This window comes from Hyunsoonleella aquatilis (assembly GCF_014270105.1).
Classification (GTDB): domain Bacteria; phylum Bacteroidota; class Bacteroidia; order Flavobacteriales; family Flavobacteriaceae; genus Jejuia; species Jejuia aquatilis.
The window spans coordinates 1-57,671 of sequence record NZ_JACNMF010000002.1; the positions used below are offsets into that span (position 1 = coordinate 1).

Consider the following 57,671-nt stretch of genomic DNA (forward strand, 5'->3'; position numbering starts at 1 on the left):
GCTTCTCTCGCAAACCTGCCTGCCGGCAGGCAGGGGCGCAAAGCGGGGGACGGCAAAGGGGCAAACGGACGGGGCCCCGAAAGGACGCCGGACCATCGGGCGGACAGCGCGGCCCGCGGGCACCCCCGCGCTAGGGATTGAGGCATCTGCCGGAGCTCCTCCATCAGAGCGACTGCCGAAAGCCCGACAATACCGATAGCTATCGGGAGGGGAGCGCCCTAAAAACCCAAAAAATTATACCTATATATTTTGTGTATGAACTACATAAAAAAGTTCCAAACGATACCAAATCGGACTATGAAATCGCGATAAGGGTAGTTTGGGGCTGAATAAAAATTGTAGCCCGTAAAGGAGGAGTTGAAGTGTTCGGCCTTAAAAAATATTCGTGTTTGTCGGATTTTGGCATTAACGAAGAAATCGAATCTTGGAAAATCGCCAAACTCCCTATCTGTTTGCACATAAAACTCTGACATAACTGGGTTATATGCATTCATGTAGTACTTTGTGAAATAATTAAAAGTGAGGCCTGTTTGCAAAAACATGGCTTTCTTGAAGACATGTGAACTAAAATAAATTGTGTTACGGGTAGTTAGCTCGGGTACGTTAAGCACCTTGTTTTCATCTTGAACGTTTTGATATAATATGGTATTATTTAAGGCAAATTTTCCAAATTTTATTTCATTTTCCGCTTTTATTCTAAAATAGTTGATGGTGCCATCATTCTGGAATGCTTTTATTTGCTGGGTACCCGCCGTGGCATTTGCATCATTTTTAAAATAGATGTAATCACTGATGGTGGTATAATCCACCGTAACATTTGCTATGTTCTTAAATTTTACAAAGAAAGCGAGCTGTTGCGTTTCGGTATTGTTGAAACTGTTCCGCCAGTTGTAGTTTAAATAGTTGCTCTGATACAACTGCTGGTTGTAATTAGGAGCTTTTGAGCTATGGTTTATAGATGCTTTAGCAAATATGACATCATTAAAATTATAACTGGCGTGAGCTTTAACAAAGTTGCCCTGAAAATCACCCGAAATATTGACTCCCGCTTCCCCATTGATATCAAAGCCCCTATAATATTTATGGTATTTTCCGCCTGCCGAATAAACGTTCCCTTTTAATCTGTTGGTGATCGTATTTCCATTTAGCACTACTACCCTATCGTAGCCGTAGTTATAGTTATCGTTACTAATATTTACCTGAAAATCCCCAAGTTCGTTATTGAAGTACTGCAACTGTACCTGATTAAATAAATGCTCCAGCGTAGAGCGTTCCCTTAGCCCTGAAGTAACGAATGCGTCACCAAAAATACTATTAGCCGAAGTCTGATCATATTGAAAATACTTGTCCTCAAAGGATATAATATGCTTAACGGTGAGACGACTTTTTGAAGTAGAATCGTTTAAAATCGTTGGGAGGAATTTTTTAACCTTTTTGTTAAAGACATCATAGCTATGTTCTAAATGAAAACGTTTACCTTTTAAAATATTTTCTGCATTCTCAAAATTGACCTCCAAAATGGAACGGTCGCGAAATTCGTCAATACCACTTTCAAAATTCTCGACCATGTCGTCCCGGATACCCCCATTTTCATTGTTTAGCAAATCCTGCATCACAACATGCCCTCGCATCTTGTAGCGACGGTTTTTGGTATGATAGTTAGTGAGGAACCGAAAATTTCCCGTACTGGTCAAAATACTTTGGTATTTCCCTAAAGACCTAAGGCCTTTATATCCAATTGACAAATTAAGTTGTGGTGAGGTGTTAACCGTAAAAAAAGAATCTGCCAACTGTCCTTGTTCAAAAGCAGATTTATATAATAATTCCGTTAAAGGTGTTGGCACCCGATAATATGAAATATCCTCAATTTCCATATAATTGAAATGCCTGGCCCTGGCTCCAAAGCTTGGCATTAAATCCGTGCTTTGGAAATTATAGGTGAGGCTATTATAGGATTGCCCAATGTTTGAGAAGCGCACCAATCCAAAGTTATCCCGTCTTAAATAATTGAATTTGTAATCTTTAAAAACCGTTAAAGATGTATCGACATGTGTGGTATCGTTTTCATGAGAAATAATGAGGTAGTCCTCAATTTTTGCTTTCTTTTCCTTTGGATCTTGTGGATCGATACGATCCAAAAGGTTTCCCCCGCGACCTGCGGAACGCGAAGTCCTTAAACTATCCTCTGGCTGCGTGGCCAATGTTTCCTGAGGTTTTGTCGCCAATGAATCTTGAGGCTTTGTTTGCTTGCCGGAAAGCACCTGCCCAAACGCAATACAAGAAAAAACACCAAAAAGGATTGTAAGGCCTAACTTTCGCATAATCATAAAAAACGTTGCAAATGTAAATACAAAATATGATAACGATGAAAAATGAGGAAATTATATTTTAGAGAGGGAAGTTGTAGTTCAGAGTTAATAAAAAAAGCAATCCCTAAACCTATTTCAAATTTAGGGATTGCCTTAAAAAATTCTCAGTCAAAGGAATTATTAGCCAAAAAATAGCCCATAAACCCTTAAAGCCTGATTGTCCATCTTAGTAAATGTTCCAGATATATTACTGAAACCATTTGTATTTGATCGGAAAGGGCCTTCATTCGTATAGAGCATACCTGAGCTTGAAGAGGCTGGATTATCAAAAAAGTCTATTAGCGGGGCATAAAAAGGTTCTAAAAATGGTCCGTTTCCTGTCCCAAATGGCCCTGTATATTCTTGAAAAAGCCTATTATTACTTACGCTAGCCCTATTATAACAATAGAACGCATTGAATGCGGCCCCATCGGCTGCACGAGTAATCTGTACAAACAAAAAATTATCACATGCATCACTATTAAAATTAAAAATAAACTGGAACTGAGTTAAAGAAAATGCTCCAGGACCAAACCCAGCATCCAAATTTGCATTAATTTGATCTATGACTTCTTCCTGAAAACAGGGGCTTGTCAAAGGGTTAGACCCTAAGGAAATCCTATACAAAAAGGCACTTTCCAATAAAGCGATATCATCATTGATACCCTCCCCTGAAGGACTTAACAATGGGGAATTTGAAATTGTAGCGGTCGCACCATTTGAGGTTGCGACGTATTGCGGTTTACCACTGCTGGTATCCAAAACAAAATCCTTGAAGACACTATCTCCAACTTCCAATGCGGGACTTATTATTATTGCCTCTTTTCCGTCGATAAAAGTAAAAGCTGCACCTATACCCTTCTCAGTGGTAACACCTTCACTGTCCACTGTTTCAGCGTCAAAAAATATAGTATTAGGTGTGTAGTTCAAAACATAGGTAACCATCCCTCCCTCGCCTGGAGCTTCCAAAACAAGACTATCATAAACTGACGCCGTTGAACAGTCCACATCATCAAAAGTCTGTCTGTTAGCATAGGAAGCTTCTACACTTGCCACACTTTCAGCATCAAAGTCCGTAAAATTCGAAGGATAAAGAATTAAGGATGCAGTATCCCTATTTCTTACATCCCTAAAAGTAATAACCCCGTTGTCGTTGCTGAAATATTGAAAAACAGATGTCCCAAAAAACCCAATACCAGTTTGAAAACCATTAATATTTTGTGTAACGGCTGTAGGATCGGTTGCTTTAGTAATATGATTGCGCGTTGTAAATACAAGTTCCGTTGTAGTTCCAAGCCTTACCTCATAACTGGAATTTTGAAGCGTACTATCGTCATCAAAATCCGAAGTTTGTCTTACCGTGCCATCGGCATTAAACTGCATGAAAATGGTGAAACCACCCCTTTGATCATTCTTTGGGAAATATATCGCCCTGTAACCGTTTGGCTGAGACACTAAAAGGTTCTGCAGTTCATTAACTCTATCAGCTACCCTATCGGCCGGTGCTTGGCCAAATACATTTTCCGTATCATCCTCGCTACACGAAAACAGCACAAAAAAGAACAATAGTATAAAACTTAGGTACTTGTATTTTATTAAAAATTTCATAAATCCAATTTTTTGTTATTCTATTTAAACTATATCTCCAACAAGGCCTGATAGGTTAGCTCTCGTAGTTCATAAAAATCTATGTTGAATTTTTCTTGATAATATTCAACAACAAGTTGCTCTTTAAGCCTAATACTCAATCTGGCTTGTTCGCTAGATATGCCATTTACCAAATCATCCCATTGGGTAGCAGATCTCACCAACATATATTGTATCATTTCTACAAAATCCTCACTTGGCTGACTTGAGGCATAGGCAGAAATATAGCCCAGTTCCCTAGCCTCCTCATTACTTCTATCCGCCCATGAAGAGGTATAATTGGCAGGATTGACCAAATCAAAAACTGGGTCATAAGGTTCGATTTGGTTCAAAATATGACCGTACTCGTGGTGAATGGTCGATAATGGCCCAATTACTGAAAACTGCACGTCAAAATCGTTTGGTGTATCTTCTTCGTACAAAATGTTGTCAAAATCTAAAAAATCTATATTAAATAGAATTATCCTTGCTCCTTGCTCGGCTATACCCAAGGTTATTGTATTTCCTCCAGGGTTGAAATTAAATCCGCCGGCTAAAACAAATTCCCTTGGTGCAATATGCTTGATAAAGTTTTCGCCTCCCAATTGGGTATAAGGCTCTATCCAAACACTCTGCAAAACTTCAGCCACCGGCCTAACACTGGACTGAAATGGAGGGTGTAAAAATCTATCAACATCCGTATCATTAATGTCCCATTTATATTGAATTTCAATGTTATAGGGATCCACGAAATTTTCTCTTAACCAAACATCCAAATCATTCAATATGGGTGGTGTAGTATCAATTTGGGACTCAGTTATTGAAGCATCTCTCTCGCAAGCTGTAAATGCAAATACAGCACAGCAAAACAATATGCTTAATAATTTATAAAGTATTTTATTCATATCTTAAATTTTTAAAATATTATCTTGGATTTTGTTCTATACCAAATGCTTGAGCATCTGGTGGGATTTGTACTGCTCTTCTATCATCTCCTCTGGGTAATGTAAATGTATCAATTGTGCTTCCGTTTACATTTACAATTCTATGCTCGACTTCAATACCATGTCTTTTTATATCTAACCAGCGCAGACCCTCATTGTAAAAGATGGACTTTCTCATTGTCAAAATTAAATTCACATAAGGGAGGTCATTCGAAGATATAGTGTAAAAAGGCGCATAAGCACTCGTATCGGTAAATGCAAAGTTCCCATTAGGGTCTTCAATGTCCGCAGGCTCTAAAGCATCTGAAGCAACATACCCCCTAGTTTTTGTTGAAAACATTAGATTTATATCTGATACCGCATTATCATATTGCTGGAGCATTACATAGGCTTCTGCTCTGTTAAGCAAAACTTCGTCGGTTGTCAATAGCATATATGTGACGAAGGGTAGCCCAATACCAGCCGCTTGATTGGTGAACCTAAAATATTCGTTATACTTAATCAAAGTCAAGCCTATATCACCGTTATAGGTAAATATGGAATACGCCCATGGTTTGCCTAAGGGGTTACCTCCTAATATTTGAATTTGCAAAAGTCTACTTAATTGATATCTGGCTAATCCTGAGAAAAAGCCTCTGGCGTAAACCGAACTCCCCGCAGACAACAATAAATTTGAAGGGTCTGTGGACGATGAATACTGCAATTGTAATTGCGCTCCAGGTAATTGATCGTATAAGCCATTTATATCCCTAAGTATAGTAGCACCACCTGAACCTAATGCCTCCGTGCTATAATCTATGACTTTTTGCCATTCTCCAATATGCAAATAAAACCTGGATGCAAACGCATTTGCTGCCTGCTTGGTGAAATGGAATGTTGGAACCTCGTATTCATTCTCAATTAGCGGCAAACCTTCTTCTAAATCTTTTGCTATTTGCCCGTAAACCTGGGCAACCGTACCTCTATCATAATCTTGAATCAATACAGTTTCAGGCTCCGTAACATAAGGAATACCCATATCTGTATTGGCCGTACTAGGATCGTATCGTTTAGAAAAAATACTCACCAACATAAAATGGGCATAAGCCCTACATAAAAGCGCCTCTCCCCTTTGGGAATTGAACTCTTCTCCACCACCCAATTCTTCTATGGACGCAAGGGCTTGATTTGCATGGGAAATTGCTTCGTATGCTTCATTCCAATAGAATGTAGGAGTATCTTCATCATCATCATTTAAATCCCTCCAAAAATACATTTCTTCATTAATTCGGACATCTGATTCTGCCCCAGGCCCCTTGTCATCAGCATTGTCAGACATAGGCTCCAAAAAAGGAACATATCCGGCCTGCGGATAGGCTGCAACTAATAATTCAGAAATTTTCTCTGCCGAATCTATTTCCGTTCGATTGTCGGGTACTTCAGAAAGCACCTCATCACAACTAAAATTAAGAACAAGTAATAAAAACGGGATAAATTTTATATAGCTTTTCATAGTATTTTTTTTAAAAACCAACATTAAGTGTAAACGTGTACGACCTGGTAATTGGTGAAGCAACCCCACCACTGTTGAAGAATTCCGGATCTTGCCCCCCCAACTTATCATCAGAATAGAATAGAAACAGGTTGGTACCCTGCAGATTAAAACGTAATGAACTTAGTCCCAAATTTTTCACTGTTTGGCCATCAAAGGTATACCCTAGGGATATGTTTTTCATCCTAACGAAATCACCATCAGCCACCCTAGCCGTTGAATAATTATAGGCATTATATGCTCTGGTAATACTATTATCTCCAATAGATTGAATAAGCGAACGTGACGGTATAGCCGGAATATCAGTAAGATTTTCATCTCCCGGCTGTTGCCAACGGTTAACAAACTCTCTTGGGAACACACTTAAATCTGTATACTCCGAGGCGTATGCAGGATCTAAACGAATTTTGTTACCTCCAGAAAAGGACACAAAAAAGCTAAAATTCCAATTTTTATATTTGAAATTGTTAGCAAGCCCGCCTGTAATTGTAGGCAATGAAGGGCCTTCGTACACAAGGAAATCTAGAATATCCTCCGTTGCTTGGAAATCAATTCCAGAAATTGGATCAATATCCTCTCCAAATTCATCCTGTCCTAAGTCAAAGGTAGGAACTCCAAATTCGTTTAATCCATCAAAATTAAAGGAATATAGTGCATTTCGTTCTGTACCAATTGCATTTCCCGTACCGTTAACCAATGAAAAAACGTTCGGTCTTTGCTGTAGGCTTGTTATTTCCTGATCAATAAATGAGATATTGAAACCTGTGCGCCATTGAAATTTATCAGAACTAATATTAACGGTGTTCAATTGAAACTCAATTCCATTAGTCGTCATTTCGGCGTTATTCCCCAGTTTTGTAAATTCTCCTCCAATACCAGAAGTTCTGACAACATCCAATAAATCTATACCTCTGCGCGAATAAACATCAAAGATTGCCCTAACACGCTCGTTAAAGAGACCTATTTCTAAACCTAGATTTAGCTCCCTTGTTTGCTCGTAGGTCAATTCAGAATTTTCTAGGTCTTCAATATCTATAAAATTCTCCCTGTCATCCAGATTAAACCTATCCGTAATTGAGTTTAAGAATACCGCTCTATTGTTACTGGCCGCATCATTAAGTAAACCTGTTACCCCATAACTTGGCCTAAAAACCAAACTTGAAATGATATTGGAATCTCTAAGAAACTTTTCTTCATGGGCATTCCAACGCGCACCTACGGAATAGGTAGGCAACCACCTTGCACTAGAGGATTCGCCCGCTCTATTAGAACCTTCGTAATTACCGGTTACACTCAAAACATACTTTTTGTCATAATCATAATTCACCTGCATAGCCAAGGACACTTCTCGAGACCGTGTTTCTTGAGAAGCGAAATAGTCATCTCCCTCCAAAATAACTTTCCTCAATATATCGGGATCTGTAAAAACAGCTCCACCTCTGTTGAATTGATATCCGTATCCTGTAAAGAAAGAGGACGTCCTATCAGCATGCCTGTATTCTTGATTGGCATAAATGTTAACATTATGGACATCCTTGAAAGTCTTGTCAAACCGCAATGAATTCCTAAAGGTATATGCCGTAAGTGTATTTTTTGTTTCGGTCAAGATGCCTCCAACTGGCAAAACCACACTTGGTAACGCCACAGGATTATCAGGATCGGTGAACAAAAAGGTATTAGCATCCCTAACGATTTGATTTTCGTCAGCTCTGTAGGCCGCAACCCTGTTTGACGCCTCCCTTGCCGCATTTTCTCCAATATTTTTAACATATCTGGCAGAACCTAAAAAGCTGTAAGTTAGATTATTGTTGATTTTGTATTCTAATTGGCCTTGAAACTTGATATCCGTTCTATTAATTTCCAACGTATTGTTTTCTATTTCGTTCAGAATATTAAGTGGTGCCCAATTAGCCCTGTAATACTCTAAATCCCCATTGGCGTCCCTTGGCCTTAAAGCTCTACTCGTAGTCAAAGCATAGTTAAAAGGGTTGATATCAAACTCCCTAGTGAATGATCCAAAAAACACATCATTCTGCCTTGCCAATGTTCCAGGCGCTTTCTGATTTACAACATTAGCACTTCCCAAAAGCGTAAAAATTAGCTTATCATCATTTAAATGAAATGAGTTTCTGAAATTTGCGGTTACACGTCTAACACGGTCCGCTATTGTCCAGCCGCCGTCAGTGAAATAACCCAACGAAGCATAAGTTCTAGAACTTTTTGAGCCACTGGAAAAACTAATATTGTGATTCTGGGTCGGTGTCATCCTATACAACTCCTTGAACCAATCAGTGTTTGCCAATTCGTATTGCTGTAAAAAGGCCGCTCTTGCTTCTTGGGTATTTCGAATTCCATAAGCTCCATTTGTTTCGTTATAAGTATCAATGGCCTGAGCCCTAATATTATAAACACCTCCATTACGCCCATACAACACATCCGGATATTGCAAAAAGCCCTTAGACTCCATGTCTCGGTATATCGATATAGTTTCTTGAGAGTTCAGTAAATTATATTGAGCGTACCTTGGCCTATCTCTCATTAAGAAATCACCGTTGTAGCTAAATGTCGGCTTTTGATCTTTTCGACCAGATTTTGTAGTGATGACAATCACACCATTTTGAGCCCGTGCACCATATAAAGAGGTTGCCGAGGCATCCCTCAAAATTTCAAAACTTTCAATGTCGTTAGCATTTAAACCGGCAATAGCAGAACTTAAAAGCGTATTAGGGTCTCCTGAAACTAAATCAGCGAATGAAACATTTACTATCTGTTCCTGAATAACACCATCCACAATCCAAATGGGATCAGCATTTCCCAAAATCGACGCAGAACCTCTAATAGTTATTCTTGGTGCAGCCCCAAATGTTCCGGTAACATTTTGTACGCTTACCCCCGCCGCTCTACCTTCCAAAGATTGAGTGATGTCGGGCAATCCCGCTAACTCAATTTCTTCAGCTTTTACGGACTGAGAGGCTCCTGTAAAAACCACCCTGTCGATATTTTGATACCCCGTAATAACAACGGTATCCAAATCTTCTAAATCCTCTTTGAGGGTAACATTTATGGTACTACTCGTGCCAACCGTAACCGATTGGGCTTCCATACCGATAAAGCTAAATTTGAGGATGTCACCCGATTGGGCCTGAATGTTGTAGTTTCCATCGAAGTCCGAAACTACACCTCTGGTAGTACCATCAACTACAATGGTAACGCCTTCCAAGGGCAAACCGTTTACATCAGTAATTGTACCTGAAACCCGGTTTTCTTGAGCCTGGGACAATTGGATTGAAAACACCAATAGCAGTGTTGTCAACCAGGTCAACTTTAATTTCATATAAATAATTATTTGAGTTAGTCGATGACGAATTTCTTAATAATATCTTAAAGCCACAAAATTTTGAATTAAAAAATGTTGATAAAATCCAATATTTAACATTTAAATTATTCAATTTTTTCGAAAAATATTACAATTCGTTATTAATATTTTGAAGAAATAGCAAAAAATGTAATTATTTGACAATACAAATTAGGATTTTTCCATTAAAATTGAAAAAAATACTATGTATGCATAATATATGTGTCTCCAAATTGTTTTTTATTTTTGGACTATGCTATTGGCAAAATTTTCAGAAAACACCTACGAATGTGGTACCGATGAAGCTGGTCGCGGTTGTTTGGCAGGTCCTGTTACCGCCGCAGCAGTAATTCTGCCTGAGGCGTTTACCAGTGAAATCCTTAACGATTCCAAACAGTTGTCGGAATTAAGGCGCGATAAATTGAGGCCTATTATTGAAGCCGAGGCCATGTGTTTTGGCGTTTCCCATATTTTTCAGGAGAAAATTGATGAAATCAACATTTTGAATGCCTCAATTATGGCCATGCACAAAGCCATTGAACAATTGAGCAAAAATCCCGATTTCATCATTGTCGACGGAAACAAATTTAAGCCGTTTAAAAGCATCCCTCACCAGACCATTGTTAAAGGCGATAGTAAATATCTAAGTATTGCGGCAGCTTCCGTTTTGGCAAAGACCCACAGGGACCAATACATGAATGCCATCCACGGGGAATATCCGATGTACAACTGGAAAAAAAATAAAGGCTACCCCACCAAGGAACACAGAGAGGCGATAAAAAAATATGGCGTGACCAAATATCACCGAAAATCGTTTAGATTATTGCCCGAACAACTTAAATTGGATTTTAATCTTTGATCGATACTTTCCGATTGAAACTTACCCCTCCACTGCCCGATAGCTATCGGGACGCCACCTCCCCTAAAATAGGGGAGGAAGTTACATTGAACTCTTCTTTTCAATCTCGATAAATTCTATATTTCTTCTGTATAAAACTAAATTTTGTCCTAGAGAAAAAGAACAAAATTTAGTTTCACATCAGGAACCCTGCCTTTGCCGGCAGGCAGGCGCTTCGCTAGTCCATATAATTTTTTTCATTCGGTTTTTGAGAATTTCCAAACGAAAAAATTCATGTACTTTTGCAGAAAATCAGTCCGTCCATGAGATTTTTTTGCTATTCCCTCCTACTTATTTTGGTTTGCAGTTGCTCAAATTCCAAAACAAAACGCACTCAACTCATCGATTTTATTCCGGAAGATTCTGAAATAGTCCTCAAAACCTCTAACCTCGAAAACCTAAAAAGTGCATTGCAAAATAATGGATTTGTCCAAACGTTTTCCAAAACCGAAACTTATGGCACAACTGAAAAACAGCTAGAAAATCTTTCGTATTTGAATCCCACTGGGGATATACTCGTTTGCTTTTCAAAAGAAAATGACAGCACCCAATATACTCTTATTTCAAAATACACTTCAGACATTTTTTCATCCGATTCACTTAAAAATTACTCCGAGGAAACGCTCAAATTCAAGAATAAAACTATAGTAAAATCTGAATTAAACGGCAATACGTTTTACAGTACGGTAATCGACAGCACCTTTTTACTTTCGTCTTCAAAAACTATTATTGACCGAAGTTTTGAAGGAAATGGTAGGGTTTCGAAATTGGCCAATTTTAACGATGTAGTTGATGTGGACGAAACCTTTTCATCACTGATTAAAGCCGATTCATCATTATTGAAGTCCTTTTTTACTGAAGAGTCTTTATCTGTGGAAAAACTGACCGATATTTTGGCCCTCGACGTCCAAATGGAACAAAATGACGTCTATTTTAATGGCATAGTGAAGTCACTGGATTCCTCATACAATATTCTTGATATTTTTAAAGGCACTGTGTCACAGGAAAATAAAATGCCATGGATTACTCCCAATAACAGTGATGGCTTTTTAAGTGTTACGTTTGATGATTTTGCAACCTTTTATTCAAATTTAGCGCAATATTGGGCAAAAGATTCTATTTCAAATACTACTACACTATTTGACAACATTACGGAAATAGGAGTGATTTATGAAGATGATGAACGCGCCATCGTCTTGCATTCCATTGATATTATTGCCACCCAAGATGCGTTGCTTGGCGACCAAAACACAGTTGAAACTTACAGGGATATTTCCGTTTTTGAATTTGGTCAACCTGAAATTTTTGCTAATACCCTCACGCCATTTATCGACTACACCACTGCGAGCAGGTATTGTTTGATAGATGATTTTTTTGTCTTTTCCAATTCCAGGGAATTGCTTCAAAACATCATAACCAACCATCAAAACAAAACTACTTTGGGCGAAAGAGAAAACTATAAGAAATTGACTGAACATCTAAGCAGCGAAAGCTCAATGATGTTTGTCCTGAGGCCCCATTTGCTTGAAACTGTAGTGGCCAAAAATCTTGGCGAAAGCAAAAATTTGAAGCTCGACGGTTATAGCTTATCTGGTCTGCAATTTGTTAACGATTCTGACTTTGCCCACGTTCACGGTGCGATTCAAAAGAAAGGAAAGAATGCCGTTCAAAACTCAATTACCGAGGAATTCAATGTTAAATTAGAAAATGACCTGCTTAATGCACCACAATTGGTGACCAATCATGTTACCAAACAAAAAGAAATCGTTGTTCAGGATATCAACAACACCCTTTATTTGATTTCCAATAGGGGAAAAATCCTTTGGAAAAAGAGGCTGAACGGGCCTATCTTGGGTGAAGTTGCCCAAATGGATATTTATAAAAACGGTCGATTGCAATTGGTTTTTGCAACCCCAAATAGGGTTTACCTCATTGATAGAAAAGGAAGGGACGTTGGACCATTTCCTTTAAAATTTAACGATAACATTACCCAACCCCTTTCGCTTTTTGACTACGACAACAACAAAAAGTACCGCCTTTTGGTGACCCAAGGACAAAATGTTTTGATGTACGACACCAAAGGCAAGATTGTAAAAGGATTTACGTTTAAATCTGCCAATGCTCCCATTGTTTCACAACCTAAACATTTTAGAATTGGAGCCAAGGATTACCTCGTGCTAAAAACCCGAAGCAAACTTTATATTTTGGACCGCACCGGAAAAACCCGGGTAACCCCAAAAGCCAATACTTCATTTTCAAATGAGCCTGTCTTTTTGTATCAAAATAAATTTACCACTACAGCGGGCAATGGGAAATTGTTTAGCGTAGATACCCGTGGCAATACGAGTAAAGTGGATTTAAACCTGTCGTCCGACCACTATCTGGAAACCACCAGTAAAACACGAGTGACTCTAAATGACAATAAACTAGGTATTAAAAGTAAAGTGCAGGAACTGGATTTTGGCAATTACACCCGTCCCAAAATCTTTTATATCAATAACAAAATCTATGTTTCGGTAACAGATCTACAGGCTAAAAAAGTACTTCTTTTTGACAGTCAAGGAAAGATGCGTCCTAATTTCCCGGTTTACGGCAACTCCATCATCGATTTGGATAATACGGATAAGGATAATGCGCTGGAATTTGTGGTGAAGGGCGAAAACAATTCAATTTTAATGTATCAAATCAATTAACAATTTACGCCTAAAACTTGTTGAAAAAGAATGTTTTAAATAGGAATAAACATTTTTCTATCTAAAAAACAAACTTTATATTTAGCCCAGCTATTAATCAAACGTTTACAAATGCGATTTCCCAAAAATGCACTAAACGTCCTTAGTTTTGGGGATGTTTTGCCATTTTTTCTAAAGCCCGTGGATGCTCAAACCAAACGATTGAAGCGTTCCATTAGGAGGATTCTTGTTTCTATTTTAAATCCATTTGATAGGGAATTCATTTTTATCATCAAAAAACTTATAATAACAATAAACGCATCCGGATTGAAAGCCGCAGCATACTAAATTATGACTAGATACCTTTATCATTCTGAATTATTAAACAAAAGTAGTTATAGGAATTAAAAGCACTAAAACACAAGTCCTCGAATCTCGGGCGTCAAAGTATTCGGCTTTGGCGCCTTTTTTTTATGTCATTTTCAACTTTATTATTTACTATTGCAGTCTTAATTCCAAACCATGATTTCAAGAAAAAACGCTTCAATTTCAAAATGTATCATCCATAAAGTTGGCAATAAGTTCAACGACACCAAAAATGCCTTTTCAAATAAATTAGTGGATTTTGACGAAGCCAGCTACGATTTGATGTTGCCTTTTCTTTTAAGAGGATTTGGAAGCGCCGTTCAGAGCTATCGTTTTAATCACCATGCCAATGTAGCCTTGAATGAAATTTTTAGTTATGCCACTCAAATTTTTGACGATGAAGATAGTTTTGTTGAGGTTTCAAAACATGTGGTAACGCATCTTTACGAACAGTCCAATTCGGCAAACATCAAAACCGGGGATGTGCTAGTAGTAGAGTTTGAAGGTATCGAATTTCGGGATATGACGACCAATGCTATTGGCATTTTCAAGATTGAAAACAAGGTGAATTTTTTTCAAACGTATTTGGAAAATAATAGCTACGACGTTTTAGTCCAAAAGGGCATAAGTTCAAAAAAAGTGGACAAAGGCTGTTTGATTTTGAACCAATCCGATACCGAGGGCAACATCGTTTTTAGTGTGGACAACAATAGTTATGACGCCCAATATTGGCTCAATCATTTTTTGAATATCAAATATGCGGACGACTCCAATAGCCATACCCAACAGTACTTGGAGCTATGCAAAGAATTTTCAACCGAAATCGTAAAAACCACCTATGGTGCCCAAGAGCACAATACGTTTTTAGCAAAAACTATTGACTTCTTCAAAGAAAATGAAATAGTGAATGTGGAACGTTTTAAGGACGAACTTTTTGAGGAAGACAAACATAAAAGGGAGTTTGACAATTACAGAAAAGAATTTGAAGGTGAGCAAAACGTGGTCCTCCGCAATCAATTTGACGTGGCTGATGAAGTAGTCAATAAGGAAAAGCGCAAAATCAAAACGGATATAAAACTAGATACCCACATCCAAATAAAATTGGACATTGATGCACCGGATGCCTCAACTGAGTATTTGGAGCGCGGTTATGATGAGGAAAAGAAAATGCACTATTACAAAGTGTTTTTTAATGCTGAGAATTAATCCATTTAAGCTCAATATTTTTTGTTAAATTGGAGGCACTAAACAACTGTGCCAACCATGTCCAAAAACGATTTCGATTACGACGCCGAGCTTAAAAAACTACATACCGATTTAGTCCATCTTCAAGAATGGGTTAAAAACAAAGGACTAAAAGTAGTAATTGTTTTTGAGGGACGCGATGCTTCAGGAAAAGGCGGTACTATAAAGCGTTTTACCGAACCTTTAAACCCAAGGGTGTGCAAGGTTGTGGCTTTGGGCGTTCCTACAGAAAAGGAAAAAACACAATGGTACTTTCAGCGTTATGTAGAGCATTTACCCTCTGCTGGACATATTGTTTTATTTGACCGAAGTTGGTATAACCGTGCTGGCGTGGAAAAGGTGATGGGTTTTTGTAGCGATAAGGAATACCGTGAGTTTTTGCGATCCTGCCCGGAGTTTGAAAGGATGTTGGTACGTTCAGGCATCATTCTTTTGAAATATTGGTTTTCGGTAAGTGATGAGGAGCAGGAAAGGCGTTTTAAAAATCGTATTAGCAACCCATTGAAACGATGGAAGTTTAGCCCCATGGACCTGGAATCCCGTTCCCGATGGTTGGAATATTCAAAAGCGAAGGACCAAATGTTTGCGCATACCGATACTAAGCAAGTACCATGGTACGTGGTCAACTCCGATAATAAAAAGAAAGCGCGACTGAATTGTATCAGCCACGTACTGAGTATGATTCCCCATGAAAAAATGAACATTGAACCTATTGAACTGCCCGAACTTCCGGATTATGAGGCCTACGTCAGGCCACCAATGAATTATCAGACGTTTGTACCGGAAAAATATTGATTTGGTTAATTCTTCTAGCTTGATTTTACAGCCGGCAAACCTTTTAAAAAGCAATATTATCTTAGTTTTGGCAAACATTAAGGAAACCTCTCTTCTAAATAAGAAACTATAGTCTATCAAGATGAATATAGAAAAAACCCTAAATGAAATTGAAGAAATTTACTCCCCCTTAACACATGGCTGTCAGCAAGAGTTCATTTCTAATTCAAAACTTGTTACCTACAAAAAAGGTGACATTGTCGTTCGAGAAGGGCAATATTCTAAGAACGCATATTTAATTATTGAAGGATGTGCGAGGGCTTATTATTTAAAGGATGGCAAAGACATTTCGGATTGGTTTACATTTGAAAATCAATTTATCGCATCCATTATAAGTTTTTTCGGCGAACAACCGAGTCCACATTATATCGAATTTATTGAAGACTCAACAGTTCTTGAGTTTTCCAAAGAAACAGTGGACTTCCTTTCAAATAAATTCCACGATTTTGAACGATTTATTAGTAGAGTAGTAATAGAAACTATGTTAGGACTTTGTGAAAGATTGCACACCATTCAATTTTCAAAGGCAGAAGAAAGATATCAGAACTTAATAAGTATTTACCCAAACATTACACAGCGAATACCGCTCACACATATTGCTTCTTACTTAGGTATTACCCTTGAAACATTAAGTAGGATTCGCAACCCTAAAGTTCGAATTTGATCTATATCAAATGATGTGCCTTCCATTAAAATGATCTTTGTAAAAAGATTTAAAAATGGAAGAATTCAGCAATCAACAACAATCAATTTTTGGAACATGGTGGGAACCTATTAGAAAATGGTTTTACCCAGCTTGGCTAATCTACGAAACCTCGATTCAATTCTATGAATATGCTTTTGGTGTAAGCAACTTTTTTATAGAGAAGCAAGATAGTATTGGCGAACTTTTTTCTCAAATTTTGGCTATTACTTGTGGCTTAGCAACATTCTTAATCTGCTCATTCTATTTAACTATTCCAACCTGTATTATTCTTTATAAGTTTTTTAAAGAGGATAAACCTGCAAACCCATTTTTACATAAAATCAAAAAATACTTCTAATTCAAATTTTCAATAAATGAAAAGAATAAACATAAAAACAGCAGGTATTATAAATCTTTTAGGCGCTATTCTTCATACCGTAGGCGGACAAATAGAATTGGTTAATCCACTTTTAGAGAGTGATATTAGCATTCAACAAAAGAGTGAATTAACCGGAGCGTGGCACATCGTAACTATACTTTTGTTTTTGACTTCCTACATCATCCTAAAAGTTGGATTTAAAAAAGATAGCCATCAAGAAAAAGAATTTCTTAAACCTATAGCTGTTCTTTACATTTTATCAGGCATTCCTTTTTTAATTACCAGTTTTCTGTATAAGGTTAATGCATTTCAGTGGATATTGCTTATGCCTATTGGTATTCTGATTTTAATGGGCTTACAAAAACCATCTTCTAATAGGCAGAATCTTTAAATATTTCTTATGAATCAATATTTGTTCATTGCAGGTACTCTATGTCTTATATTAGGATTAGTACACTCTATACTTGGAGAATTTTTAATTTTTAAGAATCTAAAAAAATCCAACAAAATAATTCCAACGATTGCAACATCTAAGTTAAAAGAAAGACATCTAAGAATAATTTGGGCTACTTGGCACTTAACATCATTATTTGGATGGTGTATTGGTGTTTTACTTATCAAAATTGGAACAATGCAGACCGAAATAAGTGTTGGTATGACGCAATTTATGATTGCCTGCATAACAATTACAATGCTCTCCGCCTCCTTTCTTGTTTTCATTGCTACAAAAGGAAAACATCTAGGCTGGATAGTTTTACTAATAATTGGAATCACACCTATATTAGGTATGTTAAAATAAAACATAGATGAATAAACGAATAGCCCTTATAATAGGCCATCCAGATAAAGAAAGTTACAATTTCGCCTTAGCAAAAGCCTATAAAAAAGGAGCTGAAGCGTCAGGTTACGAAATTCGAGAAATCATTATTCAAGATTTAGATTTTAATCCAAATCTGCAATTTGGTTATAGGAAAAGAACCGAACTTGAACCTGATTTATTAAAAAGTCAAGACATACTAAAATGGGCTAACCATTTAGTTTGGGTGTATCCTGTTTGGTGGGGTTCAGTACCTGCAATAATGAAAGGCTTTTTGGATAGGGTGCTTCTTCCAGGGTTTGCGTTTAGCAAAAGAAAAGCATCTTTATGGTGGGATAAACATTTTACGGGTAAAACTGCTAGAATCATTTGTACTTTAGACCAACCTAGTTGGTACTACAAGTGGTTTTATGCAAGCCCTAGTCACAAAGCAATGAAGAAATTAACAATGAACTTCATTGGAGTGAAAAAAGTAAGAATTACAACCATTGGCCCTATAAGGCTTTCTGAAGAAAAGTTTAGAGCAAAGTGGTTGGAAAAAGTTGAAAAATTAGGGCAAACAGGGCGGTAGGTAAAGATATCGAATGCAACTCAAAAAAATTTAGTTTGTCCACTAAGCACGCTATGAAAAAAACAGTATGTATAGTTCATTGAAAATGGTTTAAAAGATTTATAAACAGTCCCAAACCAAATATTAGTAGATTAAATCCATTACTTTTAATTTTCAAGATCGTTAAAAAATATCACCCCAAAAAGCTCTGAAAAATGCTTCAACAACTTTTCCTTAACGGCAGCTTCATCCACTTTTTCAACACCCAATTCAACATTTAAAGAAGTGACCGCTTTACCCCGAATTCCGCAGGGAATAATATTATCAAAATAACCCAAATCGGCATTTACATTTAAAGCGAAACCGTGCATGGTGACCCATCTGCTGGCACGTACGCCCATGGCACAAATTTTTCTAGCAAATGGCGTATCCACATCCAACCACACTCCTGTTTCACCTTTACTACGCTCTGCTTTTAAACCGTATTCTTCCAATGTTAGGATAATCATTTCCTCTAACAGTCGGAGGTATTTATGGATATCCGTAAAAAAGTTTTCCAAATCCAAAATGGGATAGCCCACAATCTGTCCGGGCCCGTGGTAGGTAATGTCGCCTCCCCTATTGATTTTATAAAAAGATGCGCCTTTGGCCTGCAATTGTGCCTCATTCAACAATAAATTGGATAAATCCCCACTTTTGCCCAAGGTATAGACGTGCGGGTGCTCCACAAACAAAAAATGGTTTTGGGTTTTAACTTCAGTGTCCTCCCGCCTATTTTTGATTTTGGTATCTACAATGGCTTTGAACAAGGTTTCCTGATAATCCCAAGTATCCTTGTAATCTTTGAAGCCTAAGTCTTCAACTTGTACAATTTTATTCAAAACTAATCCTCCAATACAATTTCTAAATTCATTACTTCTGGATTGGTCATATAATCTATCAGCCCATATTCCACAATCACGGTCTTCCCATCGGCACTAAATAGGGCCTTATCGTTAGAAACAGATTTCACCCGTCGCGGAAAATGATAGTTCACCTTGTATTTTGAATTGGCAAACATCATCGCGGCTTCACCCAAACTATCCTTCATCTGTTGCTGGACTTCTTTATCAATCACCTTGACGTTTCGCTTAAAAACCCCATTATTAAAAGAGTAACTTACATCCGTATTACCTCCATTGGCCATTGAAGTAAAAGGGTTGGCAGGTTCATTCACCTTTGTAGAATCCTTTCCTTTTAAATTTTCAAGGGCATTCAATGCAGTAAACATCTCCTGAAGTTCATCAGCATTTTTAAATTCTGTCGAGATATCCACATTCATTACCTTTTCCGCTTCATTTACCAACATGTGTACTTTAAAATTCTCAAGGGATTTCAATCTTTCCTGCTCCTCTATCGGCAGTGTGGCAATACTATCTTTTTTCTCCTCAAAAATTTCCTTGAATGTAAATGTGGAATCCATATCCTTTTCCCCCGCATTATCATTTTTATCCTCTCCTGCCATTTGCATGATTTCCGAAGCATCAAACACAAACTCCATGCGTCCGGAGCCATCTTCGTTAAAATAAATATGCTCAGAAAATTGACAGCTAGTAACTACAATAGTCAATCCAGCTATCAGGAACAGTATAATCTTTTTCATGGAAACTAAATTACGGGATTAATAATCCCAGCAAAGATAGTTTAATTCTTAGGACTATTAAGTATGACCAAAGCTGCGATAACCCCCGGCACCCAGCCACAAAGCCATAGTAGAAAAACGATAAAAATAGAGCCACAGCCTTTATCCAAAACGGCCAGTGGCGGGCAAATAATAGAAAGTAAAACTCTCCAAAAACTCATTATAAATTGATTTCGATACTGAAACTAGTTCAGCACATGTTGATGATTACCTATGGGACGCTTTTACAATCGCTTCGTTACAACAAAACTAGGATAATTTAAAATTCAGATGTCACCTTGAGCATTACTGAAATGAAAATATATTTTCATTGAAAGTACAAGGCGAAGCTTAACGAAAGGTCTCAAAAAATTTTCGGATTACAATAGGTTTCGACTGCGCTCAACCTGACACAGTTTAGTGCTTTTCAAAAAAAAAAGATGGTAATGTTAGCCAATTTGATTTAATTTTTACTTAAAAGAAAAAACAGTAGTTTAGTGCTATGAGATTTTTTTACAGAATCCTATGTTTTGTCCTTTTCGGGAGCTCGGCGTTTGCCCAACACAATTTTAAAGGGTTTATTGACCACGACCGCTGGGAAAATCAGGTGTACCTATCGGTAATTGATGATTACAGAACGCTTTCCAATATTAATGACGAGCAGATTATCACCCGGGTTTCGGCCGATTCCACTGGGTTTTTTCAATTCACAGGCAATCAGTTGGATACGGAACAGAAAATCTATAAACTGCATGTGGACAACTGCGCTTCCGCTGACGATGCTATCATGCATTTTGAAGGACATTGCACGGATAGCAAGGATATTCTTTTTATTGCGAAACATAATGATACCATTCAATTTCCCTTGTCCTTTGACACCCAGATGTTTTGCGATATTGTGTCTTCCAATCCGAAAACTGGGGCCTTTATAAAAATCGATTCCCTAAAGGAAGAAATGAAATTTGCCTATTCCGAATTTAGAAGTATCGCCAATCGAGAATTGAACAATAAAAAATGGTTTAAAACCCTGCAGGATTTTGGGGTTTCGTTGAACGAACCTTTGGCAGAACTATACATTTACGCTTTTTTGTCGGACCGAAGTAGTCCCTTTCACCGCTATTACCTCGAAGACTTGAAAAGTAATACATATTACGACGGACTTTCAAACCGATTGGGAACCAGTTATCCAAATTCGGCATATACCCATCAGTACAAAGCTGAATTGGCTTCGGATAAATTTATTGTTTCGCCAACGGAAGCCAACACTGATTTCTTTTGGACCTATATTCTATTCGGGTTACTGATTATTTCCTTGCTTTTTAATTTGATATTGATACGGAAAACTCGGGCCAAAAATGGCAGGGGTTTGACGGAAGTCACTTCCCAACTCACCAAACAAGAGCAGAATGTGTTGCAACTTTTATTGGAAGATAATAGCAATAAGGACATTGCCGATGCGCTTTTTGTAAGCGTGAGTACGGTAAAAACCCACGTTAATAATGTGTACCGTAAACTAAACGTCAGTTCAAGAGACGAACTAAAGTCGCTGTATCACAAATAGTTACAAAATTCAACCCTGGTACTAGTACCGATTTCAACCTGTTTTTCGACCCCATTCCCAAATGTAAATGGCGATGTTTGCTTTCGTATTAATCATTGAAGTGGTGCATTAGGCAAACTCAAAATTTTGAATCACTTCATCTAAAACAATTTAATCATGAAACGAACAGTAAACATTTTAGTAATGCTCCTATTTATTGGAGCCACGACACTAACGCAGGCACAGGAATTGGCAATGCTAGAGGAAGTGGCCATTATCGATTTTGAAACCGAAGTGATGGATTATGGCACTATCGAACAAGGTTCAGACGGTACGCGAATTTTTAAATTCACCAATAAAGGCAATGCGCCATTAATTATTTCCGAAGTGAAAACCAGCTGTGGCTGTACGGTGCCTTCCTATTCCAAAGCACCCATTCTTCCTGGCGAACAAGGTGAATTAAAGGTGAAGTACAACACCAAAAAACTAGGTAATTTCACTAAAACCATTACCGTAATTTCCAATGCAAAGGAGGTCCAAAAAATCCTTAAAATCAAGGGCAAGGTGGTAGCGACAAATTAATCGTTAGTTTGATTTAGTCATTAAGGCTGTCTAAAAAGCAAATTCTAAACGTCATTACGAGAAATTATGATTTCGAAGTAATCTCACAATTGATAACCTAAATTTTAGAGATTCCTTCACTTTGTTCGGAATGACGACTTTTTAGGTAGCCTCATTGTTTTATTCTTAGGTGAAATAATGTAATTTTGCAACCTTAAATAAAACAGGCATGCAACTTTCTGAACAAGAACTGGTACGACGCGACAAACTCGCAAAATTGAGAGCTTTAGGTATTAATCCTTATCCTGCGGATTTATACCCCGTCAAACAGACAACCAAGGACATTAAAGCCGATTTTGAGGAAGGTAAATCCGTAGTGATTGCAGGCCGATTGATGTCCCGCCGTATCCAAGGGAGTGCAAGTTTTGCCGAACTTCAGGATAGTGAAGGGCGTATTCAGGTGTATTTTAACCGTGATGAAATCTGCACAGGTGACGACAAAAGCAAGTACAACGACGTGTACAAAAAATTGTTGGACATCGGGGATTTTATCGGGATTGAAGGCGAATTGTTTACCACCAAAGTAGGCGAAAAAACAGTGATGGTAAAGGATTTCACCTTATTGAGCAAAGCTTTGAAACCCCTGCCATTACCTAAAACGGATGCCGAAGGCAATACCTATGACGAGTTTAACGACCCTGAGTTGCGTTACAGACAGCGCTACGCGGATTTGGTGGTGAATCCCCATGTAAAAGATGTGTTTGTAAAGCGCACGAAGCTGTTCAATGCCATGCGCCAGTTTTTTAACAATGCTGGGTATTTTGAAGTGGAAACTCCCGTATTGCAACCTATTGCAGGAGGCGCGGCGGCGCGACCATTTGTCACCCACCATAATAGTTTAGATATTCCTTTATATATGCGAATTGCCAATGAGTTGTATTTAAAACGCTTGATAGTCGGTGGTTTTGACGGGGTATATGAGTTTTCTAAAAACTTTAGAAACGAGGGGATGGACCGTACCCACAACCCAGAATTTACGGCTATGGAAATTTATGTGGCATACAAAGATTACAACTGGATGATGGATTTCTGCGAGCGCTTATTGGAGCATTGTGCCATTGCCGTTAACGGCACCACTGAAGCTACTTTTGGTAAGAATAACATAGATTTTAAAGCACCCTACCCAAGGGTGACCATGGCAGATTCCATCAAACATTTTACGGGATTTGATATAACAGGAAAATCGGAAGCTGACATTAGGCAAGCGGCCAAAGACATGGGCATTGAGGTTGACAATACGATGGGTAAAGGCAAATTAATCGATGAGATTTTTGGTGAAAAATGTGAGGGCAATTATATCCAACCGACGTTTATTACAGACTATCCAAAGGAAATGAGTCCGTTATGCAAAGAACACCGCGAAAACCCAGAATTAACAGAGCGTTTTGAACTGATGGTATGCGGTAAGGAAATCGCAAATGCTTACAGTGAGCTGAACGACCCGATTGACCAACGCCAACGTTTTGAGCACCAATTGGAACTGGCTAAAAAAGGCGACGATGAGGCTACAGCCACCATTGATTATGACTTTTTGCGTGCGCTGGAATATGGCATGCCTCCAACATCAGGTATGGGTATTGGGATGGACCGATTGATTATGTTTTTAACCAATAATCAGTCCATACAGGAAGTACTGTTCTTCCCCCAAATGAAACCAGAGAAAAAACCTTTGGCCATTAGCGATGATGCCAAAGCCATTTTGGAAATTTTAAACAAGTCCGAAAAACTGGAATTGGTGGATTTAAAATCCCAATCCGGCCTATCCAATAAAAAGTGGGATAAATCCATTAAAGAGCTGACTAAAAACAGTTTAGCTAAGGTTGAAAAGACCGAGGAAGGGCTTTTTGTGGAGGTGGTTTGATAAGCAGTGCTTTGTCATGCCGAACTAGTTTCAGCATCTCAATAATATTTAAGGATTGTCTGATCGGCAATCCTTTTTTTGTCGTGGACAATGGGACATTATCACTAAGAACTTGTCAATTATGGCCTACCATATTAAGTAAAATAGGTATCGGTCTTAAGAATTATTGCACAATAAAATATAATTCAGTATATTTATAATCACTTTCCTATAATTTCTATATTAATAGCACCACTAAACTTTAGTGTTGCCCTATTTTACTACTAGCATAGTTTTTTGTTAGGAATCACTCCCTCTTACATGGTATTCATCTAGAATGAAATTAAGAAGACTTGGTATTTCCTCAGTGTTCAAATGAAATCCTCATTAACCAAGTGGGAAATACTTGCATAATTAGGTCCTCGCAATAAAAATGAATAATAATATAAAAATAAAACCATGTCAAATTTTAGATTAAACTTACCAATTGACATTCCGTGGCAATTTATTTCCTCTAGTGTCCACCCTCTTTTTAGAAAACCTCCATGTAGTGAAATTGTAGAAAAATGGAAACCTACAATTGAAGTATATGCATACGAACCTCCTTTTGATGAAAATATTGAGTCCAACCCTTGCGCAAAACAAACTGTGTACTTAAAAATTGTCTGCTCAATTACTGGTTTTCAACATACCGTTAACCCTAATTACTTCATCAATTACCTAGAGCACCTAGAAAATATTGAAATTAATGAAATTATTAGTATTCTACAGGAATATTATTCTTGTTATGGCGTACTATTAGATGTTAGGGTTTTTGAGAATAATGATAAGTCTGGTACTCCGGATTGCGTAATACAAGATTTTGAACCTAAGCGTAGAGATTATTATCAATCTGTAGTAGAAACAGGAGAGATTCTCTCATCATCAATTGGTACTGTAGGAGTAGGAAAAGGGCAAAAGAATTTAAAGTCTACAGAAAGCAAAGTGAATGTTACTGGAACAGCAGGAGGAACAGGTGAAGTAAATAGTACTGGTGCAGGCAGCGGTGAAAGTGGTACTAGTTTAAATGCCAGTGGCGGATTTGGTGGAACAGCCAAAGGCGGTATTACTCATACAAGGAGCCAGGAGGATAATTATAATATAAATACCGATGTTAGTACAGAACGTAGAGAACTAGAATCGCATACAACTTACATTTCACAATTATATAATTATCTAAGCTCATATAGACTAGGTAGAGGGTTTCTAAGGTTTTTTATGCTCCCTAGACCTCATACCATGCAAACGACACCTTTCAGGTCTTTTGCACAAGGACTGAGACAAATCGAAGGCATTCAAGAATTTTTCTTGGTTGCTGAAAGAAACAAAGATTCTAAAGGATTGCTTGTTGATGTTAATTTAAATACCGCACATTACCCTGAAGGTGTTGAATTCTCTGTACCTAAAACAAATTATGAATATGATTTTAAAAAAATTACCCTAGAATTTCCTGAAGTTATATCAAAAAAAACAGGAACTGGATGGTTCAGATCTGACAAGGAAGAACATAAAGATTCTGAGGAACTTTTTATAGATGATGGTTGGGAAATCGATCATGAATGGGGACTAGAAGAAGAGATTTTAAGTGGCGATAATGCAGATGACTCGATATTTATAGCCAACTGGATAGAAAGCACCTCAGGTTTTGGGGATAATAGAAAAGCGCCAGCTATTGAAGAGCACGCTCCATTCACCATAAGAGAAAATCTAATTACTTACGATTTCACATTGCATAGCGAAGCTGCTAAAATTAGCGGATTAAGCGCAACAGTATTAAGGCGGACTTTGGATATTGCAATTGGTTTAGCTACCAGAGGTGTTGCTACTGTTTTAAACTTTTTAAGAAGTCATTTCGATGATCTTGATGTTCGAGATAAAGAGAATCCACCAAAAACAAAGTTCCATAGAAAATATAAATATCGTTTAAGAAGGCCAAAAGAATCGAATCTGGAACCTAGCGTAACTCTAGATCAGGCTATCATTAATCGCACAAGTATTTGTAATTCTTACGAGAATAATAATGGATGCTTAAAATCTGATTTTGGTAAATTAGATATTATTAACTCCCCAGATAATATACCTGGTTTGATTGAAGACTTATGGGGCGACGAATTTACTGATAATCCTGAATTACCCTACATAGAGGCAATACCATCAGATAATTCAATTGCTAAAGTATATGAAAAACATTCAAAAATATTAAAGAAACAAGGAATTAGTAAACAAAAGTTCATGACCTCAATAAAAGAAAGCTTAAATAAAAATGTTTCAAGTATCATTGGTGAACAACCAATTAAAATTCGTAAATCATCTTATAAGAAACTTCTTCAAGGTAGTGCTTCTCAGTCTATTAATGATTTTAGACAAAGCTTATTTAATGGGATGAGATCACTAAGCCAGAAAAAGAAACCTATGGATTTTCAGCATACTAAGTTCTTTAAAAAACGATTTGAAAGAATTGTTGGTAGTGATAAATTTAATAATCAGGCAATCAAGAAGTTGATCAAAAATAAATCTTAAAATAGGGGGTTCGTTTATCGGAAACTGAGATTTTTTATTTATAACATTGAAAATACATGACTCAGCAACTATATATGCTAAAATTAGATGAAGAAGTAAATAATAGTTTTACTTATGATAGTGTAGTTTATTCTCAAGATAACATTCATGAATTTGAATTCAATGGAGATTGCCATTTTTTAGGTTTTTTAAATGCACTCATAGATGCAAATCCTAATGCTATATTAAGCAGTAATGCTAGCTATATGGAAATTAAGGCAGAATGTGACCGATTGAATCGAGAAAGTGAGGAATTCAAACAGACAATTAATAGTATATTAAAACCTATCGATGAAATTTTAGATCAGGCAGATGAGTTATTTGATGATAGTAGCAATCCTGAAGAAGAAGATTCATCAGATAAACAGGGAGTAGGAGATTTTAAAGATCGGGCAAATGTAGAGATTACCAATGTTACACTAACTGAAAAAAACACAACAGATAATGACGTAGAACGCCCACCCGAAGGCAAACCACACCCAGAAGTCTCTCAAGAAGAGGCAAACGAAAAAACAAAAACTGCGGATCCTGTAGATATTTTTAACGGTTCATTTTATATCAACGAAATTGACCTTGAAATTCCAAATACAACTATACCCTTAGTTGTTATTAGATCTTATAGAAGTGGCGTTTCAGCTTATGGTGCATTTGGCTGGAATTGGGATCACAACTATAACATTTATCTACGTGAGCTTAACGATGGTAATGTCGCTGTGTGGCGTAACTTAAGTGAATCTGTTTTTAAAACTACAGGTACTGGTTTTGATTCTCCGACTGGTCTGTTTGAAAAATTAGAAAGACACCCGAGTATTCCACAAGTATATATATTGTATCAAAAAGGAGGTATAGAATTGCATTTTGCTCGACCAAGTTTTTGGAGTGATGCAGAACGTATCCCTATTGATAAAATCATTGATAGATCTGGAAACACAATAAACTTTGAATACGGAAGCGAAGACAACCTCCTGAAAGTTACTGACAATGTAGGACGCTATATTTCTTTTAATTATGACGCTTGTGGTATTATCACATCTATACGTGATACTTCAGGCAGAACCTTTGAATATGTGCATAATGAGGAAACCAAGCATTTAATTTGTGTTAAGTCACCACCTACAACCGATTTTCCAAAAGGAATGGTCAAATCATATCATTACGATTCACCTCATTTACCTCCAAAGTTGAAGCACAATATTGTTAGAGTTGAAGATTCAGAAGGTAATGTCTATTTAGAAAACAAATACGAAGATGACCCTTCCTCTCAATTCTTCGGAAGAATTAAAGAACAACTTTACGGAGGCTATTTATTTCAATTTCGGCATACACAATTACAATGGGTACCACCAATACAAGAAAACATAAATTTTCCTGCGCACCGCGTTGAAGTAATGAATCCAGATTTCGGATTAGAAACTTATACTTTTAATTACAAAGGAGACCTGTTAGACAGACGATATAGACTCAATAAAGATCGTACATTTAGAGTAGCTGCATGGCAATACGAATACGATTCTCAGGGAAACACAAAACTCACAGCAAATCCAGATGGAAGTCAAGTTATAAATACGCATGATGATTTAAATCCAGATCCTCGAATGAGGAACAATTTACTTCAGACGGAGATCACAGCTTCTCCACTCTCTCCTGCACCAAGTAGAGTTATTTTTCAGGCAAACTATCATCCTCTATATCAACAAGTCACTGAAATTAAAAATGAAACAGGTGCCACAACCGAATTAAAATATGACTTTAACCTGTATCCAGGCGATCCAGATAACAAAGGAAATCTCATTGAAGTACACGAACCCGAAGTTACTTTACCCGATGGTAGCACACAACAAAGTATTACAAAATTTGAATACTACTCCTATGGTGCTTTAGAAAAAAAAATAGCGCCAGATGGTACAGTTATCGAATATGAATATGGCAGCTCTGGAATAACCAACCAAAGATTAATTGCAACTATACAAGATCGTAGAGGCTTAAATATTAGAACCCAGTTTGGGTATAACATGTATGGTTTCCAGAATAAGATCATTGACCCTTTAGGGCGTGTTACAGACCTAAATATTAATGCTCTTGGGTTAACCGAAGAAATAGAGATTCCTGAAGTTCATGGATCTAGAGCTAAGACTACATTCCATTATGATGGAGATAAGAATATTGTTAGAACAAAATCACCTCTTGGCAGCTATTCAGGATCTGGTGTAAGTGATGGCTTTATAGAACATAAAATTATTCGAGAAGTACTTGGATACCCAATCCAATATATAGCTGGTTCTAATACTGATGAAAGCAGAACTGTTAACATCTGTAACGATTTTAGAGGGTTTGCATTGGAAACTATTTTTCCTAATGAAAGTAGAGATGAAATTACAATAGATGAACGAGGTCTTCCTCTACGTCAGACTGTTAAAGGAGATGCATCTGAATTAAAAACAATTAACCAATATGATCGTTCTGGAAAACTTGTTTCATCAACTTCTCCTATTGGTGCCATAACATTCTATAAATACGATGGGTTTTCGAGGTTGAAAGAAGCCAAATATCCTAATAATACAACTCAAATTTATAACTGGTTACCTAATAACCTGCTTGAATCTGTTGAAATCGTTGGAGATGATGGATCAGGTACTACTCGCACATTATCATTTGCATCATACGAATATGATAACAAAGGAAGAAAAATAAAAGACATTGTCCGTGTATTCGAAGATGATTATACGACTTATAATGAAGTCATTACTCAATATTATTTTGATCTTAACAATAGAATTGAAAAAATAATTGGCAATAGAAATGAGAAAACCATCTATGTCTATGATGGTTTAGGCAGAATTGAAAAAATAATTGACCCAGAAGAAAATGAAGTCAGATATACCTATGACAACAATGGTAATGTGTTGCGTACAGACGAATTTCACAAAAAGTCTGACGGTTCTGTAATTAATTACTACAAAGAACTAATGTACGATGACAGAAATAGATTAATAGCTGTAATAGAGCCAGATGGAACTTCAACAATTACAGAATATGATGATAATAACAATGTTGTCTCAAATACAGATTTAAATGGAGTCCGAACTTTGTTTCAATACAATTCTCATCTAGAAAAAATAAAAGAAATTCTTGACCCAACAGGCTTAAATATTATACATGAATGGAAACGTGACAACATGTCTCAAGTAACCGAATATATAGATCCTACAGGTCAATCTTCTTTCTACACGTATGATAGACTAAACAGAGAAATACTAACCCAATTTCCTACTGGCTATAATAAAAGTTCCAATTACAATTCGATAGGGCAATTGGAGCGTGAAACATTTGCAAGTGGTATTGAATTAAAATATGATTATGATCTTACAGGAAGGTTAAATATGATGTCACATATTACTGGACCATCGTCAATTGAGCCAATTTCTACACATACATTCAAATATGATGGATTGGATAGAATTATTAAGGCCAGTAATGGCACAACAGATGTTTTAAGACGTTTTGATAGTATCAATCGATTGCTGTCTGAACAAATGTTCGGAAAAACATTAAGTCATCAATTTAACGATAATACTGGTACCACAGATAAGATATGGCCAGATGGAAGAATTGAAAGATTTGAAACCAACTTAGTTGGCACACTTACTAGTATAAAAGAAATTGCACATGGTGTATTGGGCGATAGAATTAATGATATTGCATATTTTGAACATTTAGGCTCCTTTGCGCTATCAAAGTCTAACATTTATGATAGCGTTTTTAACACAGAAAATATTTATGATGAACGAAAGCGCTTAATCAATTCAACGAGCCAAAATTCTAGTGTAACAATATGTGAAAGAAATAACAGGTTTGATACAGGTAATAGAAAAAGAATAGAATCCTCTCAAGGGCTAATTAACAAGATAAACTATTTTGAATACGATAATCGAAACCGATTGTCATTATCAAGAAAAAACTTTTCTCTCCCCCTTCCAATGGCCTTCAGTCAAAGTGAGCAAAACAGAATAATATCAGATGCTATAAGCGCCTCTAGTGGATCGGATGAACAGCTATACAATTATAATGAAGCAGATGCAAGAACAGAACATGTACTAACAAGTGGTATTTCAAAATCGTATGCTTACGATTCGGGACATAAACTTTCAAACGATGGCACACTTAATTATGCTTTCAACGCTGATGGTGTAATGCATAGCGATGACGAATTGACCTATAAAGCAGATTCGTTTGGTAGGATTATTGAAATATTAGAGCGCGGGACAGTTAAATGCCAGATTAAATATGATGCATTTATGAGACCATGTGTAGTTTGGGAAGAAGGTTCTGGCGAAATTGAGCGAAATTATTTAGGAGGATTTGTGCATATGGAATCACAAGGAAGTGATATTCAAAAACAGATATCTTTATTACCTGGAACGGGAATTCCATTAGGTTATCATATTGATGGACAAAGCGTAATAACATTTTTTAATGAACGATTTAATTTAATTGGAATATTAGATTCTAATGGCCAAATTATAGAACACATAGATTATGACGACTTTGGATTTCCAAAACTCTTCGACAGCTCTGGAACAGAATTAGCCAGATCGTTATTAAATGTCAATCCAGTATTTGGCGGACAAGAATACATATCGTCAGTAAATAAATATTTATCAAAATTTCGATTGATGAATCCCGACAGTGCTACATACCTTTCACCCGATTCATATCGCTACATTGATTCTTCTTCATTATATGTTTATTGTATTCAAGATCCAATAAACAAAATAGATTCCGATGGATCATTTGTAATATTAGGAACTGCGTTAATTGGTGCAGGAATATCAGCTGCAGCAAATTGGGATAAATCAGGAACAGATTTTTGGGTTGCTGTTGGAGCAGGAGCATTATCTGGAGCTGTAATGGGTAGTGGGTTAGGATTAGTTAGTTTTGCAGCAGGTGGTGCCATTGGTGGAGCTATTACTGGAGCATATGAAAGTAGTAAAAATAGTGAGAATATATTTCGTGGTGCAATTTCAGGTGCAGCTATCGGAGCTGCTGCTGCGATGGTAGGAGGTGCTGTAGGTCAAAAGGTATCTACCCTTGCTGCTTCAAGAATTGCATCTTCAAATTTATTTGCAAATGTTGCTTCGAAAGTTTCAAGTGCAACTGGAAGAAAAATTAGCTCATTTGCTATAACACAAGCTGAACAATATACCTCAGTTTCGGTTGGGGGATTCACAGGTGGCTATGCTGAAGGCGTTACAACAAACTCCTTAGGCATTACAATTCAAGGTATAAATCCGGCTTCTCACTGGGATAGTATTTTAGTTGATAGTTTAGATTATGCTAAATTTGGTGCAGTAGCTGGAGTTGGAGGAAAGGCTGCTGTACAATCTACAGGATATATATTACAAAATTCAAATGGAGGTATGCTTGGGTTTGAAGGCGAGTTTTATGTCAAGAATCATATCAGAAAACCCATAAATAAGAATCATCATATTCCAAATTCGAACAATAATCCCAAAAATGCTAAGCTGCCTGACTTTATTGATGAAACTTACATTGGAGAGGTTAAGAATACTAGTAGGATACCCTCAATGAATGCTCAAACAAATCAATTAAGAAGTATTAATGATTATGCAAATAAGTTAGGTATTACCCCTGAACTTTGGGTTAGGCCTGGGAACCGCCCTAGCAATAGGCATTCGGTAGTAAAAGAAGGTAATTTTAATATAAAAGAAATACCACAAATTACAATTCCCCAATACATTTCTCCAAATAAACTAGTAGAAACAAAATCTAAATAAATTAAAACATAAGAATATGTTTTAAAAACACAATCAGGTCTAAGCAATAAAAAATGGGACAAGTCTATTAAAGAATTGACTAAAAATAAGCTTGCCAATGTTACTCGGTCAAACGAAGAACTGTTTGTAACATTACTATAGTTTGGTTTAGCTATAAAAAACAAAGAAGCCAGTAACTTCAAAGTCACTGGCTTTTCTTTTAACTAAACTAAACTAAATTTATGTAAACTAAACTTATGCAAATAGACGGCTAAAAATCCATTTCCTTACAGTAGTTTAGAAATTTTTAACGTACGCTAAATCTATTTTTATGACTTCTTTAAGATTCGCTCTTTAAGATGTTAATTTTTTTAAGAAAATAACTCGTCAATATAGTTTCGGTAGGCTTCAAAATCAATCAAATTATTATGATTTGCATCTTTAATCGTGATAAATTTTGTTCTCTTTTTCGGCGAAGTATCATATAGCTTTTCGGCACTTTCATAAGGTATCACATGGTCGTCAGTACCATGGAACATCACGATAGGGCATTCCACGTTTTGAATAAATTCAAAGGTTGGAAATTGGTATTTCAACAAGCTATCCACTGGCAATATGGGGTATCGGGCTTTAGCAACATGGGCCATACTGTAATAGGGCGTTTCCAAAATCAATTGTTTCGGGGCATTTTTTGATGCCACATAGGTAGCAATTCCAGTGCCCAAGGATCGCCCGTAAACAGTAATATCGCTTTCCTTGTAATCTTCTTTTAAATAATCGTAAAATAATTGCGCATCACTGTAAAACGTGGCTTCACTTAATTTGCCCGTACTTTTTCCGTAGGTGCGATAGTCCATAATAAGTACATCAAGACCTTTGGCAACAAAAAACTCTACCACTGTGCCCCAACGGGACAAATCGCCTGCATTTCCATGGAAATACAACAGCACGCCTTTGGGATTTTCAACCTTAAAATGAATGGCATTTAAGGATGCGCCATCATCTGCTTCTAAGTTAATTTCCTCAAAATTATGGTTGAACTGAAACTGATAATTCTGCTCCAAAACCGTGGGCAAAAACAACAGTTTTTCCTGCATAAAATACATAAGGGCTGAAATCATAACATAAAGGCCTATTAAAACGAGACCGAATTTTTTAAGCTTTAGCTTTATCGGGTTTTGAACTGTGTTTAACATGGATGCTTGTAGTTGACAAATCGATGTCCTGTGGTTTGCTGTTTATAATATCATCAATCATTTTATGGTAAGATTCAAAGGTATTGAGGTTTTTATGGCCGCCGCCGATAACGGTGTGCAACTTTGTTAATTTTGAATTCACTTTTGATAGTTTTACACTGGTTTTATAAGGAATCAACTTATCGTTCGTTCCGTGGATGATATGGATGGGGCACTGCACATATTTCAACCATTTGTAGGTGGGCAAAGGGTATTTGATTAAAACGGACAGGGGCATAAACGGCGCATAGCGCTTGGTAACTTTAGTGAGACTATAATAGGGCGCATCCAAAATCAACAGTTTAGGTTGGTTCATAGAAGCCAACTTTGCGGCAAATCCCGAACCCAGGGAACGGCCATATAAAATGATTCTATCCTCAGTAGTATATTCCTTGATTTTGTCATACACCCGTTGCAAATCCCTTTTTATGGCTTTTTGGGAACGCTTGCCGGTGCTTTTCCCAAAACCTCGGTAATCCACCATCAGCACGTTATAATTATGCCTTGTAAAATCCACAGCAAACTTACCCCAGCCCTTGATGCTCTTAGAGTTTCCCTTTAGATACAATACGATTCCACGAGAAGGGCCTTTTGGCTTAAATAACAAACCGTTGATAATGGCACCATCACGCGTTTCCAGATTATATTCTTCAGTATTTTGATTTTCGTAGTAAAACTGAAACTCCTTTTCAAGTTTTTCTGGCTTGAACAACAAATAGTCCTGCAAATAGTACAATGCCACACTGATGATGACGTAAATCACAATGACTAAAATTACAATGTATAACCAGTATGGCATTGAATGAGGGTTTTTACTAAAATACAACAAATAGGCTAATTCCCCTCCATCCTTTGTTCCACATAGTCTTTGATTGGCACCTCCCCGATAAGCACATCATCCAAAACGGCCTCACCTTCTTTTATAAAAACAAGGGCGTATACATCATCTAAAGTACCAGCATTTTGATTGTCCTGAACAGCCACCTCGGCATCATAGGCTTTACTTTCTTCCATATAAAATCTATCAAATGGATATTCTATGGACAGTTCGTTATCGTAAATGCTGTACCAGCTCGCCTTGGCATAAACGAAGTCCTTTTTAATATCGGGCAATTCAATTTTGCTAACCCGGAACACTTCTGCAAACCCCAAGCTATCCACATCCAAATACACATAAACCTCTTCTCCCCTTTGCCATATAGAATCTGCTGTAAAATGCCGATCTTCTTCAAAACCCAAAGTGATATATTTTCCCCTAAAAGGATCGGAGGGATCCATGGGTCGCGTTTTAAACTTGTAGGCTTTCCCCGTGGCCAAAATATCCTCTCTATTGAAAATCATTTGGGCAGGCACAAAGAGTTGGGCAATGGCCACCACAATAAATATTACGAATACATATATTGATTTCATTCTTCTAATTTTTTAAATTCATTTTTTGTTCTTTTTGCCTTTTAAGCATCACATAATTGGTTAAAAAGAAGCCCAGCCCGAAGCCTAAAAACAGTATCCCGCGTAGGACAAAGGACATTTCCGTGTCAAAAAATCGGCATACGATCAATATGGCGATAATCAACAATCCATAATTCAAAACTCCAAAATGGAAAGTGTCCGCTCCTCTTTTTATAGTTGCAAGCGCAATACCCAAAATCAATAGATTTACAAGCGTCTGTGGAATATATTCGTTTTCAAATCCACTAAAGAAGATTAGGGTGAAAATTGCAAAAGAAAAGTGGGTTAAACTGAATTTGGTTGTCCCTTTTTTCAAAACTGCATAGCCCAAAACCCCAATTGTAAGAATGAGCAAAACCAAAGACACATAAAGCCCCTGGGAATCCATTGGAAAGGTGGTTTTAGAGATATCCACCCAAAGCCAGTCAAAGCTGGTCATTATCAACATAAATACAGTACCCAACGAGCCCATGATCAAATAGCCGTTTCGCCTTAATTTCTGTTGGTGAAACAGAGGCAACTTGCCAATATTGTAGAAAAGCCCGAACAAAATGACGTACATCAGAAAGCCAAACTCATCGATATCATCCGTAAAGGTTCCTAGTACAATCGTTACGCTCAATGGGAACAACCAATTGAAAATAGAGGTAATATTTGCATGCAAATGACGCTTTATAAGCAGATAATAATGAGGCAGAACTGAGACCAATAATAACACATAATACCAAGGTGTTTTCCCGTAACTCATATAGGAATACCCATAGTCCACAGCATAATAGGTCATAAAAACGATATGAAGTATGGCCAAGGCGTTCGATTTTAACAGATAAATCAACGGTGCGCAAAGGAACATCCATATTAGAAGAAAACTGCTAAAATCCCCGGGTATGTTGTAGATTTGACTAATCAGTGACATACTGGCTCCAACGGCAAAAAACAGGAACGTCCCCGAGGTTTCTTTCCAAACTTTGGATTTCTTTTTAAGAATGGATATCCCAACTGCAACTTGCCCGATGATCAATGGCAGAAATGCCAAAAACGTTTTGGTTCCTCTTGAAAAATTATCCCAATTATGGGCCAAGATCAGGATAATGCCCAATCCAACTAGCAAAGCTCCCAAAACCCCAAACACTGTAAACAGGCGATTGGGCGCATCCACTTTTTTTGATTGGTAGTAGGCTTCAATTTTTAAAGCGCTTTCCTGTGATATCACTTGTTGTGCAACAAGTTCTTTTAAATCATTTTGAATTTTCGAATTCATACCAACTTAATTTAAATCATTAGAAATATAATTCATTTTTAAAACCCCGCAACCAAAAAGCCACGGGGTTTTGGGTTAGCCAACCAATCATCAAAACAAAAAAATCATATAGATGATGATACCCTCTGCAATCCCTGTAATGATGGACATCCCCAGAATGTCCTTGATTTTGCTCCTTAAAAAGAACACCGTGCTTAAAATGGCCATAATGGCAGCCAGTAAAATTTCCAATGCGCCGATTTTTGACAACAGGAACGTAATTCCCGTAAATCCAGCTGTAACGGCCAAGGTTATTAAACAGAATTTTATAACCTCATCCTTGCTATAATTCCCTTCGGCAAAGCCTTTCCGTAAATCCCTTAAAATGGATAGTACAAACAATAAGGGGACAACAGATAAAAATGGAGCAAACACCACTTTTATGCCTTTAATAATAGACAAATCATTGTAAAAAAAGAAGGCGATGGTGGTAAACACCAGCAATCCAGTTACTATAATAGCCTGAAACGTAAACAGCAGTTCCCGTTTTGACACATTGTTTTTTTCCGATTTTTGAAATACTTGGTTCATAATTTTAGATTTTGATGATTTAAGTTTTTAAGCAGACAAAAAGAATACATGAATGGCGAGCGATAACAATACACCACTCAAGATGCCATTTGCCTTTAAATTGTTGTATAAAATGAAATTAAGCACGTACGAGCTCACCGCCGTGGAGTTGATGAGATGTGCAAAAATTAGGTTGTTTTCTAGTTTTTGATGAGTGGCATATTCTATCAATTGCATGAAGGCCACACCGATTAAAATGGTAAGCACCAGCAAAATCGTGGCCGGTTTTTGGTTTTTCAATTTATAATCGTCGGTGTTTTGTGGCAAAAAATGTTCAATCAAAATAAACCGAACAAAGAACAGCATGGGGATGGGAAACAAAATGGACGCAATGATTTTTATCACATCCTTAAAGGTGCGTATTTCGTCATAACCCAAAAACACCAAATAGATGAATACCACCACCGAAATGCCCGTGGTCACCACAAAGGCCATATTTAAGCGCTTCAGCAACATGTTATGCAATTAATATCCTTGCGCTTCCCACAGTATGGCCGGCCATAACAGAAATACAATGACTGTAGTAAGCTTTGATACGTTCTGAAATCCCTTTTGAGGTTAAAATGACTATTGCTATAGTCGCAATAATCGCTGTGTTTTTGATGAATCGTTTCATAATTTTTGTTTTGATGATTACGAAGCAAAACTGCAAAAGTTTCAATTCGCACAAAACACATATTTTTAATAAAACTGACGATATGTTTTATTAATATTATTAATTATTTCCTATTTTTATTATACCTAATAAATATTTACTGACGACTAAATGAATGATTTAAATACCATTGTTTCCTCGTTTTCCAAAGAAGACCAGCTTCGTTTTCTTTCATTTTTAGAGAAAAAGAATAAGCGCCGTGATGCCAAAAACGTTGAGCTGTTTAAACTTTTGGGGCATGCCGATTTGGATTCAAAAGACATCTGTTTTCAGCTATACGGTAAGCAAAATAGTGGCGCTTATCACGCCTTGCGAAAACGGTTGTTTCAATCGATTATTCATTTTTCTGCTAACTCTAGCTTGGAAGATGAGAACTCCATTCAAATGGACGTGATTAAATATATTTTAGCTTCTCGAAATTACTTGCAACAAAAACAGTTCAATGTAGCCAATAAAATTCTGCGAAAGGCAGAGCTGATTGCCATAGAACATCACTTATTTCCGCTTCTAAATGAAATCTATCACACGCAAATCCAATATGCCCATGCCTATCCATCAGCAGATTTGAACGACCTCATCCAAAAGTTCAACAAGAACAAGGAAAAGCACCATCTGGAAGACCAACTGAACATTGTGTATTCCAGAATTAAACAAAAGTTGAGCAAAGATGACACCAGCGATTTCCAATCCATACTGGATGACACCTTGAAAGAATTCAACATGGATATCATCAGTAAACTGTCCTTTAAATCCCTATATCAGTTAATAAGCATCGTAACTGTTTCGGCTTTTGCAACAAATGATTATCTGAAAATTGAAGCTTTTCTAATTAAAACCTACAACACCATTTTATCATATAAAGACAAGGAAAGGCAACCATTTTATCATATTCAAATACTGTATCACATAGCAAATACGCTCTTTAGAAATAAAAAATTTGAAGCCTCTGAAACGTTTTTAGAAAAAATGCACCAGTTGATGCTTCTGCATAAAAACAAGTATTTCAATACGTTCAAATTGAAATATCATTTACTCCTGAGTTTAAACTACAATTACACAAACCGTCAAAGTATGGCTATCCAATCGCTGGAGCCTTTTGTAAACCTAAAGCACCCGGATATCGAGTCTATCTTAGACATCCATTTAAGCCTCATTATGTTTTATTTTCAAAAAGGCGAATTAAAAAAAGCTCACCAATTGTTCTCAAAATTTTACCATAGTGACAAATGGTATACGCAAAAAGCAGGAATCGAATGGGTGATAAAAAAGAATTTGGCCGAAATACTTTTGCACGTTGAATTAGGGAACATCGACCTTGTGGAATCCAAATTATTAAGTTTTAAACGCCATTATTTGGGCTTTTTAAAATCCATTGGCCAATCTCGTGTGGTTACCTACCTCAACCTTGTGGAACAGCATTACAAAAACCCTGAAAAAGTGACCTCGGAGCAATTTAAAGACAAAGTGGAGACCTCCTTTGAATGGATAGAGCCAGAACAAGAAGATATTTTTGTGATGAGTTTTTATGCATGGCTAAAAAGCAAAATGGACAAGGAACCGCTTTACAATACGACTATGGAACTTGTAAAACGTGCCCAATTTCAAAAGTAAATTGAAGTATATTTGCTCGATGTTTAAAAAAGCCCTGATAATTTTTACTGTACTTTACGCTACATTGTTGTTTTCGCAGGAACGCGACAGTATCGTCTTTAAAAATGGCATTGACAGGCCCAGTACTTTATCCACACATCATTTCGGTATTTTTAGCGCAAGGATTAATCAGAACTTTAAGATTGCTCCACCTCAGCGCGATATATTTTCAGTTAATTATTCTAGCGGCAATACCTTCCATCCCTTTGTTGAAGCCTATTTTCCTGAGGATCCTATGGTCAGGGATGCACAGAGCAAAAAGGTATGGTACCAAAGGGATTTTAATTTTGTAGACCAAGAAACGACCCCTGCTGAATATATGAATATTGTGATTGATGCCGTTATCAAGGAATTTCGATTTAACTATAATTTTGCTCTTGGCAAAAATCACGAAGTGGGTTTGACTCTTCGATCCTATTTGATTACGCGGGGCAAGTATCCATTTTCCGTTTTCACCAGTGACGAAGGCATCGAATGGTTTCATAGCAATGTAGCCGGTGGCGAGGATCCTTTTGGAAGACGCTACTATGGGTTAAACCAAGTGAACTTTAGATATCTTGACAGAAACGGCCGGACGCTCAAACTTAATACCAACGATTTTTTTATCGGTGGATTGGAATTCAATCACTTCTACTATCCTGAGTTTTTAAGAAATGAAGAGAGAATGGTCTATGGAAAATTTGGAAGTCACATCGGGTTAAACACCTCCAAATTCAACAAGTCGCTAGATTATGGGATATCGGCAAATGTGGTAAAACGACTTATCCTAAAAAACCAAAATGAATTCAATTTTGGCCTTGGAGCCAGTGTACTTCGGAAAAATTTTATTGCTGGGAAAGGCAACATAGATTTGGGAAATAACGCTTATTTAGGAGCTTTTGAAGCCCATGCAGAATTCACGAAATACACTAAAAAAGGGAATTATCATGCTTTTGGTGTGAATTATCACGTACAGACGCGATACAACAGAAAAGAGGAAGCCGATTATTTTAGGTTGCTCGGCAAATGGAAAGAAATCAATGGAGGTTGGCAAAATGGGGTAGCTACACTATACCAAACCCTAAACGACTGGAATTTTATCTATACCTACGGCAGGCCTAACTACAAAATCTCACTATTCATCAAAGAAGACCTTGAAGTAAACAATGCCCCTGATTTTCAAACAGGTATCACCCTAGAAATTCCAATTTCAGGACATTAAAAAACTCTTCTTTTTGTTAATTTCTCGTTAAAACCACTGGTGTTTTTTAAACCATTTTTGGGTTTCACAGTCAAAGCATCAAACAACTTAAAATTTATTACGATGAAAAAACTTTTAATCCTAGCCGTGGCCATATTCGCAGTTCAAATGACATCTGCCCAAGCCAAAGAAAGAGGCCAAAAAGGAATGGACTTGACAGCTGAAGAAATGGCGACTATTCAGACCAAAAAGATGACTTTATTTTTAGACTTGAACAAGTCCCAGCAAGACGATGTGTACCAAGTTAATTTGGAAAATGCAAAATTGAGAAAAGCACACTTGGCTGAAAGAAAAGCCAAAAAGGAAAGTGCAGAGGCAACGAAGCCCTCAAAAGAGGAGCGTGTAGCAATGATGAATAAAATGTTAGATCATAAAATTACCGTTAAAGCAAAAATGAAAGACATTTTAAATGATGAGCAATACCAGAAATGGGAAAAAGCGCAGGCTAGAAGGCATGCTAAAATGAAAGAAAAAGCAAAAAACAAGCGCAAAGGCAAAAGAGCTTAAAAATATTGATTAATGATTTAGTTTAGTGATTTTTATTATAGTTAAAACGAAGAACGTCTCCAATCCCGATAGCCATCGGGAGGAGGCGTTTTTTTACAAAGTCTGCGCCACCTTATCGACAGCTTTAATCGTAAAATCTAAATCTTCATAGGCCAATGCATCGGTGATGAACCAAGTTTCAAATGCACTTGGGGCAATATAGACTCCTTCCTTAAGCATACCATGGAAAAATGCCTTAAACGTATCGTTGTTGCCTTTGGCTGATGAATTAAAATCGGTTACTTCACCTTCAGCAAAATGTACCGAAATCATAGACCCCACACGATTTATGGTATGCGTAATTTTATTATCGTTCAAAACTTTTGCCATCCCTTTATGCAGATACTCCGTCTTTTCAGCTAAACGATTGAAGATTTCTGAATCATTATTTAACTCGGTCAACATTGCCAAACCCGCGGCCATGGCCAACGGATTACCACTTAAAGTACCTGCTTGATATACTGGCCCCAATGGCGCCAAATGGTTCATAATTTCGTTTCTGGCCGCAAAAGCACCTACCGGAAGTCCTCCCCCGATAACTTTTCCAAAGCAAACGATATCGGCATTAATGTTGAACAATTGTTGCGCTCCACCTTTTGCCAATCTGAACCCGGTCATCACCTCATCAAATACCAATAAAATCCCATTGGCATCGCATAATTCCCGAAGCGCTTCCAAAAACCCTGCTTTAGGCGGAATACATCCCATATTCCCAGCAACGGGCTCAATAATAATACAAGCAATTTCATTCGGATTGGATGCAATCAGAGCCTTTACATTTTCAATATCGTTGTAGTTCGCCAATAAAGTATCCTTGGCCGTGCCTTGGGTTACCCCCGGACTATTGGGCGTTCCAAAAGTACTGGCACCACTGCCAGCCTGAATCAAAAAGGAATCGGAATGCCCATGATAACAGCCTGCAAATTTTATGATTTTATCGCGACCTGTAAATCCTCTAGCCAAACGCACCGCACTCATACAGGCTTCAGTACCTGAATTCACAAAACGGATTTTGTCAATATTCGGCACCATGGAAACGGCCAATTCGGCAATTTTGGTTTCGATTTCTGTTGGCATGCCAAATGAAGTGCCCTTTTTAGCTTTTTCAACTACGGCATTCACCACAGGCTCAAAAGTATGCCCCAAAATCATCGGTCCCCAAGAATTGATGTAGTCTATCAATCGATTACCATCCTCATCGTACAAATACGCACCCTTCGCGGCTTTCACAAAAATGGGAGTACCCCCCACGCCTTTAAACGCCCTTACCGGCGAATTCACACCTCCCGGAATCACCTTTTCTGCTGCCGCAAACAAGGCACTACTTCGTTGATAAATCATCTGAAATTTATTTGGTTTTTATCTTAAGCACCTGCCCAATGGAAATGGTCGTGCCCGTTAAATTATTTTGTTGTTGCAGTTCTTCAACACTAATATCGTGCAACCTGGAAATGGAATACAACGTATCCCCTTTTGCTACAACATGGATCGTTTCGTTAAAATTTTCTTTTCTTGAAACTGTTGCACCCAGCACCTCATCGTCGTATTTGTACAATTTGTATCGCTCTATCAAACTGATAAGTTTTTGGGGATATTTTTTATCGGTGGCATAACCGGCCGCTTTTAAACCCTTTGCCCAAGCCTTATAATTACGGACATTTAAATCGAAAAGACTAGCGTATCGTTTTCTTGTGGTTAAAAACAAGGAATGGTCCCGGTACGAATATTTGGCGTGGTTGTACTTTCGGAAGCACTCTCCTTTTTTATCATCATCGTGATAGATTTTAGCTCCAGACCATGTATGACACTTGATACCGAAATGATTATTTGCTTGCACTGAAAGCCTACCTTTTCCAGAAGCAGATTCCAAAATCCCCTGCGCCAAAGTGATACTTGCCGGAATGTTATACAGTGTCATTTCCTTTTGAGCAATGGATTTATAGGTTTCGATGTAACGTTCAGTCGCACTTAGATTTGTATTGGAATTAATAGGATCAGTTTCCTTCTCGGGCTCCGATGATTTCTTTACCACTTTGACTTCCTCTGTCTCAGTTTTTTGCGATTTTTTGGTGACCACAGTTTTTTTTGAGCCACAACTAAACAACACAACGCCTAAAAGAAATATGACGACTATTCGTTTCATTTAAATTTCAATTAAAGGTAAATTCTTCGTTTTTAATACCTGGTTCATTCCGACGATACCTTGAAGACCTCCGGTATGGATTGCCAATATTTTTGAGCCTGAAGGGAAATACTGTTTTTTAATCAAGTCCATAATTCCAAACAGCATTTTACCGGTGTAAATAGGGTCTAACTGAATATTATTTTCCAATTTAAACTGATTGATGAAATCCACTAATTCGGCATTCACCTTACCATAACCACCAAAATGATAATCCGCTATTAACTCCCAGTTAGTCTTCGATACAAATTTACTAATATCATCTTGCAAAAACGCCCCTTTTAAGGCAGGAAATCCCAAAACTTGTTGACCAGGTTTTGAACAATTTATAAGGCCGGATATAGTACCACCAGTGCCTACCGGACAGCAAATAAAATCGAAATTATGCTCCGTATCCCTTAAAATTTCTTCGCAACCTTTTACCGCAAGTGTGTTTGTTCCGCCTTCGGGAACCAAATAAAAATTATTGAACTCAGATTTCAATTCGGTCAAAAACCTTTCGGAGGTTTTTTCTCGATAGGTTTGCCGGGACACAAACTTAAATCGCATTGCGTTCTGTTTTGCAAAACTTAAAGTGGGATTAGAATCAATTTTAGCACTCAACTCCTCCCCGCGTATCACTCCGATGGTTTTGAATCCTAAAATTTGGCCAGCCAAAGCAACGGAGGCTATATGGTTTGAAAAAGCACCACCAAAGGTCAGCAACGTATCGAAGCCCAGCTTTTCGGCTTCTTTTAAATTGTATTTTAACTTTCGATACTTATTTCCAGACACGAAAGCATGCAATTCATCTTCCCTTTTGATGTATAATTCCACATCGACTTCAAAAGGAAGGTTTATCTTTTGATTTCTGGTATGCTCAAACTCAAAATTCACCGTTTGCGAAGATATAGCTAAATCAACACAAAATAACATGAATCTTTTGACTAAAAAACCAAATTTCATCGTTAAAAATCATCGCCATAACAAAGGCTATGTCTCAAATTTTTGCCTTGAACTTTGATTTTTTTCCTTAAAATCTTCGATGCCATTTTATATCAATTTAGCTATACTTCAAAAATCGCCAAAATGACCTTTTTTTTAAATACTTCAAATCCTTTTCATTGGAATATGCCTCTCTTTCAAAAGAAATATTAAGATAGGCCCTGTGCCAATTTTTAAATTGTACCAATCTTATCAAAAATTCGATGCCGTACCAAATGTAAAACGGTAACACCAATAACTCTAGCTGTTGCCTCAAATGGATTTTCTCGTGATTGATCAAAGTGGCGCTAAATTTCAATTCCTTTCGGTGTAAAAAAATGAAGGGGAAAATCGAAATACCATCATAGCCTTTGGGCACTATGTATTTTGAAATTAGAATCATAAATTATTCAAGACACGAATTACACTAATTTACACCAATTTTATTTTGACTGAACCCTTAATTTGTGATCATTCGTGAAATTCGTGTCTAAAAAATATCGGAAAACAGGCCAATCACTCAGCATAAATCATAATTCTTCAAATTTAAATATCTTTGTAATAATGAAAAAATTTGTCCCCATTGAAGAAGGCGATTATTACTTAACCCCCGAAGGCTATCGCTGTTTTACCGAGCAGTACCATTTAAAGCGCGGCTACTGTTGCGAAAGTGGTTGTAGACATTGCCCTTATGGATACGACCCTTCGACTGCGCTCAGGACAGGCAAAAGAAACGAATAGAGTAAAAACAATTGAAAACCCCTCAAAATCAAGGTTTATGGTATGATTCTTGATGCTTTTTGTTTTATAAAATATCCTAGCTATGAAAAAAATATTTAAAACGTTACCGTTAATTGCCCTTTTAATTGTTGGAACTTCCTGTTCCTCTGTTCGTGTTTCAACGGACTACGATAAAAAGGCAGATTTCAGCAATTTTAAAACGTTTGCCTTTTTTAAAACAGGCATTGACAAAGCTGAAATTAATGATATTGATAAACGCCGTATTCTACGGGCCATTCAGGATGAATTGATGGCCAAAGGCTTTACCAAATCCGATGATCCGGACTTGCTCATCAGCATTTTCACCAAATCCAACCAACGTGTTGATGTTTACAACAACGCTTGGGGCGCTGGCGCCTGGGGTTGGGGCGGATGGGGTCCTTGGGGCTGGGGAGGCTGGGGCTGGGGTCCTGGCTGGGGCTGGGGCTGGAACCAACCCGCAGTTTCTACACGCACCGAAGGCGTATTGTTTGTTGATCTGATCAATGCAAAGAAAAAAGAATTAATCTGGCAAGGTATGGGCAAAGGCTTTTTAGCTAGCAAGCCTGAGAAAAAAGAAGAACGCATTAAGGAATTTGTAGCCAAAATTATGGAGGAATATCCTCCCGGGACGGAAAAATAAAAACCTATCTAAATAAAAGAAAAAGGCATAAAAAAGAGGGCGATCGCCCTCTTTTTCTTTTAAAACCATTCATGGAAAATATGGCTCCGCGTGTCCATTGTCCACTAACCATTGGTTAAAGTCTAGTCCATTGTCAAGGATAATATTGGCTAAATAGCGCCCGTATTTCCCTTGTTTATCCTTGTAAGAGCGAATGGTAACTTCCTTATCCAAAATCATGTCCCTAACAATATCCCTAACTATTTTTCCCTGCTCCTTCTCTGCTCCCCGTAATTCTGGAGTGTCGATACCGTAAAGGCGCAATTTCATTTCCTGAAAATGCAGAAATCCTAAATCCACTACCGCTGTTACAGTATCGCCGTCATAAACATCAATAATTTTTGCTTTATACGTGTACATATTTCATTCATTTTTTTAATTACATTACTATATCATTTTCCCATTTATAAGGTTCGGGAATATCGGTATCATCAATCAATTGACGGATATCTATTTCTATGCCACGACTCATATCGGTAATGGGTATATCGTTTGGCCCGCCCTCAAATGGGTTTTCGGTGTTTTCACCAATCACCTCCATGGTATGGAACACCCAAGCTATAAGCGCACTAAAAGGTATTGAAAACCACACAAAATGCTTTGCAATAAATTCCTGAATACGATGCGTAAAGGTTGAATGGGATTTATGCGTCATCAAATCTTCCAAAATATGATCTCCGATACCTTCAAATCCTTCCATAATCCCGAAGGGCAACAAAATAATAAACACCCAAACAAACACATAGTTTAGCGTGGCGAACTGCCTTGGATATGGGAAATTTTTGATACGTTCCGATTTCCCCTGAAGGGTATAAAACTCCACCAACATATTGGCCATTTCCATGTGCCTAAAGTCTTCAATCAATCCTTCCTCCTTCAGTTCCTTCAATCGCTTGGATTGAATGCCCAACAATTGCGAGGCCTGATTTCCTTTGGAAAAAATATTTTTGATATGCCTTCGGGTCCACCTTAAAACCCCCTTAATGGGAAAGATACGTCTTGTGTACATTGTATTTAATTGAAATTAGGATAACTAAATATATTGAAAACTTTACTAGCATTTTTGCTCGTCGCTAGCTCAATCTTAAAAATTGAAATAAACGTTAAAAATTAATCATTTTAATGAATTATTCGTATTTTTAAGTACTATTTTAACACAAAAATTAGCAATGTCGAATTCTTTTGAGTCCAACGAAATATTACGAAAGTTACCAAAACACCTAAAGCAGTTTATCAAACCTCAAAATTATGAGGACTATTCTGCTATCGACCAAGCTGTTTGGCGCTATGTGATGCGCAAAAACGTAGACTTTTTGAGCAAAGTGGTGCACCATTCCTATTTGGACGGTCTAAAGCAAACCGGGATTTCCATCGAAAGCATACCGAATATGTATGGCATGAACCGTATTTTAAAAGACATTGGATGGGCTGCTGTGGCCGTTGATGGTTTTATTCCACCCAATGCCTTTATGGAATTTCAAGCCTATAATGTTCTGGTAATCGCTAGTGATATTCGACAGTTGGAACACATTGAATACACCCCTGCCCCAGACATCATTCACGAAGGTGCTGGGCATGCGCCTATCATTGCCAATCCAGAGTATGCGGAGTATTTAAGACGTTTTGGTGAAATTGGATGCAAAGCCATTTCATCGGCCAAAGATTATGAATTATATGAAGCCGTTAGGCATTTATCCATTATAAAAGAAGCTCCAAATTCAAATCAAGATGATATCGCTTCCGCGGAAAAAAAGGTTGAAGGGCTTCAACAAAATATGGGTCAGCCCAGTGAAATGGCGTTGATTAGAAACCTGCATTGGTGGACGGTGGAATATGGTTTAATCGGCACGGTTGAAAACCCGAAAATATACGGCGCGGGCTTATTGTCCTCCATCGGCGAAAGCGCGTGGTGTATGACCGACGAGGTAAAAAAACGACCTTATGATATTAATGCGACATATAAAGATTTTGATATCACAAAACCCCAACCCCAATTATTCGTCACACCAGATTTTGCGCATTTGAGTTTGATTTTAGAAGAATTTGCGAATACTATGGCTCTACGTAAAGGTGGACTGTCAGGGGTTCAAAAATTAATTGATTCCAAAGCTTTGGGTACAGTCGAATTGAGTACGGGGCTTCAAATATCGGGTGTTTTTACGGATGTGATTTCACACGACAATAAACCTATTTATATCCAAACCATTGGCAAAACTGCATTGGCTTATCGCGAAAAGGAATTAGTTGGACATGGTAACAAGACCCACGAAAAAGGCTTTGGTTCCCCTATCGGAAAACTAAAAGGCATCAATATTGCCATTGAGGACATGAGCCCAAGGGATTTATCTGCGTACGATATTTATGAGGAAAAAATTGTGACCCTTGAGTTTGAGGGTGGTGTTACCGTTTCTGGTGAAATTATCACTGGAAAACGCAATCTTCAAGGAAAAATCATTTTGATCAGTTTTAAAAATTGTACCGTTAAACATAAGGACACTTTACTTTTTGAACCCGAATGGGGCGTTTATGATATGGCCGTTGGAAAAGATATTATTTCTGCATTTTCTGGGCCTGCGGACTTAAACAGCTTTGACTTGATTACCCACGTACCTTCTACCAAAACTATTCATGTTAAAAAATCTAAAGAAAGATTGGAACTGGAAGCATTGTACCAACAAATAAGAGATTACCGCGAAGGCAAAAATAGAACTATTTCCCGAACCAAAGTTTTGGAGGCATTGATGGAAAACCACCCCAACGATTGGCTATTGTCCGTCGAACTTTATGAGTTGGCAGTTTCAGGTAATGAAAATGAATTGGCCACCAAAATTTTAAAGCATTTGGAACACATCAAACAAAACAAACCTGAATTTGGGCATTTGATTGATGATGGGTTAGGGATTGTAAACTCTGTAACAATTTGATAATTTTCAGGACAAATAGTTGATTAAAAAAATCGATACAGAATAAATAAAACCATACCTTTAAATTAATGAGTTTCGGAGCTGGGCACATAATGGATATGATAAATCGGATAAAACAAAACCGATCTCAACGTCCATCCAATAGAGCTAAATTCAAAGAAAATAATGGAGAGTCCATCTATTCCGAAAACTCAAAAACCAAACGACCGACTTTTAAAACAGTTCCCGAAAAAGAATTAAATACCATTAAAAAAAAGATTAGAGAAAGAGCTAAATCAGAACAGAAAAAAGAGCTTTTTACAGTATTCTTTGTTTTCGGACTAATTATAATTCTTTGCTTACTATTTCTGTTAAACTGAAAGCACTAAAACTAAAATCACCTAAACCGCTTCAAAGTTTTCTTAGTAAACTTGCTCAAAACCAGCTTTCCACTAATTTCAGCACGTTGTTCTAAAAGTTTATCCCAGTTTTCGGTGCCTTTCCAAAATACTTTTTTCATTTCAGCTAAAGCTTCGGGGTTATAACCTGCTAGTTTTTCGGCCAAAATTTTTACGGCAATATCTAGATCTTCGGTAGTTTCAAAAACATCCGAAAATAGGCCTTTTTCTTTTGCAAAATTGGCGTCATAAAAGGTTTCGGCATCTATGGTCATTTGAGACATCGCCGTAGTTCCTATTTTTCTTGACACGGCCGGTTCAATCACGAATGGCCCGATACCGATACTTAATTCACTCAGTTTTATCGAGGCATATTTCGAAGCCAAACAATAATCCGTGGCAGACGCCAAACCTAAACCGCCACCGACAGCCTTGCCCTGAACTCTACCAATAATCAATTTTGGGCATTTACGCATGGCGTTAATCACATTGGCAAACCCCAAAAAAAACTGCTTCCCGGTTTCAGTATCTTCAATTGCAATCAATTCGTTAAAGCTTGCCCCTGCACAAAAGGTGCGGTCGCCTCCGCTTTTTAGAACGATCACTTTTATGGCATCATTAACTCCAGCCTCAACAATGGTTTTTTCCAATTCAGATAAAACAGTACTTGGCATGGAGTTTCGATTAGGGTGAAAAAACTCAACATAACCAATATGGTTTTCAATAGTCAACGTTACATAGGGCTCCATGACGACAGCTTTAATTTTAGCGGAATATACATAAAATAAAATGCATTTGAGCCCTTATTTAAATCAACAAATGGTAAAAAATTGACTAACTTTATAAAAATTTAAGCCGTGGGCATTTTACGTTTTTTTTACAAGAGAAACTCTCGGAAAATTACGGAATTCCTAAAGCGGGACGCCGTAATTTTAGATGTGAGGACACAACTGGAATGGGAGGAAGTGCATCTTACCGACGCCATTAATATCCCCTTGAGTGACTTGAAGGATAATATTGAACACCTGAAAGCCATGAACAAACCCATCATAGCGCATTGCAAAAGTGGCGTGCGGTCTGCAAGGGCTGTTAAACTTTTAAAATTCTACAACATAGAGGCTGTAAATGGTGGCGGAATTGCAGATTTGCAATTGCTCATAACTTAATATGTTCCCAATCTTCGTGGTTTGTTATGGGTGTATCGTCGTACTTCAAAGTCCACCCCAATGAATTAGTCAGGATATAAAATTTGGCCAGTTCGCTTATCAATCTGTTTTTTGCATTTTTCTTTAAATCCGACCGTTCAATTTTTTTTTCGAGTGAGCCTTTTACTGTTGCATTAATAGCATTATAATCCTTGGCCTCAAAGGGGTTTAAGTAATCCGCCTTTACATCATAATACTCTAAATCAGGATGTATTTTTACTTCCTCTTCTGGAATATTTGTAATGGTGAGCGTTTTTGAGGTTTCATCGATTTCGAACTCAATTTTGCTCAAATCGTAAGCAATAGTGACCTCGGCATTCACCACGACCAACGCTTTCTTTTCAGCAGACAAGAAATCGCCAAAAACGTCCTTTGAGTTTTCGTAGGTGAACACCTCGCTAAAGTGCCCTTCAGTGACCACCAACTTTCCAACATTATTGATTTGCTCCTGAATTAAGGTAGAGCTTTCCCGCAAAATCAGTCGGTCTTCTTTTTTAGTATCACAGTATTTATAGGTGAAGAGCACAATCAATGTAATCAACACGCCAAACAGAATTTTTCGCATGCCCTAATTTAGAAATATTTTGAGAACTTGATGAAATGGCCTTGAAATTTGGGCATAAAAAAACATCAGTTTCCTTCGACATTGAAGTCTAACTAATGCATCTATGTTATTTCAAAATAACATTGCAAATGTACACACACTTTGTTTATGGCGCATTAACAGGACGTTAAGCAATTGTTATACTATACTAAAATCCGATAAAGCCTTTCGACTGCGCTCAAGGTGACAAGTGGATGTTCAAATTAAATCAAGTTATTGCGCTTGGCTTTTTGCACCGCTTCCAACTTATTGTGTACTTGCAACTTTTTATAAATATTTTCTATGTGCTTTCGGATGGTACCGGTAGATAAAATCAGATTATCAGCGATGGCATTGTAGCTCAGGCCTTTGCTTAATTGTTCCAACACTTCTGTTTCTCTTGCGGTCAAAGTGATATCCTCCTTGTCTTTTTGGTTTTGAATTTCAATCGGGTTTCGCAACAATTTAAGGGTTTTCATGGCAATGGAGGGATTCATGGCCGCACCGCCATTTAAGGTTTCAACGATCCCATCGTGCAAATCCTTAGGATTGACTTCCTTTAACAGGTAACCGTCTGCTCCAGCCTTTATGGCATTAAAAATATTTTCATCGTTATCAAAAACCGTGAGCATAATGATTTTAATATGTGGATACTTTTTTTTGACAATTTCGGTGGTTTCAATGCCATTTAAAACGGGCATTTCAATATCCATTAAAATGACATCCAGATTGTGATTGTCCCCAAGTTTTTCTAATAAATCAGAACCATTCACGGAAGAAAACTTTACATCAATATCGTCAAAAAAAGACAGCTTTTCTTTTACTGCGGTAATCAAAAACGAGTTGTCGTCGGCTATTGCGGTTTTTATATTCATTTATGCGTTATATGTTTTGTAAAAATCATGATTTATTGGGTGAATTGCAATACGTAAAACATCGTATTTAGTATTTAACGAGGACACTAATATTTGTTCCTTTGCCCAATTCGCTTTCAATATTGATAGTTGCCCCAATCTCTTTCGCCCGCTTTTTCATATTGTTAAGCCCATTACCGCCTTCAACAGCTTTTGGATCAAAACCTTTGCCATCGTCTTCAACTTTAATTTCAAGATTATCTTTTGCATCCAAAATACTTACGGAAACATGTTCGGCATCCGCATATTTAAAGGCATTATTAATCGCTTCCTGAATAATACGATAGATATTCATCCCTTTAATGGCCCCAAATTCGATATCTTTTGAAATGGCATCATCCACCGAAAAGGTAAACTTTGTACCATCAGCATGGGCATTTGCTTTTTCAACAAAATTTGAAATCCGAACCTGCAGATCCTCTAAAGAAATCTTGTTTTTATTCATCGCCCAAATGGTATCCCTTAACTCGTAAATCGTTTCTTTTGTAAAGGCACTAATACTCTGCAACTTGGCCTTTAATTTGCTATCCGAAATTTTAAATCCGTATGGCAGGTTTTCAATGGAGGAAATGATGAAGGTGAGTTGTGCACCAATATTATCATGTAAATCCCGTGAAATTTTCAAACGTTGTTCATACAGTTTCTTTTGATAGGCGATGTTTTCCTGAATCAACAAATAATAGCGGTGCGCCATGGCGATGGTCAACACAAAAATCTCAAAGAAAATGACAAATTCCCATTCAATGGGACTGTAACCCGAAGTCAATTTCAAGGCAGTCATTAAATAATGAATTACCACCAGCATCAATGGAAAATAGGCCATTACGAAATAATAGGCCATAATTTCCTTTTTAAAACAAAGTTTAATGGCAATGGTATAAAAGCCAACCGTTACTATTAGCAACAATAATTTTGCCGAATAATAAGAGAGGGCATAAAACCATTCGAATCGTCTTAAAAATAAGGCCACAACAAAAAATAAAAACGTGAGCATCGCGATGCGCCCAATACCCTTGTACAACTTTGGATAGTATGTTTTCAAATAAAAGAAATGCCTCAAATACTGCATGACGAAAAAGGCCTGCACCAGAGTAAACATTTCTAAAAAATTGTTTCCAAAAAAAAGGTATTTCTCAAAAAACAAAGGCGAAATAAAATAGCGCAATCCCAATAAATTGGCAAAAATTACGGCCACAAAACCCGCATAATACAAATACAGCCTTTGCCTTGAGAAAAAGAACATCGCAATGGAAATAATGATGACCAAAACCGTAAAACCCGTAAAGAATATCAAATACGAACTTCGGATCTTTATATCTTTTGTTCGCCGTTCGTAGCCCTTTTTAGTCCAAATTTTATTCACTACCCGAAACGCGCCGTCGTTTACCACGGCATGGATGTAAAAACTTATCGTATCGTTTTTTGAAATGTTGATGGGATAGGTATATGCATATTTGTTGGACAAAAATGAAGAATTATTATTGGCTTCAAAATGTAATCCCTTTTTTGGAAAGGCCTGCACGATTTCCCTGCCTTTGACCACATAAAACTCCAAGGAATCGATGTATGTTTGATTAAATTCGAATACAAAATCAGATTCATTTGATGTATTTAAAAATTTGATTTTTAGCCAATTATACGGATGGAATACCCCTGAATTTAAAAATGATTTTTCTTCAAATTGAAATAACCCATCATCTTCCAAAACTTGATGGATACTCAGGGCATTTTCGCTTTCTCTAAAGGTATAATGCTTTGAAATGGTAAACTCGTCAAAATTGGCAGATAGCTTATTGATATCCAAGCCGTTTTGAGCAAAGTAGTTCCCGAAGTTAGCAAGAGAAACTATTAAAAGAATATATTTGACAAGCCACATAAAATAAATACTTGTTCAATGATTGATTAGTATTTAAACGGGATTGAGGCTAAAATAGTAAAAAGAAAAAACACCAACCGTGTCCTTTTTGGAAAGAATCCCACGATCGATGTTTTCTGTATGAACTGATTAATAGCATACTAAATCTAGTAATTAATGCGTGTTTCACTATCAATTTTTCGATAAAGCGTTATAAAAAAAGATTAAGCGCAATAATTGGATTATCGCGCCCAATCACAAATCTCAACAACAAGATTTACTTCTTCCCAAGTACATACTTTTCAAGGGCACCCACATTGGCCCTAACAACAGCGCTGACGAGCTTGTATAAATTTGGGTCTAAGCCTACGGCCTGTTTTCTTGTTTTTGTTTTGCCCTTTTTATTCTTGTATTCCACCTCCTCTATCAAGAATATACCACCGTATGTTGGTTTTTTCTCGTAGGGGCTAACGCCAAACTTTACGCTAACTACCTCGTTATAATCGCTGTAAATGGTCTTTGTGCCACTAGCCGGGTTTTTGTATAAAATATCAGATTTTACATCTATAAGCTTATTTCCAACAACCGACATGCCTATTTCAATAACTAAAATAGCATCCAAACCTAGTTTATTAAAAAAATCGTTTCTCTTTTTTACGGCCTTTGGAAACGAGCCAAAATATGGCAATGTCATATTTCTGTAGCCCACTACTGGCCCTGAATTACCTTGACCGGTTAGTCCAGAAAACGCCTTGACGCCTTTCAATTTTTTCAGCTCATACTTATGGTATAAATCTGTCTTTTCCTTATCGTCCAAGTAGTCATGGATTTCAAGTAGTTCCATGCCCTTGTCCTTAAAGGTACTTTTCATGGTTTCAATAGTATTATCGTAAATTTCATTGGCAACGGCACTTGCGCCTTCCTTGGTTGCTTTTGATGTGGTTCTAACGGTAGTGTACCCGTAACTTACTGAAGACGAATTACTTTGGTCTGACACTACAAAAGCTAATATGCCAACCCGTTTTGGCATAACATAGTCCCTTTCTGAAGCAAAGCCTTTTTTAATTTGCCATTTCCGAATCGTAGGAGCCGTACCAGAGTACACAAAGGCCTTACTGTACATTTTATTGGGGTTATCCAATAATTTTTGAAGGTTTTTAGATTGTGCCGACAAATTTATGCTATGCCCAAATGTGAGAGCAATTATTGATAAGACAACAATAACTCTTTTTTTCCCGATTGCATGTTTTAAATATCCCATTGTTGAGTTTGTTTCTGTTAATAATAACAGTGAAGTAGCACTTAATTAGCGCCACCTCACTTTTACAAAAATCTATGTTGTTTGCTTAGATAGATTGAACGAACCTTCGGTAATGTTTTTTACCGATCCATCTCCGTTAACATTTTTACCCATAAAGCTGAATGTGCCTTTTACATGGGTATCGGTCTCCTCCGAAACGGAAACTGAACCCACCTCGGTATTGTCGTATGGCGCCTGCCAAATTTCGGTGGTCGAGGCCGCAGGGTTGCTTAGGTTTACCTTTGTTTGGGTATAGGATGCCGTATTGGTAACCGCAATATCAGCCCCTGTTAATTTATAGGTACCCGCCCCTGTATAACCGAAAATGGTCATTGCAAAAGCATTGCCATCACTGTTGGAAGCAATTATAACAAGGTTTTTTGTGCCACCTGCATTTGCCACAGTAGCCGAGGACGAAATTTCCATAGATTGGAAAGCAGTGCCGTCCACTGTTGCCGTTAAAGTTCCTGAGGCCGCATTGGATGGGCCTCCGCCGTCATCATTGTTTGAACACGATGTAAATGTTAGTAATGATCCCACCATTACGAATAACATGATTTGTTTTAAATTTCTCATTGTTGAATAATTTTATTGATTAATAACATTACAAAGCTGCAACAATGAGCAAGGGCAAACAATACGACGAATTGCGTATATTTCGAAATACGATATACGATTTTTTAATTACAATTGGTGTAAATCGTTAGAATTTAATGTGCGGAAATTGTTTTGCAACCCTTGCCTTTTGAGCCTCCAAGTTTTGAAGAAATTTTTGATGGGCTTGTGAATTTGGGTTGAAGGGTTTATGCTGAAGTCCCCTTTGAATGGTATCTACGGCTTCCATAGTTTGAAAACTATCTTCGGATATCCAAACGGATTTGAAGCGTTCCCAAATGTAGTTGATAGCTGTTGGATTGGGATGAATCATATCCTCGCTGTAAAATCGATAGTCCCGAAGTTCGTCCATCATCATTTCGTAAGATGGGAAATAAAGCCCCCTATCGCCCATAGGGGGAATCATCTTATGAATTGAGCTTATTAAATGCGACTTACTAAGCGTATTTTCGGCAAAGCCATCCTTTAGGTGACGCACTGGTGACACCGTAAAAATTATGGTGGCTTTGGTGTTGACGCTTTTTACTAAAGAAACGATGTTTTGAAGAGATTCAAAAATTGAATCGACCGACAGCAATTCTTTCTTGAATTGATTTTGGGGCACTTTATGGCAATTAGCAACTATGCTATCCGATTCGATTTGCCTATAAACCCAAGCTGTTCCAAGAGTGATAATAATATGTGAGGAGTCTTTGAGTCGCCTCCCTGTTAAGTCGATTCCATAGTTAAGTTGATGACGCAAACCTTCTTTTGATGATTGGCTTAATTTTGAATGTGAATCAAAACATTGCCATTGCTCGTTATGAAAAAACACATCACTATCTTTATACACTTTTTGGCGGACTGCATTTTCAATAAGCGTTTCAATTGCCTTTGGATTGAATAAAATACCGAAAGGGTTTTTAGTGTTTTGGAATTTGAAATAGTCGAGTTTTTTACCGATGTTTTCTGAAAAACAGGAACCGATGAGCAGGATATTAGATTTATAATCAATTAGATTATTGGACTGTTTAAGTAATGGTATTTTGGTTTGAAGGTTCATTTTTTCTCTCGCAAAGGCGCTAAGTCGCAAAGAATTTTTATAAATTATTCACAATTCTCGTTATACCATTTTTGATTAAGGCCTCATTGAAGTTTATTAATAAACCTAATTTCAATTCTGATATTTTCAAATATGTTAATAATTGCTTTGGGTGAACAGGTTCTAATCTTTGAACTGATTTTAACTCAATTATCACCTTATTTTCAACTATAATATCACATCGAAAACCTACGTTCATCTCGACTTCTTTGTAATATTTTTTGTGGCTTAAACTCTAAACCCTCCTGTTCCAACTCATAACACAAAACCTCTTCATAAACAGACTCCAAAAGACCTGGTCCGAGTTCGACATGAATTTGATAGCATTTGTCAACTATAACCTTCGCGATTTCATTTTCCGTCATAACACTTTGCGCCTTAGCGTCTTTGCGAGATTATTTAACGAAATTGCGAGCTTGATCGAGTGCCTCAGCAATCCCATCTGGATTCTTACCGCCAGCTGTAGCAAAAAATGGCTGTCCGCCACCACCGCCTTGGATATATTTACCTAATTCGCGAACTATCTGCCCGGCATTCAAACCTTTACTATCAACAAGTAGTTTTGAAATATAGCAGGACAATAATGCTTTTCCATTTTGCTCCGTAGCCAATAACAAAAAGAGATTATCAAACTGACTGCCCAATTCAAAAGCCACATCCTTCAAACCACCAGCATCCAAATCCAATTGTTTGGCTAAGAATTGAACACCGTTAATATCTTGGAGTTCATTTTTAAGTTCACCTTTAATGTTTTTGGCTTTATCTTTTAACAAAGCTTCAATCTGCTTCTTTAAATTTGTGTTTTCATCTTGTAGATTTTGCAACGCCTTCACTGGGTCCTTTGCATTGTTCAATAAATCCCGCATTTCAAAATAGGCTCTATTGTTTTCAAAATAGAAATCCTTTACAGCATCGTTGGTGATGGCCTCAATGCGTCGAATCCCAGCCGCTACAGCACCCTCTGACACAATTTTGAAATGCCATATGTCGGCTGTGTTGTTCACATGCGTACCCCCACAAAGTTCAATGGACTGCCCAAAACGAATAGAACGCACGGTATCCCCGTATTTCTCCCCAAACAGGCTCATCGCACCTTCGGCAATAGCTTCTTCTTTTGGAATACTACGCTTTTCAACCAAAGGTAATTTTCCCTCGATACGTCTGTTTACGAAATTCTCAACATCACGTAATTCCTCTACCGTCAACTTTGAAAAGTGGGAAAAATCGAAACGCAAATACTTGGAGTGTACTGCACTTCCCTTTTGCTCCACATGAGTGCCCAACACCTCCCTTAAAGCTTGAT

General features: G+C 37.4%; 51 protein-coding genes and 1 pseudogene (1 of these 52 running past the window's edge). 22 read left to right on the forward strand and 30 right to left on the reverse strand.

What is annotated here, in order from left to right:
• Positions 1 to 260: 260 nt before the first annotated feature.
• The 5 genes from H7U19_RS05485 to H7U19_RS05505 form a co-directional block, all read right to left on the reverse strand.
• Positions 261 to 2,327, reverse strand: coding sequence for a putative porin (locus H7U19_RS05485; RefSeq protein WP_246454647.1), 2,067 nt, complete (start codon positions 2,325 to 2,327; stop codon positions 261 to 263).
• Positions 2,328 to 2,489: 162 nt separating this feature from the next.
• Entirely contained in the window at positions 2,490 to 3,956 is a 1,467-nt protein-coding gene (locus H7U19_RS05490; protein ID WP_186559921.1) for a DUF4302 domain-containing protein, read from the reverse strand.
• A gap of 29 nt (positions 3,957 to 3,985) precedes the next feature.
• Positions 3,986 to 4,879 carry a substrate import-associated zinc metallohydrolase lipoprotein gene (locus H7U19_RS05495; protein WP_186559923.1) on the reverse strand — a complete coding sequence of 298 codons (894 nt, stop codon included), beginning with the start codon at positions 4,877 to 4,879 and terminating at the stop codon, positions 3,986 to 3,988.
• A 19-nt stretch (positions 4,880 to 4,898) separates the two neighbouring features.
• A complete protein-coding gene (locus tag H7U19_RS05500) occupies positions 4,899 to 6,410 on the reverse strand; it encodes a RagB/SusD family nutrient uptake outer membrane protein (RefSeq protein WP_186559930.1) in 1,512 nt (503 codons plus the stop codon).
• Between the two features lie 10 nt (positions 6,411 to 6,420).
• Positions 6,421 to 9,783: a SusC/RagA family TonB-linked outer membrane protein gene (locus tag H7U19_RS05505; RefSeq protein ID WP_186559937.1), complete on the reverse strand. Its 3,363-nt coding sequence runs from the start codon at positions 9,781 to 9,783 to the stop codon at positions 6,421 to 6,423.
• 274 nt (positions 9,784 to 10,057) lie between these two features.
• Between H7U19_RS05505 and H7U19_RS05510 the strand changes: the two genes are divergently transcribed.
• The 10 genes from H7U19_RS05510 (at position 10,058) to H7U19_RS05555 (ending at position 18,271) form a co-directional block, all read left to right on the forward strand.
• The gene (locus tag H7U19_RS05510; RefSeq protein WP_186559939.1) at positions 10,058 to 10,663 is read left to right on the forward strand and encodes a ribonuclease HII; all 606 of its coding nucleotides are present in this window, start codon (positions 10,058 to 10,060) and stop codon (positions 10,661 to 10,663) included.
• A 302-nt stretch (positions 10,664 to 10,965) separates the two neighbouring features.
• Positions 10,966 to 13,395: a PQQ-binding-like beta-propeller repeat protein gene (locus tag H7U19_RS05515; protein WP_186559941.1), complete on the forward strand. Its 2,430-nt coding sequence runs from the start codon at positions 10,966 to 10,968 to the stop codon at positions 13,393 to 13,395.
• 111 nt (positions 13,396 to 13,506) lie between these two features.
• Positions 13,507 to 13,722 carry a hypothetical protein gene (locus H7U19_RS05520; protein WP_186559943.1) on the forward strand — a complete coding sequence of 72 codons (216 nt, stop codon included), beginning with the start codon at positions 13,507 to 13,509 and terminating at the stop codon, positions 13,720 to 13,722.
• 174 nt (positions 13,723 to 13,896) lie between these two features.
• Positions 13,897 to 14,946 carry a nucleoid-associated protein gene (locus H7U19_RS05525; RefSeq protein ID WP_186559945.1) on the forward strand — a complete coding sequence of 350 codons (1,050 nt, stop codon included), beginning with the start codon at positions 13,897 to 13,899 and terminating at the stop codon, positions 14,944 to 14,946.
• Positions 14,947 to 15,003: 57 nt separating this feature from the next.
• Entirely contained in the window at positions 15,004 to 15,780 is a 777-nt protein-coding gene (gene ppk2, locus H7U19_RS05530) for a polyphosphate kinase 2 (RefSeq protein WP_186559947.1), read from the forward strand.
• Positions 15,781 to 15,901: 121 nt separating this feature from the next.
• The gene (locus tag H7U19_RS05535; protein ID WP_186559949.1) at positions 15,902 to 16,483 is read left to right on the forward strand and encodes a Crp/Fnr family transcriptional regulator; all 582 of its coding nucleotides are present in this window, start codon (positions 15,902 to 15,904) and stop codon (positions 16,481 to 16,483) included.
• Positions 16,484 to 16,538: 55 nt separating this feature from the next.
• Positions 16,539 to 16,862 carry a hypothetical protein gene (locus H7U19_RS05540; RefSeq protein WP_186559951.1) on the forward strand — a complete coding sequence of 108 codons (324 nt, stop codon included), beginning with the start codon at positions 16,539 to 16,541 and terminating at the stop codon, positions 16,860 to 16,862.
• A gap of 16 nt (positions 16,863 to 16,878) precedes the next feature.
• Positions 16,879 to 17,274 (forward strand): hypothetical protein, encoded by a 396-nt coding sequence (locus H7U19_RS05545; RefSeq protein ID WP_186559953.1) that lies wholly within the window; start codon positions 16,879 to 16,881, stop codon positions 17,272 to 17,274.
• Between the two features lie 9 nt (positions 17,275 to 17,283).
• Complete coding sequence (locus H7U19_RS05550; RefSeq protein WP_186559955.1) at positions 17,284 to 17,682, forward strand: hypothetical protein; 399 nt, start codon at positions 17,284 to 17,286, stop codon at positions 17,680 to 17,682.
• A gap of 7 nt (positions 17,683 to 17,689) precedes the next feature.
• Entirely contained in the window at positions 17,690 to 18,271 is a 582-nt protein-coding gene (locus H7U19_RS05555; protein ID WP_186559957.1) for an NAD(P)H-dependent oxidoreductase, read from the forward strand.
• A 146-nt stretch (positions 18,272 to 18,417) separates the two neighbouring features.
• Here H7U19_RS05555 and lipB read toward each other — a convergent pair whose 3' ends face one another.
• Genes lipB through H7U19_RS05570 form a run of 3 tightly spaced genes read right to left on the reverse strand, consistent with a single transcriptional unit; the run spans position 18,418 to position 20,092 of the window.
• A complete protein-coding gene (gene lipB, locus H7U19_RS05560) occupies positions 18,418 to 19,131 on the reverse strand; it encodes a lipoyl(octanoyl) transferase LipB (RefSeq protein ID WP_186559959.1) in 714 nt (237 codons plus the stop codon).
• Positions 19,132 to 19,133: 2 nt separating this feature from the next.
• Complete coding sequence (locus H7U19_RS05565; protein ID WP_186559961.1) at positions 19,134 to 19,892, reverse strand: hypothetical protein; 759 nt, start codon at positions 19,890 to 19,892, stop codon at positions 19,134 to 19,136.
• 41 nt (positions 19,893 to 19,933) lie between these two features.
• A complete protein-coding gene (locus H7U19_RS05570) occupies positions 19,934 to 20,092 on the reverse strand; it encodes a YqaE/Pmp3 family membrane protein (RefSeq protein WP_186559962.1) in 159 nt (52 codons plus the stop codon).
• A gap of 320 nt (positions 20,093 to 20,412) precedes the next feature.
• Between H7U19_RS05570 and H7U19_RS05575 the strand changes: the two genes are divergently transcribed.
• The 5 genes from H7U19_RS05575 to H7U19_RS05595 all read left to right on the forward strand — a co-directional run bounded on the left by H7U19_RS05575 (position 20,413) and on the right by H7U19_RS05595 (position 32,304).
• Positions 20,413 to 21,471 (forward strand): helix-turn-helix domain-containing protein, encoded by a 1,059-nt coding sequence (locus H7U19_RS05575; RefSeq protein WP_186559964.1) that lies wholly within the window; start codon positions 20,413 to 20,415, stop codon positions 21,469 to 21,471.
• A gap of 156 nt (positions 21,472 to 21,627) precedes the next feature.
• A complete protein-coding gene (locus H7U19_RS05580; protein WP_186559966.1) occupies positions 21,628 to 22,032 on the forward strand; it encodes a DUF1573 domain-containing protein in 405 nt (134 codons plus the stop codon).
• Between the two features lie 208 nt (positions 22,033 to 22,240).
• Positions 22,241 to 23,932: a lysine--tRNA ligase gene (gene lysS, locus H7U19_RS05585; protein ID WP_186559968.1), complete on the forward strand. Its 1,692-nt coding sequence runs from the start codon at positions 22,241 to 22,243 to the stop codon at positions 23,930 to 23,932.
• 438 nt (positions 23,933 to 24,370) lie between these two features.
• Positions 24,371 to 26,470 carry a hypothetical protein gene (locus tag H7U19_RS05590; RefSeq protein ID WP_186559970.1) on the forward strand — a complete coding sequence of 700 codons (2,100 nt, stop codon included), beginning with the start codon at positions 24,371 to 24,373 and terminating at the stop codon, positions 26,468 to 26,470.
• Between the two features lie 56 nt (positions 26,471 to 26,526).
• Positions 26,527 to 32,304, forward strand: coding sequence for a DUF6531 domain-containing protein (locus H7U19_RS05595; protein WP_186559972.1), 5,778 nt, complete (start codon positions 26,527 to 26,529; stop codon positions 32,302 to 32,304).
• Between the two features lie 350 nt (positions 32,305 to 32,654).
• Here H7U19_RS05595 and H7U19_RS05600 read toward each other — a convergent pair whose 3' ends face one another.
• The 7 genes from H7U19_RS05600 to H7U19_RS05630 all read right to left on the reverse strand — a co-directional run bounded on the left by H7U19_RS05600 (position 32,655) and on the right by H7U19_RS05630 (position 37,453).
• Entirely contained in the window at positions 32,655 to 33,404 is a 750-nt protein-coding gene (locus H7U19_RS05600; RefSeq protein ID WP_246454649.1) for an alpha/beta hydrolase, read from the reverse strand.
• A 34-nt stretch (positions 33,405 to 33,438) separates the two neighbouring features.
• Positions 33,439 to 34,317: an alpha/beta hydrolase gene (locus H7U19_RS05605; RefSeq protein ID WP_186559975.1), complete on the reverse strand. Its 879-nt coding sequence runs from the start codon at positions 34,315 to 34,317 to the stop codon at positions 33,439 to 33,441.
• A 35-nt stretch (positions 34,318 to 34,352) separates the two neighbouring features.
• Positions 34,353 to 34,928, reverse strand: a complete 576-nt coding sequence (locus H7U19_RS05610; protein WP_186559977.1) for a GDYXXLXY domain-containing protein — start codon at positions 34,926 to 34,928, stop codon at positions 34,353 to 34,355.
• A gap of 4 nt (positions 34,929 to 34,932) precedes the next feature.
• Positions 34,933 to 36,228 (reverse strand): DUF2157 domain-containing protein, encoded by a 1,296-nt coding sequence (locus tag H7U19_RS05615; RefSeq protein WP_186559979.1) that lies wholly within the window; start codon positions 36,226 to 36,228, stop codon positions 34,933 to 34,935.
• A gap of 90 nt (positions 36,229 to 36,318) precedes the next feature.
• Positions 36,319 to 36,798, reverse strand: coding sequence for a hypothetical protein (locus H7U19_RS05620; RefSeq protein WP_186559981.1), 480 nt, complete (start codon positions 36,796 to 36,798; stop codon positions 36,319 to 36,321).
• A 27-nt stretch (positions 36,799 to 36,825) separates the two neighbouring features.
• Positions 36,826 to 37,293 carry a hypothetical protein gene (locus tag H7U19_RS05625; protein ID WP_186559983.1) on the reverse strand — a complete coding sequence of 156 codons (468 nt, stop codon included), beginning with the start codon at positions 37,291 to 37,293 and terminating at the stop codon, positions 36,826 to 36,828.
• 1 nt (position 37,294) lies between these two features.
• Positions 37,295 to 37,453, reverse strand: a complete 159-nt coding sequence (locus H7U19_RS05630; protein WP_186559985.1) for a hypothetical protein — start codon at positions 37,451 to 37,453, stop codon at positions 37,295 to 37,297.
• A 150-nt stretch (positions 37,454 to 37,603) separates the two neighbouring features.
• Between H7U19_RS05630 and H7U19_RS05635 the strand changes: the two genes are divergently transcribed.
• The 3 genes from H7U19_RS05635 (at position 37,604) to H7U19_RS05645 (ending at position 40,889) form a co-directional block, all read left to right on the forward strand.
• Positions 37,604 to 39,103: a hypothetical protein gene (locus H7U19_RS05635; protein ID WP_186559986.1), complete on the forward strand. Its 1,500-nt coding sequence runs from the start codon at positions 37,604 to 37,606 to the stop codon at positions 39,101 to 39,103.
• Positions 39,084 to 40,343 carry a hypothetical protein gene (locus H7U19_RS05640; protein WP_222597388.1) on the forward strand — a complete coding sequence of 420 codons (1,260 nt, stop codon included), beginning with the start codon at positions 39,084 to 39,086 and terminating at the stop codon, positions 40,341 to 40,343. The genes H7U19_RS05635 and H7U19_RS05640 overlap by 20 nt, the downstream gene beginning before the upstream one ends.
• A gap of 102 nt (positions 40,344 to 40,445) precedes the next feature.
• Positions 40,446 to 40,889, forward strand: coding sequence for a hypothetical protein (locus H7U19_RS05645; protein ID WP_186559990.1), 444 nt, complete (start codon positions 40,446 to 40,448; stop codon positions 40,887 to 40,889).
• A 93-nt stretch (positions 40,890 to 40,982) separates the two neighbouring features.
• Here H7U19_RS05645 and hemL read toward each other — a convergent pair whose 3' ends face one another.
• From hemL to H7U19_RS05665, 4 genes are all read right to left on the reverse strand, one after another.
• Complete coding sequence (gene hemL / locus H7U19_RS05650) at positions 40,983 to 42,269, reverse strand: glutamate-1-semialdehyde 2,1-aminomutase (RefSeq protein ID WP_186559992.1); 1,287 nt, start codon at positions 42,267 to 42,269, stop codon at positions 40,983 to 40,985.
• Positions 42,270 to 42,276: 7 nt separating this feature from the next.
• Positions 42,277 to 43,071: a glucosaminidase domain-containing protein gene (locus H7U19_RS05655; RefSeq protein WP_186559994.1), complete on the reverse strand. Its 795-nt coding sequence runs from the start codon at positions 43,069 to 43,071 to the stop codon at positions 42,277 to 42,279.
• Positions 43,072 to 44,025 (reverse strand): 1-aminocyclopropane-1-carboxylate deaminase/D-cysteine desulfhydrase, encoded by a 954-nt coding sequence (locus H7U19_RS05660; protein ID WP_186559995.1) that lies wholly within the window; start codon positions 44,023 to 44,025, stop codon positions 43,072 to 43,074.
• Between the two features lie 127 nt (positions 44,026 to 44,152).
• Positions 44,153 to 44,476, reverse strand: a complete 324-nt coding sequence (locus tag H7U19_RS05665) for a hypothetical protein (protein ID WP_186559997.1) — start codon at positions 44,474 to 44,476, stop codon at positions 44,153 to 44,155.
• 161 nt (positions 44,477 to 44,637) lie between these two features.
• Between H7U19_RS05665 and H7U19_RS05670 the strand changes: the two genes are divergently transcribed.
• Positions 44,638 to 44,814 (forward strand): C1orf53 family protein, encoded by a 177-nt coding sequence (locus H7U19_RS05670; RefSeq protein WP_186560005.1) that lies wholly within the window; start codon positions 44,638 to 44,640, stop codon positions 44,812 to 44,814.
• An 82-nt stretch (positions 44,815 to 44,896) separates the two neighbouring features.
• A complete protein-coding gene (locus tag H7U19_RS05675; protein WP_186560007.1) occupies positions 44,897 to 45,475 on the forward strand; it encodes a DUF4136 domain-containing protein in 579 nt (192 codons plus the stop codon).
• Positions 45,476 to 45,544: 69 nt separating this feature from the next.
• On the opposite strand, the gene H7U19_RS05680 is transcribed toward H7U19_RS05675, so the two are convergent.
• Entirely contained in the window at positions 45,545 to 45,874 is a 330-nt protein-coding gene (locus H7U19_RS05680) for a thermonuclease family protein (protein ID WP_186560016.1), read from the reverse strand.
• 19 nt (positions 45,875 to 45,893) lie between these two features.
• Entirely contained in the window at positions 45,894 to 46,523 is a 630-nt protein-coding gene (locus tag H7U19_RS05685; RefSeq protein ID WP_246454651.1) for a bestrophin family protein, read from the reverse strand.
• 160 nt (positions 46,524 to 46,683) lie between these two features.
• On the opposite strand from H7U19_RS05685, the gene H7U19_RS05690 reads away from it, so the two are divergent.
• Positions 46,684 to 48,438 carry an aromatic amino acid hydroxylase gene (locus H7U19_RS05690; RefSeq protein ID WP_186560018.1) on the forward strand — a complete coding sequence of 585 codons (1,755 nt, stop codon included), beginning with the start codon at positions 46,684 to 46,686 and terminating at the stop codon, positions 48,436 to 48,438.
• A 376-nt stretch (positions 48,439 to 48,814) separates the two neighbouring features.
• Here the strand turns inward: H7U19_RS05690 and H7U19_RS05695 are convergent, their stop codons facing one another.
• Positions 48,815 to 49,564, reverse strand: coding sequence for an enoyl-CoA hydratase/isomerase family protein (locus tag H7U19_RS05695; protein ID WP_186560019.1), 750 nt, complete (start codon positions 49,562 to 49,564; stop codon positions 48,815 to 48,817).
• Positions 49,565 to 49,672: 108 nt separating this feature from the next.
• Here H7U19_RS05695 and H7U19_RS05700 point away from each other — a divergent pair, with 108 nt between their 5' ends.
• Entirely contained in the window at positions 49,673 to 49,981 is a 309-nt protein-coding gene (locus H7U19_RS05700; RefSeq protein ID WP_186560021.1) for a rhodanese-like domain-containing protein, read from the forward strand.
• Here H7U19_RS05700 and H7U19_RS05705 read toward each other — a convergent pair.
• The 8 genes and pseudogenes from H7U19_RS05705 to alaS form a co-directional block, all read right to left on the reverse strand.
• Positions 49,971 to 50,585: a DUF4230 domain-containing protein gene (locus H7U19_RS05705; RefSeq protein WP_186560023.1), complete on the reverse strand. Its 615-nt coding sequence runs from the start codon at positions 50,583 to 50,585 to the stop codon at positions 49,971 to 49,973. The two genes, H7U19_RS05700 and H7U19_RS05705, sit on opposite strands and share 11 nt — an antisense overlap.
• A gap of 242 nt (positions 50,586 to 50,827) precedes the next feature.
• On the reverse strand, positions 50,828 to 51,478 hold the full coding sequence (locus H7U19_RS05710; protein ID WP_186560025.1) for a response regulator: 651 nt from the start codon (positions 51,476 to 51,478) through the stop codon (positions 50,828 to 50,830).
• Between the two features lie 67 nt (positions 51,479 to 51,545).
• A complete protein-coding gene (locus H7U19_RS05715; protein ID WP_186560035.1) occupies positions 51,546 to 53,393 on the reverse strand; it encodes a sensor histidine kinase in 1,848 nt (615 codons plus the stop codon).
• A gap of 256 nt (positions 53,394 to 53,649) precedes the next feature.
• On the reverse strand, positions 53,650 to 54,633 hold the full coding sequence (locus tag H7U19_RS05720; protein ID WP_186560037.1) for a hypothetical protein: 984 nt from the start codon (positions 54,631 to 54,633) through the stop codon (positions 53,650 to 53,652).
• A 72-nt stretch (positions 54,634 to 54,705) separates the two neighbouring features.
• Complete coding sequence (locus H7U19_RS05725; RefSeq protein WP_186560039.1) at positions 54,706 to 55,248, reverse strand: DUF6252 domain-containing protein; 543 nt, start codon at positions 55,246 to 55,248, stop codon at positions 54,706 to 54,708.
• Between the two features lie 127 nt (positions 55,249 to 55,375).
• Positions 55,376 to 56,329, reverse strand: a complete 954-nt coding sequence (locus tag H7U19_RS05730) for a GSCFA domain-containing protein (RefSeq protein ID WP_186560041.1) — start codon at positions 56,327 to 56,329, stop codon at positions 55,376 to 55,378.
• A 37-nt stretch (positions 56,330 to 56,366) separates the two neighbouring features.
• Positions 56,367 to 56,733 (reverse strand): annotated as a pseudogene (locus H7U19_RS05735) (GxxExxY protein).
• A gap of 30 nt (positions 56,734 to 56,763) precedes the next feature.
• Positions 56,764 to 57,671 carry the end of an alanine--tRNA ligase gene (alaS, locus tag H7U19_RS05740; protein WP_186560043.1) on the reverse strand. 1,705 nt of this gene lie beyond the right edge of the window, so 908 of the gene's 2,613 nt are visible here — the last part of the coding sequence; its start codon lies off the right edge, out of view — the gene reads right to left on this strand; it ends in the stop codon at positions 56,764 to 56,766.

What these genes read in the sequence shown, in the direction of transcription:
- H7U19_RS05575 (WP_186559964.1), top strand. Translation starts at nt 20,413, where the DNA reads ATGAGATTTTTTTACAGAATCCTATGTTTTGTCCTTTTCGGGAGCTCG.
- H7U19_RS05615 (WP_186559979.1), bottom strand. Translation starts at nt 36,228, where the DNA reads ATGAATTCGAAAATTCAAAATGATTTAAAAGAACTTGTTGCACAACAA.
- H7U19_RS05720 (WP_186560037.1), bottom strand. Translation starts at nt 54,633, where the DNA reads ATGGGATATTTAAAACATGCAATCGGGAAAAAAAGAGTTATTGTTGTC.
- H7U19_RS05525 (WP_186559945.1), top strand. Translation starts at nt 13,897, where the DNA reads ATGATTTCAAGAAAAAACGCTTCAATTTCAAAATGTATCATCCATAAA.
- H7U19_RS05540 (WP_186559951.1), top strand. Translation starts at nt 16,539, where the DNA reads ATGGAAGAATTCAGCAATCAACAACAATCAATTTTTGGAACATGGTGG.
- H7U19_RS05590 (WP_186559970.1), top strand. Translation starts at nt 24,371, where the DNA reads ATGTCAAATTTTAGATTAAACTTACCAATTGACATTCCGTGGCAATTT.
- H7U19_RS05595 (WP_186559972.1), top strand. Translation starts at nt 26,527, where the DNA reads ATGACTCAGCAACTATATATGCTAAAATTAGATGAAGAAGTAAATAAT.
- H7U19_RS05655 (WP_186559994.1), bottom strand. Translation starts at nt 43,071, where the DNA reads ATGAAACGAATAGTCGTCATATTTCTTTTAGGCGTTGTGTTGTTTAGT.
- lysS (WP_186559968.1), top strand. Translation starts at nt 22,241, where the DNA reads ATGCAACTTTCTGAACAAGAACTGGTACGACGCGACAAACTCGCAAAA.
- H7U19_RS05690 (WP_186560018.1), top strand. Translation starts at nt 46,684, where the DNA reads ATGTCGAATTCTTTTGAGTCCAACGAAATATTACGAAAGTTACCAAAA.
- H7U19_RS05635 (WP_186559986.1), top strand. Translation starts at nt 37,604, where the DNA reads ATGAATGATTTAAATACCATTGTTTCCTCGTTTTCCAAAGAAGACCAG.
- ppk2 (WP_186559947.1), top strand. Translation starts at nt 15,004, where the DNA reads ATGTCCAAAAACGATTTCGATTACGACGCCGAGCTTAAAAAACTACAT.
- H7U19_RS05730 (WP_186560041.1), bottom strand. Translation starts at nt 56,329, where the DNA reads ATGAACCTTCAAACCAAAATACCATTACTTAAACAGTCCAATAATCTA.
- H7U19_RS05725 (WP_186560039.1), bottom strand. Translation starts at nt 55,248, where the DNA reads ATGAGAAATTTAAAACAAATCATGTTATTCGTAATGGTGGGATCATTA.
- H7U19_RS05535 (WP_186559949.1), top strand. Translation starts at nt 15,902, where the DNA reads ATGAATATAGAAAAAACCCTAAATGAAATTGAAGAAATTTACTCCCCC.
- H7U19_RS05550 (WP_186559955.1), top strand. Translation starts at nt 17,284, where the DNA reads ATGAATCAATATTTGTTCATTGCAGGTACTCTATGTCTTATATTAGGA.
- H7U19_RS05705 (WP_186560023.1), bottom strand. Translation starts at nt 50,585, where the DNA reads ATGCGAAAAATTCTGTTTGGCGTGTTGATTACATTGATTGTGCTCTTC.
- H7U19_RS05580 (WP_186559966.1), top strand. Translation starts at nt 21,628, where the DNA reads ATGAAACGAACAGTAAACATTTTAGTAATGCTCCTATTTATTGGAGCC.
- H7U19_RS05515 (WP_186559941.1), top strand. Translation starts at nt 10,966, where the DNA reads ATGAGATTTTTTTGCTATTCCCTCCTACTTATTTTGGTTTGCAGTTGC.
- H7U19_RS05495 (WP_186559923.1), bottom strand. Translation starts at nt 4,879, where the DNA reads ATGAATAAAATACTTTATAAATTATTAAGCATATTGTTTTGCTGTGCT.
- H7U19_RS05510 (WP_186559939.1), top strand. Translation starts at nt 10,058, where the DNA reads ATGCTATTGGCAAAATTTTCAGAAAACACCTACGAATGTGGTACCGAT.
- hemL (WP_186559992.1), bottom strand. Translation starts at nt 42,269, where the DNA reads ATGATTTATCAACGAAGTAGTGCCTTGTTTGCGGCAGCAGAAAAGGTG.
- H7U19_RS05490 (WP_186559921.1), bottom strand. Translation starts at nt 3,956, where the DNA reads ATGAAATTTTTAATAAAATACAAGTACCTAAGTTTTATACTATTGTTC.
- H7U19_RS05600 (WP_246454649.1), bottom strand. Translation starts at nt 33,404, where the DNA reads ATGATTTCAGCCCTTATGTATTTTATGCAGGAAAAACTGTTGTTTTTG.
- H7U19_RS05630 (WP_186559985.1), bottom strand. Translation starts at nt 37,453, where the DNA reads ATGAAACGATTCATCAAAAACACAGCGATTATTGCGACTATAGCAATA.
- H7U19_RS05505 (WP_186559937.1), bottom strand. Translation starts at nt 9,783, where the DNA reads ATGAAATTAAAGTTGACCTGGTTGACAACACTGCTATTGGTGTTTTCA.
- H7U19_RS05695 (WP_186560019.1), bottom strand. Translation starts at nt 49,564, where the DNA reads ATGGAGCCCTATGTAACGTTGACTATTGAAAACCATATTGGTTATGTT.
- H7U19_RS05625 (WP_186559983.1), bottom strand. Translation starts at nt 37,293, where the DNA reads ATGTTGCTGAAGCGCTTAAATATGGCCTTTGTGGTGACCACGGGCATT.
- H7U19_RS05665 (WP_186559997.1), bottom strand. Translation starts at nt 44,476, where the DNA reads ATGATTCTAATTTCAAAATACATAGTGCCCAAAGGCTATGATGGTATT.
- H7U19_RS05645 (WP_186559990.1), top strand. Translation starts at nt 40,446, where the DNA reads ATGAAAAAACTTTTAATCCTAGCCGTGGCCATATTCGCAGTTCAAATG.
- H7U19_RS05565 (WP_186559961.1), bottom strand. Translation starts at nt 19,892, where the DNA reads ATGAAAAAGATTATACTGTTCCTGATAGCTGGATTGACTATTGTAGTT.
- H7U19_RS05555 (WP_186559957.1), top strand. Translation starts at nt 17,690, where the DNA reads ATGAATAAACGAATAGCCCTTATAATAGGCCATCCAGATAAAGAAAGT.
- H7U19_RS05710 (WP_186560025.1), bottom strand. Translation starts at nt 51,478, where the DNA reads ATGAATATAAAAACCGCAATAGCCGACGACAACTCGTTTTTGATTACC.
- H7U19_RS05620 (WP_186559981.1), bottom strand. Translation starts at nt 36,798, where the DNA reads ATGAACCAAGTATTTCAAAAATCGGAAAAAAACAATGTGTCAAAACGG.
- H7U19_RS05715 (WP_186560035.1), bottom strand. Translation starts at nt 53,393, where the DNA reads ATGTGGCTTGTCAAATATATTCTTTTAATAGTTTCTCTTGCTAACTTC.
- H7U19_RS05520 (WP_186559943.1), top strand. Translation starts at nt 13,507, where the DNA reads ATGCGATTTCCCAAAAATGCACTAAACGTCCTTAGTTTTGGGGATGTT.
- H7U19_RS05675 (WP_186560007.1), top strand. Translation starts at nt 44,897, where the DNA reads ATGAAAAAAATATTTAAAACGTTACCGTTAATTGCCCTTTTAATTGTT.
- H7U19_RS05570 (WP_186559962.1), bottom strand. Translation starts at nt 20,092, where the DNA reads ATGAGTTTTTGGAGAGTTTTACTTTCTATTATTTGCCCGCCACTGGCC.
- H7U19_RS05485 (WP_246454647.1), bottom strand. Translation starts at nt 2,327, where the DNA reads ATGATTATGCGAAAGTTAGGCCTTACAATCCTTTTTGGTGTTTTTTCT.
- H7U19_RS05545 (WP_186559953.1), top strand. Translation starts at nt 16,879, where the DNA reads ATGAAAAGAATAAACATAAAAACAGCAGGTATTATAAATCTTTTAGGC.
- H7U19_RS05680 (WP_186560016.1), bottom strand. Translation starts at nt 45,874, where the DNA reads ATGTACACGTATAAAGCAAAAATTATTGATGTTTATGACGGCGATACT.
- H7U19_RS05670 (WP_186560005.1), top strand. Translation starts at nt 44,638, where the DNA reads ATGAAAAAATTTGTCCCCATTGAAGAAGGCGATTATTACTTAACCCCC.
- H7U19_RS05610 (WP_186559977.1), bottom strand. Translation starts at nt 34,928, where the DNA reads ATGAAATCAATATATGTATTCGTAATATTTATTGTGGTGGCCATTGCC.
- H7U19_RS05685 (WP_246454651.1), bottom strand. Translation starts at nt 46,523, where the DNA reads ATGTACACAAGACGTATCTTTCCCATTAAGGGGGTTTTAAGGTGGACC.
- H7U19_RS05605 (WP_186559975.1), bottom strand. Translation starts at nt 34,317, where the DNA reads ATGCCATACTGGTTATACATTGTAATTTTAGTCATTGTGATTTACGTC.
- H7U19_RS05500 (WP_186559930.1), bottom strand. Translation starts at nt 6,410, where the DNA reads ATGAAAAGCTATATAAAATTTATCCCGTTTTTATTACTTGTTCTTAAT.
- H7U19_RS05660 (WP_186559995.1), bottom strand. Translation starts at nt 44,025, where the DNA reads ATGTTATTTTGTGTTGATTTAGCTATATCTTCGCAAACGGTGAATTTT.